This window comes from Paenarthrobacter sp. TE4293, from assembly GCF_050435325.1.
Lineage (GTDB): Bacteria > Actinomycetota > Actinomycetes > Actinomycetales > Micrococcaceae > Arthrobacter > Arthrobacter nitroguajacolicus_C.
In genome coordinates this window covers 111,813-167,819 of sequence record NZ_JBNJRY010000010.1, presented here as the reverse complement: position 1 = coordinate 167,819, position 56,007 = coordinate 111,813, and the positions used below count along the sequence as shown (strand labels likewise).

Below are 56,007 nucleotides of genomic sequence, written 5' to 3'. Positions count from 1 at the left end.
GGGTTGAAGACTTCTTCAAGCGCGACGGCGGCGTGTATGGGCGGTTCAATTGGGTCGCCATCGGGTCCTACATAGCAGGCGCCCTGATCCAGGTTCCCTTCTCTGCCACAGCTGTCTACACGGGCCCACTGGCCGCCGCATTGGGCGGCGTGGACATCTCCTGGGTCGTGGGTCTCGTCGTCGTCGCTCCCCTCTATTACGTCGCGGCACGGCTGTTCGGCAAAAAGACAGAAGCCGCCCCCTTTCCCGCAACTGCCCTCACCCCAGACCTGATCTGAAAGCGAATCATCATGACTACCACCCAGACCGAACAGTTCACCGTCCGCCGTTCCACCGCCGGTTCTCCAGACATCGCCGGAGCCGTGCCTCTGCAACTGCAGCAGCAACTGCAGCAGCAACTGCCTCCGGCGGGGCACTTCATCAACGGCTCGTTCGTCCCCGCCTCCTCAGGCGGGACCATCGACGTCGTGGATCCCACGACGGAGCAGGTCATCGCCTCCGTCCAGGCGGGAGCCGCTGGTGATGTGGACGCCGCCGTTGCTGCCGCCGTCGTGGCCCAAAAGGCTTGGGGTGCCACCACCCCGAAGGAACGCGCGGATGTCCTGAACCTCATCGCGAACATCATCGAGGAGAACCGCGCGGCATTCGAGGCCATCGAGTCCGCCAACACCGGCAAGCCGCAGGCCGTGTCAGAGGACGATGTCTCCAGCACCATCGATACCTTCCGGTTCATGGCCGGCGCCTCACGCACCCTGACCTCCATGGCGGGCGGTGACTACGCCACAGACCACACCTCCGTGATCCTCCGTGAGCCCGTGGGCGTGGTGGGTGTCATCACTCCGTGGAACTACCCGCTGTTGATGGCCGCATGGAAGATCGCGCCCATCCTCGCAGCAGGCAACAGCATCGTCATCAAGCCCTCCGAGCAGACCCCGCTGTCCACGCTGAAGCTGGCGGAAGTGCTGGCCGGACGCATACCGGACGGCATCCTCAACGTGGTCACCGGCCGGGGCCGGACCGTGGGGCAGAGGCTGTCCGAACACCCGGATATTGCTTTGGTGGCCCTCACCGGCAGCGTCGTCAGTGGCCAGGCCGTGGCGGAAACCGCCGCCAAATCAGTCAAGCGCGTCCATCTGGAACTTGGCGGCAAGGCTCCCGTAGTGGTCTTCCCCGACGCCGACCTCCGCGCCGCCGCCGCCGGTGTACGCAACGCCGGCTTCTGGAACGCCGGGCAGGACTGCGGCGCTGCCTGCAGGGTGCTGGTGCACGAATCCGTCGCCGAGGAATTCACCGAACACCTGGTCCGGGAGGTCAGCACCCTGGTGGTCGGCGCACATGACGCCGGTGACGACGTCGAAATCGGCCCCATGATCTCCCTCCCGCACTACGAGCGGGTCAAGGAATCGCTGGCTGGGGCACGCAAGGCAGGGCTTAACGTGGCTCTTGGCGGCTCGGCCCTGGAAGGCCCCGGCTACTTCATCGAGCCTACGGTTATCACCAACGTGCCGGCCGGTGCGCACATCGCCACGCACGAGATCTTCGGCCCCGTCGTCACGGTGGAAACCTTCAGCACCACCGAGGAAGCCGTGACCCGCGCCAACGAGAGTCCCTACGGATTGTCAGCCTCCGTCTGGACGCGCGATTCGAGCCTTTCCCTCCGGATTCCCAAGCAACTGGACTTTGGCACCGTCTGGGTCAATGCACACCTTGTCCTGGCCTGCGAGGTACCGTGGGGCGGATTCAAAGGTTCCGGCTACGGCCGCGACCTCTCGCTCTATGCACTGGATGATTACTCGCGCACCAAGCACGTCATGATCAACCACGGCGCGTAGGCCCTACAGACAAGCAACGGAGCTTTCACCATGACCACTCATGTTTCCCGTGGATCGGGCACCCCGGCTGCAGCCACTCCAACGGCCCCCTTCACCACCGACGCGACATGGACCAACTGGGGCGGGAACCAAAGCGCGACGCCCGCCTTCACCGTTCGACCCAGGAATGAACAAGAAGCGCTCGACGCCGTCCGTTTCGCCATCCGCGAGGGCTTGCCTGTGCGGGCGGTCGGCTCCGGGCACTCGTCCTCACCGCTGGTCCAGACCGGCGGCGTGCTGATGGACATGTCCGGCCTGTCTGCCATCACGGGCACTGATCGGGTGGCACGCCGGGCCCGGGCGCTGGCCGGTACCACCATCAACGCCTTCGGCGACGCCTTGTGGGACAAAGGGCTTGCACTGAGCAATCAGGGCGACATCGACAAGCAGCAGATCGCCGGTGCCCTGGCCACCAGCACCCACGGGTCCGGCAAGGACCTGGGCAGCTTCTCATCCAAACTGCGCTGGGTGAAGCTGATTAACGGGTCCGGCGATATCGTGGAGATCGGCGAGGGCCAGCTGCGGGAACTCCGCGCCGCACAGACAGCCCTGGGCACGCTGGGGATCTTCCTGGAGGTCGAGTTGGCCGTTGAGGACAGCTACTACCTGCAGGAACAGATCACCTACCCCACGTGGGCGGAAACCACGTCCACGTGGCAGGCCGACATTGATGACAACCGGCACTATTCATTCCTGTGGTGCCCGGAGGATGACTCCTGCGAACTCCTTGACCTGCCCGGTTCGCCGGACCACCGCATGGGCGGCCGCAGCTACACCAAGCGGTACAACGTGGCGGCCGTCCAGGACGAAAGCCAACTCTCCGCCGTCGAAGGTTCCCGGGTGGACCGCTCGTACCGGATCTACCCGGGCGGCTTCACCACGCAGTTCCATGAACTCGAGTACTTTGTCCGCAGCGAGGATGGGTTGGTCGCTGTCGAGGCCATCCAGGACCTGATCCGCAGCAAGTACCCCGAGCAGAAGTATCCCGTTGAGGTCCGCTGGGTGAAGTCCGACGACGCCTACATGTCCCAGTTCCAAGGCCGCGACAGCACCGTCATCACCCTCACCACCGAGCCCGGGACGGACTACTGGCAGTTTTTCCGGGACGCCGACGCCGTGTTGCAGGAATTCGAGCCGCGCGCGCACTGGGGAAAGATCCATTTCATGACCCGGAGTCGCCTGGAACGGCTCTACCCGGAGCTGGACACTTTCATCCAGGTCCGGCGCGAGTTCGATCCCCGTGGCATGTTCCTCAACGACCACACCCGGTCCCTCCTCGCCTGACGGGGACTCCCCTTGGAATGTGGGAGGCGGCCACCGGCCCTCTCCCACATCTCCAACCCTTCCCACCAGCCCTGCCTCACACCTGTTACACCAGCTCGAAACCTTGGAGTGGTAGTTTGTTCACTGCTGGAGGCAGACACTGCACCTATTCGGAGGACCATCCATGTTCAAGGGTTTCAAGGACTTCATACTTCGCGGCAACGTGATCGAGCTGGCCATTGCCGTCGTCATCGGCAGTGCGTTCACCGCACTCGTCAGTGCCTTCACCAACAACATCATCAACCCTGTGATCGCCGCCGCCGGTGGCATGAACGCCGACGGGCTCGGATTCAAGATCTGGGAAAACAACCCCGCGACGCTGGTCAACATCGGCGCCGTGCTGACCGCACTGGTGACCTTCTTGATCACCGCAGCCGTGGTCTATTTCATCTTCGTGGCGCCCATGAACAAGATCAATTCCCTGGTCAAGGACCGCCTTTCCACCGAAGAACCCGAGGAAGAGCCGCTGCCGGCAGATACCGCTCTCCTGGCTGAAATCCGCGACCTGCTGAAGGATGCCGCTGCCGCCCGCAACGCCGGCCAGGCTTCCGTGGTGGACACCGACTTCGATTCCGACCGCACGCGCTAGGCCCCTCTTCGCCAAGACCGCACGGTCGCCGCGAGCGTTCCTTCCCCTTCGCTTGGCCTGAGCCCGGTGTTCTCTCCTTGAGGACGCCGGGTTCTTGCGTTCATCAGCCCGTCCCCGGAACGTGACGCAGAGGCAACGGGCACGAAACAGCAGCAGGGCAGCATGAAACCATGAAGCCCAACCCAAGTGCTCCGGTTACTGCGGATCTTCTCTGCGATGCCTGCGGCCAGATGCCCGAGCCGCCCAAGGCCAGGCTCACCATGGCCAACATTGCCGTCATGCTTCCCATCGAACTGCTGGTTCACGCTGTCGTGGTGGAAACCCATCTCCCGTACCTGGCCAAAGTCCTGCTCCTGACCGTCACGGCCACGGTACTGGTCATCTGGGTGGCGGAACCCTCAGCCGCCAAAGTCCTGCGGCGTTGGTTGCACGCGCCCGCCCTCCGCCACCGTCGGACACTGAACCTGGCACCTGCCTTGTGGCGTGCACGAACCGTACTGACCGACCAGCCCGGATCCTTGCAGAAGGTGACCCAATCCCTGGCCAGGCTCAACAGCAATATCCTCAGCCTGCACGTCCATCCCATGACGGACACAGGATCCGCTGCCGCTGGCCTCGGCGAAACGGTGATGGATGAATTTGTCCTCTCCGCCCCGGGCGAGGTCACCGAGCTTGAGCTGCTGAAGGCACTGGACGACGGCGGCGGGCGGGATTCGCAGGTGTGGCCCACCACCGCTTTGGCGATGGCTGATGGCCAAACCAAGGCGTTGAGCCTCGCCACCCGCATCGCCGGAAACCTCCAGGAACTTCCGCATGCGGTGGCGGAACTCCTTTCCGCCAAAGTAGTCCCCTACGATCCCGAGCGGCCGGCACCCCACGCGGGTGCCGCCGTCGGGCCGTCCACTGACGTTCTCAAAATTCCGACGGCGTGGCACGGTCCCCTCGTCTTCACCCGGCCGGGCGAACCGTTCTCGCCCGCAGAGTCTGCACGCGCGCACAGGTTGGCTGAGCTCGCGGAGATCCTGGCATACCGCTCTGCGCCACCGCAGCTTTCCCTCCCGGTCAGCGCCCGGGATCGGAGCTAAGCCAGGACATGATGGCGGAGTAGATGAGCCAAGCCGGAGCTGTTCAGTCTTCGTCGATCTTTTTGAGAAGCTTGCCCAAAGCCTCACGAATGTCGTCATAGTCATATTGGCCCGCGCGGCTCTCCGCAGCGATCACACCGCAGCGGTGGATCTTCTTGAAGTCACCGATGGGGAACTTGTAGTGGCCCTTTTGGTCATCCGGGTGTTCGTCGTCCACACCGAGGAACCACTTGGAGTATTCAGCGTGCCCGTGCTTGTCCAGGAACGCGTTCTCATCCTTGGTGGAGGGGGCGTGCTCACTCCAATCGTCCCGGTTGTCCTTGACCACCGTGCCGTCGCGGACCAGGTGTTTTGCGTGGTCAAAGGCCTTTTTGTTGAGTTTCACGGTCATGGCGCACCTCGCTGTGGTTGTGGCGGCTTGGCTGGTTTCGGCAGCTCGTGCAGCCCAGCTTAGGACGACGGCGGACACCCGGGAAAGACTCCGGACCGGCGGGGCGGCAATCGCGCCGAGTCCGGAGCGCCCAGTGCGGACGCCCAGTCCGAAGCGCTCAGTCCACGAGCCGGACGCGGAGTCCTGTTCCCCGCTCCTTTTCCACCAGCCGACGCTCTATGGGCCCGCTTTGGGCAAGCCATAGCACCCTGCCGTCATAGGTCACCGACTCCACCCGGCCTTCATCCACTACCTCGTTGTACCGCCAGACCTGCACAGTCTGGCCTACCAAAGCGTTCCAATTGGTCACGATCCTGCCTTCGGCCCGGGTGAAGCGCGACCCCGGCAACGCATCTTTCCTGCTGTCCTGCACGTCCATGACTCCTCGCGGTGCTTTACGGGCTTTCTGTAAAGACGTGTGCCGCCACGGGCCAGTACATGACGCGATTCAGGAGACTTTCCCTAGAGTCCCTTCACCGCACCCAGGACTTTGGTCAGTGAATCTTTCGCGTCCCCAAACAGAAGCGTGGTCTGGGGTTCGTAGAGGAGGTCGTTTTCGATACCCGCGAAGCCCGGACGCATGGAACGTTTGAGGAACACCACCTGCCGGGCGTCGGCGACTTCCAGGATGGGCATTCCGTAAATAGGCGAGCCGGCGGTGGTCTTGGCAGCAGGGTTGACGACATCGTTGGCACCCACCACCAAAGCAACATCGGCGGTCTTGAACTCCGAGTTGATCTCGCCCATTTCCTTCAGCGACTCATAGGGGACGTTGGCCTCGGCCAGAAGCACGTTCATGTGTCCTGGCATCCGGCCGGCCACGGGATGGATGGCAAAATCCACTTCTATCCCACGCGCTTCCAGGGCCAGGGCCAGCTCCGCGGCGGTGTGCTGCCCTTGGGCGACCGCAAGGCCGTACCCCGGAACAATGATGACCCTCTGCGCATAGCCGAGCAGCACTGCGACGTCCTCCGCGCTGGAGGAACGCACCGGTCGTTCGCTCACAGCGGTGGATCCAGCCGTGGAGCCGCCCTTGAATGCCCCGAACATGATGCCTGCGACGCTCCGGCCCATCGCGGCAGCCATGGCCCGGGTGAGGATGGTGCCCGAGGCTCCCACCAACGTTCCTGCGACCACCAGGAGCACGTTCCCCAGCACCAGCCCCGACGCCGCTACCGCCAAGCCAGTGAACGCGTTCAACAGCGAAATGACGATCGGAACGTCGGCGCCGCCCACGGGAAGCACCAACAGGATCCCGGCAACAAGGCCCAGGACCAGCAGGACCAGGGCCAAGGCCAGCGAGCCGGTCAGGATCACCACAACACCGGCACCGACAGCTGCCAGCAGGACCGCTGCCATCAGGACAGGCAGGCCGGGGAAGGTCACGGGACGGGTGGTCATCAGCCCTTGGAGCTTGGCGAAAGTGACCCCGGAACCGGCGAAGGAGACCGCACCCACCAGCAACGTGAAGACGATGGCCAAGCGCACCCAGGGCTCTTCCGTGTGCGAAAGTTCCAGCAATGCCACGAGTGCCGCAGCACCACCGCCCACCCCGTTGAAGAGGGCTACCAGCTGGGGCATCTGCGTCATCTGGACCCGTCGGGCCACAGGCGCAGCCACCCCGGAACCTACCGCGATGGCCCCAAGAATCCAGGGGATGTTGTCCAATTTCACGGAGAAAAACACGGTGGCTACCGCCAACACGGCACCTACGGCGCCAATCAGGTTGCCACGGCGGGCCGTGCGTGGGGAATTCAGGCCCTTGAGCGCGAGGATGAAGCACGCCGCCGCCGCAAGATAGAGGAGTGCCGTCCAGGTGGGGTTGAGCAGCGTCACGGGCGGCGCTCCTTGGCGATGGGGGCCGCGGCTCCAGAGTCGGACGGGGCAGCAGCATTCGACGGCGGTCGTTGCCGTCCGCGGAACATCTCCAGCATTCGGTCGGTCACCACGAACCCGCCCACGAGGTTGGCCGTGGCCAGGACGACAGCCAGCAACGCGACCGCCAATACCCACGGATCGGCGGCTTGTCCGGCCACGATGATGGCCCCCACCAGGATGATGCCGTGAATGGCGTTGGCTCCGGACATGAGGGGCGTATGCAGGGTGCTGGAGACCTTGGAAACGACTTCGAAGCCCACAAAAACCGCCAGCACGGTGATCGTCAGCAGGCTCATCCCGTCCATCAGCGCGCTCCTTCGGTTCCGCGAGGGGTACCGCCCCATGGCGTTGTTTCTCCGGCGAGCGCCGTCAGTGCCTCCGCGGTGGGTGTGTGCCGGACTTCGCCGTCGTGGGTGAGGCAGGTGCCCGCCACCACTTCGTCGTCAAAGTCCGGGGAAACCACGCCGTCCCGCGTCATGAGCGCCAGCAGGTTGGCCACATTTTTGGCGTACAACCGCGAGGCATCCGCGGGCATCGCTGAGGCAGCGTCTTTGATTCCCACCAGAGTCACCACCCCTTGGCCATCGGTGGTGGGGACCGGGATGTCCTGCCCCGGGATGCTGCCTTCCACGTTCCCGCCGGATTCGGCGGCCAAATCCACCACTACTGAGCCCGGGCGCATGCCTTGCACCATCTCGCGGCTCACCAGCAGCGGCGCCCTCCTGCCGGGAACTGCTGCAGTAGTAATCAACACATCGGCTTGGGCGACGTGGGGTGTCAGGAGTGCACGTTGCAAGGCGCCGCGGTCGGCGCTGAGTTCGCGGGCATACCCGCCGGATGCTTCAGCGGTTTCCAGATCCAACTTGATGAATGTTCCGCCCATCGACGCCACCTCGTCCGCCGAAGCGGGGCGGATGTCATTGGCGGAAACCCGCGCGCCAAGCCGTTTCGCTGTGCCAATCGCTTGGAGACCGGCAACACCGGCACCCAGCACCAGCACCCGGGCTGGAGGGATGGTCCCTGCGGCGGTCATGTAGAGGGGGAAGAACCGTGGCAGCCGCATGGCCGCCTCCAGAACACACCGGTATCCCGCTACCAAGGCTTGGGACGTCAGCGCATCCATGGATTGAGCACGTGAGATACGGGGAACCAGTTCAAGGGCAAAGGATGTGATCCCGCCTGCCGCCAAAGCCCGCACGGTGGGCAACTCCGACGAAGGCGACCCCAAACCGACGGTAACCGCACCCCGGCGGAGAGCTGCCGCCGTCGACGGTTCCATGGGACGCACGTGGCAGTAGACGTCCAGTGCCCCGAGGTCCAGCGACTGCACTATGGAGGCACCTGCCTGGCGGTAATCGTCGTCGCTATGCCCGGAGGCCAATCCGGCTCCGGCCTCGATGTGCACGTCAAGGCCCAAACCCGCCAATTGCTTGACCGTCTCCGGCGTGGCGGCCACACGTCGCTCGCCGTCGAGCGCCTCGCGCGCTATTCCTGCCTTCACCCGCCACCCCTCTTCAGGACCCCTCCGGGAACCAGTTGGCATGAGTCTATGACCGCAAGGGTCCGGAAGGGAGTAGGGGGCTGCGCTATGTGCACAACTCCACTAGGGTCGGTGGAAGCTGGGGGCATCCAGCCACCACCGTCGACGAGCCGGTTCCGGCCGTGCCGTCGGAAAGGAATGCCACTATGGACACCTTCAAAATCGGTTACTTCGTGGGAAGCCTGGCAAGCAATTCCATCAACAGGGTCCTCTCCAAGGCGCTGATCAGCGTCGCACCCCCGGAGCTCGACTTCCATGAGATCGCCATCAAGGACCTCCCCCTCTACAGTTCGGACTACGACGCAGATTTCCCACCGGCAGGGCGGGAATTGAAGGACGCCATCGCAGCCTCGGACGGGATCCTGTTCGTCTCCCCCGAGTACAACCGTTCCATCCCGGGTGCGCTGAAGAACGCGATCGACTGGGGTTCGCGTCCGTGGGGCACCAACTCGTTCGCCCGGAAACCCACCGGAATCATTGGCGCATCGCCGGGCGGCATCGGCACGGCCGTGATGCAGTCGTCAATGCGCAGCGTGTTGAGCTTCCTTGATGCGCCGCAGCTGAACGCACCGGAGGCTTACATCCGCTTCGTCGCGGACGCTTACGACGACGACGGTTCAGTTAAGGACGAAGGCACCGCTGCTTTGCTGCGGCACTACATGGAGGAATACAGCGCGTTCGTGCAGCGCGTCCTCGCCGCCAACGCCCCGGGCCACATCGGCGACCCGGAACCGGACTCCGCCAAGCTCACCCGCTAGTGCCAGCGTGGGTGCCGCTCCCTGCCCACCTGCTCCTGCCCGCCGGGCGGCACGGCCCGGCAAGGCTCGGCAGGGTGGCAAGGCCCGGCAGGGTGGCAACCAGGTGGCGGCACCCACGAAAAATCCCCCGGTTATGGTTTAGTCAGTATCCTTACGAGTACGAGGATTCACGGACACGCCCCTAGCCCCTGGAGGTAAACGATGTTTCGCAGATTAGCCACAACCACCTTGGCTTTGGCCCTTTGCGCCGGGCCTATGGTCCTCACGGCGGTTCCAGCAAGCGCGGCAACCGTCGCGCAGGGCAGCGTAGCCGCCACCACGCCGACCCCCACTGCGGATTCCACCAATCCATCCGGCCCCTCAACGCAAACGCCCACCAACCCGGCGCCGTCATCAGGAGCACCCAGCACGCCGAATCCCGCAGGGAGTGGGCCCGCCAACCCGGGAACCGGGGAATCGGACCCCCAGGAGCAGACCCGCACCGACGTCACCCCCTGGGTGCTGGCCGGGGTCGCCGCAATCATCCTCATCGCCTTGATTATTTGGACCCTGCGCAACCGGCGCGGACGGGACAAGGGAATCAGCGACCCACAGCGTTAGCCGCCGGGCTCGGCCCGGAGCGCGCCCGGCGCCCGGGCCAAGCGCCCGGCATTAGCCGTCCAGGCTAAGCCCGCAGCGCCCCCGCTGCCAGCTTGCCGATGATGCTGGTTTCCAGGTGTTCCAGCAGGTGCCGCGGGTTGTCGTAGACCTCTGCGGCACCTGCGTCGCGCAACTCAGCCTCGCTGATTCCACCGCAGGTCAGTGCGACAACCGGAACACCGATTGCCGCGCCCGCCTTCACATCCCATACCGCGTCGCCCACAAATACGGCATCTTCGGGACTGATGCCAAGCTTTTCGAGGCAAGCTACCAGGATGTCCGGGGCAGGCTTGCTCTCTTCCGCATCATCGGAACTGGTCCAGGCGTCAATGGAGGACCCGGCGTCGAGGATGTGCCGGCTTACTTCAAGGTCGCGCTTTTGTGCTGACGATGCCAGGCCCACTGCCAGCCCGGATTCGGAACAGGCAGAAAGAAGGTCGCGGACCGAGTCGAACGCCCGCAGCGTGGGCCAGAACGTTGAAAAGACGGCACCGTGGGCAGATTTCAGGTCTTCCTGCATCTCCTCCGGGCAATCGGGGACGAGGTCCTGGATCAGGCGGTCGCCTCCCATGCCCACCCGCCGATGGATGGCGGACATCTCGACGTCCAGCCCTTCTCGCCGGAAAGCCTGCCACCACGCCATGGCATGGAAATAGCTGGAATCGACCAGCGTCCCATCCACGTCGAAGAGGACCCCGCGCTTCTTTGTTGACGTCGCATCAGCCGCCACAGTCCACCACCTTCTGTTGAGTCCGCGCACCCTGCGCCGCGAGCGCAGAATCGATGACAGGTTCTTCCAACATCAGTACCGCATATCGATCTGATGAACCAGGGCGCAACAGGCCCGTTCCGGCAACCTCCCTGAGCGCCGCGACCCCTTCCACGGCGTCGCCCACTGTGGGGTATTGCTTGGAAAGACCCAACAGGGAGTCTTCGCCGTCCACCATCAAAATCCGATATCCCCCCTCGGGTGTTTCAACCAGCTCCAAATGCCCGGCCACCCCTACCTCCTCGTCTTCGATGACAAAATCAGCATAGTAAGACTACTTAGTATAGATCTTTCGAGAAATAATCCGTAACGCGGGAAATAGGCGTCTGCAAGTTCTTGTTGGCTCGGACATGACAACAATCGGAATTATCGGTGCAGGACACATTGGCAGCCAGGTTGCACGCAAGGCCGTGGAATTGGGCTATGACGTCGTGATCAGCAATTCACGGGGTCCGGAAACGCTTGGCGAACTGGTCGCAGAACTCGGGCCGCGCGCCCGGGCCGCAACGGCAGCCGAAGCAGCAGCGGCAGGCGATTTCGCCGTCGTGACCGTTCCCCTCAAGAACTACCAGGACATTCCCGCAGAGCCGCTCGAAGGCAAGATTGTCATCGACACCAACAACTATTACTGGGAGCGGGACGGCCGCATTCCCGAGCTGGACAACGGCGAAGCCACCACGTCCGGGCTCCTCCAAAAGCACCTTCCCACGTCCAAGGTGGCCAAGGGCTTCAACCACATTTTCGCCAAGGACATCACCACAGACGGCAGCCCGGCAGGCACACCCAACCGTCGCGCACTGGCCACCTCCAGCGACTTCCCCGAAGCCGCCCAACTGGTCACCAAGCTCTACGACGAGTTCGGTTTCGACACGGTCAACGTCGGCCCCTTGGAAGACAGCTGGCGCGTGGAGCGGGACCGCCCCGCGTACGTCATCCGCCAGAACGCGGACGAACTCCGCGAGAACCTCGCCAAGGCGACCCGCACGGTCTAACCCTTTAACGCACGACGGCGGGCAAGCGGCTTTCGCTTGCCCGCCGTTTTGTTGTGGGTGCTTCCGGACGTGCCACCGGGAAATTTGGGGTGAAACGGTGTCACGAAACCGGTGGACGGCGCACTTTATGGGTGGCTGCTTCCTCACGTGCTTGGCGCATCGGGCATCTGGGGAAGCAGCTTCGCCCCCAGAGCCCCCACCCGAGGAGTCCCATGTCCACCAAGATCTCGAACTGGCCCGCCGCGACCCCCATGTGGGTGGACTTGGGCGTCGGGGACCCCGCCGCAGCGAAGGCGTTCTACATGGACCTTTTCGGCTGGGAGTTCGTGTCCGGCGGGCAGGAATCCGGGGACTATCAGCTGGCCCAGCTGAGGGGTCGGGCCGTGGCAGGAATTGGCCCACAACAGGACCCGGGCATGCCCACAGCCTGGACCACGTTCCTGGCCTCGGACGATGTTGGTGTCACGGCCAGGAAGATCAGCGCTGCCGGGGGACAACTCCTTGCCCCTCCCTTCGATGTCATGGAGTCCGGCCGGATGGCCCTGGCTGCCGACAACGGAGGTGCGATCTTCGGCGTCTGGCAAGCCGGAACCCACATTGGCGCAGAACGCGTCAACGAGCACGGCGCCCTGTGCTGGAATGAACTCCACACCCGGGATTACGCGGCCGCCCGGTCCTTCTACTCGCAGGTCTTCGACGTCAGCTATCAGGACCTCACCGAAGAAAGCCTCGTCTACTCCACAGTCCGCAGGCCGCTGGACGGCAGGGAAGTGGCCGGAGTGCACCACGACACCGGACTTTCCGATCACGCACCCAACCACTGGATGACCTGGTTCGCGAGCGACTACGTCGAAGGTACTGCTACCCGGGCAGTGGAGCTGGGAGCCATCCTTCTGGGCCCCGTGGAGGAAAGCACGTTGGGGCGGATGGTGGTGGTGCGGGCACCACAGGGCGAAGTATTTGGTGTCATCGACGCACCCCGCACCAACGACTAGTACTGCCCGCGGCCCATCAGGCTCCTGGCGGCCATCAGGCCACTGCTGGATCCAGTGCCTCGGCGATGACTTCGTGCGCGTGGGCCGCAGCAAGGGGCGCCGCCAGTCGGTGGACTGCCTGGAAGGTCCTGCGGACCGCCGGTCCGTGCCATTCCGGCGGCAGGTAATCAGTGGGCAGGTTGGGGTCCCGGTACGGGAACTTGCGCCACATGGTGAGCATCGGAATGTAGTAGCGGAAGGCGTCGCGCCGCAGCTCTTCAGTGGACTCGGCCAGCGCCTTTTCAGGATCGTCCCCGACCCGTGACGTCCATTGCTGCTCCGCATCGTTGTACAGCTCAAGGAACTCGGTGAACTGCTCATCGAGTTCCTTGAGGTCCCACCATTCCGAGATTTTGGGCCGCATGGGACCGTCGAAAACGTAGTCGCTTCGGAAGAGGTCAACGAACTCGATCAGCCCGCCGGCGGTGAGGCGTTCCCGGGCCTGCTCCAGCTTGTGGGCCGGCGCGATCCACACGCCGTTGGCCACGGAACCAAACCCCAACCCCAACAACGCCGAACGCAGCTGGTGCCGGCGGTTGCGCATCGATTCCGGCACCGAGAAGACAGCCAGTACCCAGGTGTCCACCGGGGCCGGCGGTTCAGGCGAAAAGATCCGCCGGTCACCTTCGCGGAACACATCGCTGATGGACTCGGCAATCTTGTACTTGGCGATTCCACCCTCACGGACACTCTTCAGCACGCCTTTGGCCTTCAGTCTGGAGACCGACGACCTCACACCCGGAGCGTCGTAACCGAGCGAACCCAGCATGGAGATCAGTGCAGAGACCGGCAAAGCGTCGCCCGCGTTCCGGCCATAGAGGCCGAAGATCGTAACGAGCAACTGCTGGTGACGCACCGGGGGTGCCGGGACGGCGAACATCGAAAGAGCCTCATTTCCGCGCCAGCCATCAGGCGCCAGTCCAGTTCATCATAGGTGCGGCCCTCTGGGTCCCGGGCGTAGGCTGAGCGGCATCCGACCACTCCCTGGAGGTTTCACGCCATGACCGATGCGGTTTCCTACCCCTGGGGTGAGCCCTGCTGGGTCGACTCCCTTCAGCCTGACCCGGAGGCGGCTGTGGCATTCTACGGTTCGCTGTTCGGCTGGGAATTCGACGACCCTACCGCCCATGGATACAGGGTCGCCCGGCTCGGAGGACGACGGGTCGCAGGAGTGGGGCAGGCACCGCCCATGCTGGATCGCGGGGCATGGGCCACGTACTTCCTCGTGGATGACCTCGACAGAACGGTGGGCCTCGTGGATGAAGCCGGGGGCACCCTGCTGGTGGGACCGGCTGAGGGAAGCGACGGTGAGCGTACGGCGTTGTTCGACGACCCCAGTGGCGCCCCGTTCGGAGTGCGCGGCGGCAGCACACCTTTGTCGGCAGAGATCCTTGACGCCCCGGGCGCGTGGCAGATGAGTGCCCTGCACACCCCGGACCTGGCCGCGGCAGGGAAGTTCTACGCAGCAGTCTTTGGCTGGCGGCTGGAGATGGCACCCGGTTCCGGCGTGGGTTTGTGGCGCCTCGCCGGAAGTACGCGGCGGGCAGCCCATCCAACAATGCCGGATGACGTCATTGCGGTGGCGACGGGAGCGGAGCCGGGGTCCGGTGTGCCGCCCCACTGGGCCGTCAACGTGCAGGTTGCGGACACCGATGCTGTGGCCCGCCGTGTTGTTGAGCTGGGCGGTTCACTGCTGATGCCGCCAACAGACGCTCCAGGCTTCCGCAACGCCGTGCTGGCCGACCCCAGCGGAGGCGTCCTGGCCATCAGTCAGTTCGTCGAGGCGTAAGTGTCATCCCGGCGGGGCTGCCCGGCGGTCTACGCACCCTTGACCGCGCGGACCACGTGCTCCGGCCAAGGCTGCGCGGACGTGGCGCCCTGGGGAACGTGCACGGTGGTGACCGTCCCGTAGGCGGCGACGTCACCGCCGTCGGACGTTACTTCGAACGCCAGAGTCAGCGAGGTCCGGCCGAGCGCATGGATCCTCACGGTGGAGGTAATGCGCTGGCCGAACCACAGCTTGGCTTTGTAGTTGATCACTTGCTGGACGCGGGGAGCGCTGGGGAAGTAATCCGGCAGTTCCAGCGAGCGGAAGAGTTCAGCTTCCGCAGCCTCAACCCAGCGCAGGATGGCTGAGTTGTGCTGGTGTCCGGAGGCGTCGGTGTCCACCCATTCCACCGTTCGCTCAACGCTCGCCTCCGGAAACCTGTCCACGGCTGCTCCTAGCGGGCGCTGACGGTGGCGTCGTCGGGATCGACGTCGACGGCGGTTACGGGCACCTCGGGCTGCGGCTTCGGAATCATCGCCACCGCCCCGGCTGCGAGGACCGCAATGCCGGCGAAGATCGCGAAGTTCGCCTCGAAAGGCAGCCTCGATCCTGCGATCCAGCCACCGATCAAGGGTCCGGAAATGGCACCCAGCCGTGCGAAGCTCAACGCCCAGCCCGTGGCTGTACCGCGGACCTTTGCCGGGTAGTAGTCGGCGATGTAGCCCGTGAGGACCAATGACGTGGAGATGGAACCGACACCTGCGAACGCCACGAACAGCAGGTTGACCACCATGGTGTTCGGGAAGACCAGGAGCATGATGCCCAGGCCGCCCAGGATGTAGAACACCACCAGGATGAGCTTCTTGCCGTACTTGTCGGCGGCACGGCCCAGGAGGAGGCCACCGATGGCCGATGCCAGGCTGAAGACCAGAAGGAACGTCAGCGATGAACCAAGGTCGTAGCCGGCCTTCTTCATGATGCTGGGAAGCCACGTGTTCAGGCCGTACACCAGGACCAGGCCGCAGAAGAGCGAGATCCAGAAGAACACCGTGGAGCGCAGGTACTTGCGCGAGAACATGGTGGTGATGGTCCGCCACCACGGGTCGGCTTGCACGCCGGCTGCCGGAGCAACCGGAACCACGGACTGGTAGTCCGGGATGCGCAGTCTCGCAGCCAACTCCTTGGCCTCGGCCTTCCTGCCCTTTGACTCCAGGTATTCCAGCGACTCAGGAAGGAACTTCCAGATGATGGGAATCAGCACCACGGGAGCAGCACCGATCGCGATGACCGCACGCCACCCACCCAGCGGCAGGACGAACAAGGCAGCCAACGCCGCGGCAACAATGCCCAGCGAGTAGCCGGAGTACATGAGGCCGTAGTTGAAGGAGCGCTTGTTCGGTGCTGAATACTCGATGGTCAGGGCCGCTGCCACCGGAATGACACCGCCCATGCCCAGACCGCCGATCAGGCGGAAGATTCCGAAGAGCTCCGGGGTCGGCGCCCAGGCTGCCCCCGCTTGGGTGATCGTGAAGATCACCATGGAGGCAAGCAACATCCTCTTGCGTCCCACAAGGTCGCTGAGCGTTCCAATAAACAGGGCACCAATAAGCATGCCGATCAAGGCATATGAGCCGAGACCGCCCAAGGCCAGCGGGCTGAGGTTCCATTCCTTGTACTCGGCGAGGGCCGGAAGAACAGCCCCGAGGACGCCAACGTCGTAGCCCTCGGCGAGGATCGCGAGCCAGCAGCAGAACAACACCAGGCCCGTGGTCTTGGTGGGCACTTTCCAGTCGTTGAGGGATGCGGTGGCCATGGCTACTTCACCAAAACCGATGCTGCGGCGGACTCGGGAGTCCAGCGGAGGTGGGTGTTGACCTGTTCGATATCCGCTTCCTTCAGCAAGGACAGGCGCGGACGGACAGCGTCGGTGCGTGAGCTCGGCGGTTTGCGGCGGCCGGCGCGGAACTGCGGAATCCACTGGGCGCCGGGGCCTTGGTACTCCTGCTCAGCGGCAGCGTGCAGGGTCCACTGGGGATCGTAAAGGTGCGTCCGCCCCAGGGCGATGAGGTCGGCACGGCCCGCCAGCAGGATCGAGTTCACGTCGTCGTAGCTGGAAATGGCGCCGACGGCGATCACAGCCACGCCTGCCGGAGCGGCAACCTCCTGACGGATGCGGTCGGCAAACGGCGTCTGGTAGCTGCGTCCGAACGCAGGCTTTTCTTCCTTGGCAACCTGACCGGTGGAGACGTCCAGGCCGGCAGCACCGTGGGCAACGAAGGCGCGGGCGATGTCCACGGAATCGTCGGAGGTATTGCCGCCTTCGATCCAGTCGGTAGCGGAGATGCGCACCGTCACAGGCTTGTGGGCAGGCCATGCCGCGCGGACGGCGTCGAACACTTCAAGCGGGAACCGCAGCCGGTTCTCCAAGCTGCCACCGTATTCATCGGTGCGCTTGTTGGACACCGGTGAAAGGAAGGAGGACAGCAGGTAACCGTGGGCGGCGTGGATCTCGAGGAGGTCGAAGCCGGCCTGCCCGGCGCGGACGGCCGAGGCAACGAACTCTGCCGTAATGGCGTCCATGCCCGCGCGGTCCAGCTCCACTGGCGTCTGGTTCTCCGGGCTGTACGGCAGCGCAGAGGGGCCGACTGCGGTCCAGTTGCCGGACTCAAGGGGCTGGTCGATGCCTTCCCACATGAGCTTGGTGGAGCCCTTGCGGCCGGAGTGGCCCAGCTGCGCACCGATCTTGGCGGTGGAACGGCCATGGACGAAGTCCACGATTTCCTTCCAGCTATCGCGCTGCTCATCGTTGTACAGGCCGCTGCAGCCGGGAGTGATGCGGCCGGCTTCGGAGACACAGACCATCTCAGTCATGACCAGGCCCGCACCACCGAGGGCTTTGGAACCGAGGTGGACCTTGTGGAAGTCGCCGGGGATGCCGTCCACAGCGGAGTACATATCCATGGGGGACACTACGATGCGGTTCTTCAGCTCCAGTTCGCCGATGCGGAACGGCTGGAACATGGCCGGCGCTACCTCCGTGAGACCCTGCGACGAAGCGAAGTCCCGGTCCACGGCGTCGGCGAATTCAGGATCGCGGAGGCGGAGGTTCTCCTGGGTGATGCGGCGGCTGCGGGTGAGGAGGTTGAACGCGAACTGGGTGGGATCCTGGTCCTTGTACTGGCCGATGCGTTCGAACCATTCGAGCGACGCCTGGGCGGCACGCTGCGTGGAAGCGACCACCGGCCGCCGCTCAGCCTCGTATGCCGCCAGGGCGGACTCGACATCAGCGTGCTCATGCAGGCAAGCAGCCAGCGCCAGGGAGTCCTCCATGGCCAGCTTGGTGCCCGAGCCGATGGAGAAGTGGGCCGTGTGGGCGGCATCGCCGAGCAGCACCACGTTGTTGTGGCGCCAGCTCTCATTGCGGACCGTGGTGAAGTTGATCCACTTGGAGTTGTTGGTGAGGACCTCGTAGCCATTCAGTTCCTCCGCGAAGATTTCGCGGATCTTGGCGATGGCCTTCTCATCGGAAACGCCGGGTGGGAAGACCTCGTGGGCGGTCTCGTCGAAGCCTGCCGCATGCCATACGTCCTGGTGCATTTCGACGATGAACGTGGAGCCCTCATCCGAGTACGGGTAACCGTGGATCTGCATGACGCCCCACTCGGTTTCCTTCACGAAGAACTTGAAGGCTTCGAACACCTGGTCCGTGCCCAGCCACATGAACTTGTTGGTGCGGGGATCCAGGTCCGGCTTGAAGGAATCGGCATACTTGGCGCGGATCTGCGAGTTGACGCCATCTGCGGCGAGGACGAGATCGTAGTTGGCTTCGAGTTCCTCAACGGCCGGCGCCAGGGTGCTGAAGCGGACGTCCACGTTCAGCTCGATGCAGCGGCGCTGCAGCAATTCCAGCAGTTCCTTGCGGCTCATGGCTGCGAAACCCTGGCCGCCGACGGTGATCATCTGGTCCTTGAAGTGGATGTCGATGTCAGACCAGCGGGCGAAACGGCGGCTCATGTACTCGGCCACGACGGGATCGGCGTTGCCGATGCCGCCCAGCGTCTCATCAGAGAATACGACGCCGAAGCCAAAGGTGTCGCTGGCAGCGTTGCGTTCCCAGAGGGTGATGTCATGCGACGGGTCCAGCTGCTTCATCAGTGCTGCGAAGTACAGGCCGCCGGGGCCGCCTCCAACGATTGCGATTTTCATGGTGATGCTCCTTCTCAGGCCTGGCTCTGGCCGGCGGGGGTAAGTTGTTCGTTGCTCGCGTTCGCCGTGACCAGGCCCTCGCGCAGCTTGAAATGCTGGAGTTTGCCGCTGGGGTTGCGCGGCAGTTCGGTGACGAAGCGGACGTCCCGGGGGTACTTGTACGGGGCGATGGTTTGCTTCACGAAATCCTGGATTTCCTTGCGCTTGCCGGCGTCGCCAGTGACGCCCTCACGCAGGACGACGAACGCGCACACGATGCTGCCGCGTTCCTCATCCGGGACTCCGATGACCGCGTTTTCCACCACATCCGGATGCTGGTCGATGGCTGTTTCAACCTCGGGCGCACCGATGTTGTAACCGGAGGAGACGATCATGTTGTCCGAGCGGGCCTGGTACGTGAAGTATCCGTCGGCGTCCATGGAGAAGGTGTCTCCCGTGACGTTCCACCCACTGACCACGTAGTTGGCTTGCCGGGCATCGTCCAGGTAGCGGCACCCGGTTGGCCCGATCACGGCAAGCCGGCCGATGGTGCCCGGACCGACTTCGTTGCCGGCGTCGTCCAGGATGGTGGCCCGGAAACCCGGCACAGCCCGTCCCGTCGTGCCCGGGCGGATGTCGTCCCCGGCGGCGGAAATGAAGACGTGCAGCATCTCCGTGGCGCCGATTCCGTTGACCAGGCGCAAACCGGTAGCCGCGTGCACGGCCTCCCAGGTTTCCTTGGACAGGTGCTCCCCCGCCGAGACTGCGATGCGCAGCCCGCGGAGAAGGTCACCGCGCTTTTCCTTCAGGATCGACCGGTAGGCGGTGGGCGCGGTGAACAGGATGGTGGCCCCGGCCTTTGAGGCATGCTCGGCCAACTCCACCGGGCCCGCCTTTTCGGTCAGGAGCGACGACGCGCCAAACCGCAGCGGGAAGACCACCAATCCGCCCAGCCCGAACGTGAAAGCGAGGGGCGGCGAACCGGCAAAGACGTCCTCGGCGGTGGGTTGCAGGATGTACCGGGCGAAGGTGTCGGCGTTGGCCAGGATGTCCCGGTGGAAGTGCATGGTCACCTTGGGCACGCCCGTCGTGCCCGACGTCGGACCCAGCAAGGCCACATCGTCGGCAGCGGTGTCCACCGGCGTGAACCTGCCGCTCTTGTGCTCGCAGCGCGAGGTGAGGTCGCCGTCGTCGTCGAATCCGTTGCCGGCCCCGTACGTCAGGACGGTGACGTCTTCCCCTGCCGCAACCAAGAGCTCATCCACGAACCGGTGATCAGAAACAGCCACCACCGGCTTGGTGAGGCCGATCAGCGTGGAAACCTCGGTGGAACGCAGCATCGGCATGGTGGTGACCACCACCGCGCCGGCTTTCAGGACGCCCAGCCAGGCAGCAACAATCCACGGGTTGTTGGGGCCGCGCAGCAGCACGCGGTTGCCGGGAACAACACCGAGATCTTCAGTGAGGACCTGGGCCACCTGGTTGGAACGCTTCTGGAGCTGACCATAGGTCCAGACCGTGCCGTCGGGTGTCCACAGGGCAGGGCGGTCTGCGCCGTACTGTTCGACAGCGTCGTCGATCAGCACCGCGGCAGCATTGAGCCGCTCAGGGTAGTGGAGTTCGGGGAGGGTGAATTCAAGCGCAGGCCAGGTATCGGCGGGCGGCAGGTGGTCGCGGGTGAACGTGTCCACGTGGGCCGATGGCATCATGCTCATGGCCGTTCCTTTCAGTGGTGCGTCGTTGAAGCTGGTGAATGGGGGATCTCAAGCTGTTCAGGCGCCGGCCCGGATCATGCCCTCCTGGGCGACCGTGGCGAGGAGCCTTCCTTGCCGGTCAAAGAAGCGGCCCATGGCGAGGCCCCTGTTGCTTTGACCGGAGATTGCTTCCTGGGCGTACAGGATCCAGTCGTCAACACGCCCGTCGCGGTGGAACCACATGGAGTGGTCCAGGCTGGCGGTGGCGAGTCCGGGGCTGGACCAGTTGAGCCCGTTGACCCGGAGGAGCGGCTCAAGGATGGTGTAATCGCAAACGTAGGCAAGGGCTGTGCGGTGAAGGTCGGCGTCGTCGGGCAAGGTGTCGAAAGCCTTGACCCATATGGCTTGCTGGGGCACCGCACCACCTTCAAGCTCGACGTATACCGGACCGGGAATATGCCGCATGTCGAAGCTTCGTCCCGTGGACCAATAGTCTGCGGCCGGTCCGTCCGTCCCGTCCAGCACTTCGGCTGCTGTCCGCAGTGATTCAGGCTCGACGGCGGCAGGGGCCTCGGGCTGGAAGTCCGGTCCGGCTTCGGGGACCTGGAAGGAACCCATCGCGGCATAGACGGGCTTGCCGTTCTGGAAGGCCCGGACGGTCCGGGTAGAGTAGCCACGGCCATCGCGCAGGCGCTCCACTTCGTACCGCACACTGGAACCGATATCCACGGGACGCATGAAGTAGCTGTGCATGGAGTGGAGTGTCCTGTCAGCATCAACGGACCGCATCATGGCGGCCGCGGCCTGTGCCACCATGTCTCCACCGTAGGCTTTTGGCCACGGCACGTACTGGGTGGTTGCTTCATACGCTTCGTCGAAGACCTCGGCCGTTGCAGGCGTAAGCTCGACGGCCTTCAGGAAGGTTTCCGAGGTCAGGGTTCCGGTGATCATGGCTTAGGCCCGGCGGTAGTCTGCGAGGGTTTCGTCGGCGACGTCTTCGAGGTTGACCACGAGGTTCTCCGGCGTACGGGCTGTCAGCCAGACGAGTTCTTCCGTGATGGACATGTTGGCTTCGACGTGCGGCATGAACGGCGGCACGAACACCCAGTCGCCGGCCTTCATGTCGATGAACTCCGAGTAGTCCTCACCGAAGTAGATGCGGCCGTGGCCCCGGAGCACGTAACCGCCGGTTTCAGCCTCGCCGTGGTGGTGCGGCAGGGAGCGGTAGCCGGGGGTGTTGGATACCTGGCCGAACCAGATCTTGGTTGCAGGGGTGTGCTGGATGCTCACGCCGGAGACGCGGATGCAGTCGCCGGACTGGGCCGTGTTGGTGTCTTCGGCACCGGCGCGGGTGACGACCGGAACAACCTTGCCATCAGGCTGGGCGTAGATGGAGTTGTCGCCTTCGAGGACGTATTCAGTGGTGGTCTGGCTCATTGGTCTCTCCTTGTGGGTGGTGGGGTTTCGTCTTAGGCGGGGATGGACACGGGTGCGTGGATCCGGAACCGATTTTCCAGCCGGCCGATCCCGTCGATTTCGGTGGTGAGGACATCGCCGTCGTCGAGGAAGCGTGGCGGCGTCATTCCCATGCCTACTCCCCCGGGCGTTCCGGTGAGGACAAGGTCGCCGGGGCGCAGAATGGTGAACTGCGAGATGTAGGACAGAAGCTGGGCGGGGCCGAACACCAGGGTGCTGGTGTTTCCCTGCTGCACCAGCTCTCCGTTGACGTAGCCGCGGACGTCGAAGCTTTCGCCGGTCTCGTCAGCTGTCAGCATGACCGGACCCACGGGAGTGGTGGCATCGAAGGCCTTGCCTTGAAACCACTGCAAGGTCCGGCTTTGCCAGTCGCGCATGGAGATGTCGTTGGCCACGGTGTACCCGGCAATTGCCTCGCGGGCCTGGTCCTGGTCGGCACGGAAAAGTTCAGAACCGACGACGACGGCCAGCTCGGCCTCCCAGTCGACGCGGCCGCTGCCGTGGACTTCAACAGTGTCGTTTGCTCCAACCAGGGTGTCCGCGTACTTGGCGAACAGCGTGGGGTACTCAGGAAGTTCGCGGCCCATTTCCTGGATGTGGTCCCCATAGTTCAGGCCGCAGCAGATGACCTTGCCCGCCCGCGGAAGGAGCGGTGCGAACTCTGCGGATGCTGCGTCCAGCACGGTCTGATCCGGGGCAGCCGCCGCGGTTTCCACGATCGCGCGCCATTCCGGCTGCGCCAGGAGGGCCCCGACATCAGTGGCGGGCAACGCAAGGTAAGAGTCGGCGCCCGTGGCGAGTGCCGCCGTCGTACCTCCGTTGGCCGTACGCAAGGTGGCGAGTTTCATGTGCGGATTCCCTTCGAGTTTTGTGATGTGTCGACTTTTTTACGATCGTCACATATGCTCAACGTAGCACGGCGGAAATGATCTGCACAGAGGCTTTCCAAAAGTTTTTGCAGTTGCCACAACGAGGAGGAACAGCATGAGCCACAAGACAATCAACCCGGAATCGCTGCCCAAGCCATCGGGGTTCGCGCACGGCATTCTCGCGGGGAACACGGTTTTCCTGGGTGGACAGACCGCCTTGGACAAGAACATGAACATCGTCCCCGGCGGCATCGTGGAGCAGTTCACGCAGGCCTTCACCAACGTTCTGACGACGCTGCGTGAAGCCGGCGGACAGCCCGAAGACCTCGTCAACGTGACCATCTACCTCACGGACGTGGACGACTACATGGCGAACGGCCGCGAGATCGGGCGCATCTGGCGGGACATGGCGGGCTCGCAGTACCCCGCGATGGCGGGCATCGGCGTCACGCGGCTGTGGCAGAAAGAGGCCCTGATCGAAATCCAGGGCATCGCGGTGATTCCGGAGCGCTGAACCTCTGGCCGTTTCAGGTGCCCGTGGTGAACCATGTCCCTATGGGAACTGTCATCGAATATCTGGAGAGCGTCTCTGCGGGCAACCGCGCCATTCTTGAACGGATTGTGGGGATCGCCCGCGAGCTCGCGCCGGACGCCGAAGAAAGCGTCAGCTACGGCATGCCCGCACTGCTGGTTGATGGCAAGGGCTTCTTGAGTGTGCTCGAAACCAAGAAGCACCTCGCCTTGTACCCGTTCAGCGGGCAAATCCTTCCCGAAATGTCGGAGGAGCTGGGCGGTTATTCGTGGTCGCCCGGGACGCTGAGGTTCTCGGCGGACAACCCCGTGCCGGATTCCTTGGTGCGGCGGATCCTGGAGACGCGGTTGGCGGCGATCCGCAAGTAATCAGTGCTTGGCGGACACGTCCTGGGAGATCGCCTTGGCAGCGGCCACGACTTCCTGGCGCACCGACTCAAGGTACTTCTCCGGGTCCGGCTGGGAGGCGACAGCCTGGGCCTGCAGTGACACATTGATCGCAGCAACGTTGTCGCCGTTGTTGCGGTTCCACACCGGAGCGGCGATGGACATCAGTCCGATTTCCAGCTCTTGGTCCAGCAGGCACCACCCTTGTGCACGGACATGCTCGACGGCGGCCCTCAAGTCGGGCACGCTGGCGACGGTTCGCGGTGTGAGCGGGGTGAGTTCCGCCGTCGAAAGGTACGCCTCAAGCTTGGCCTGCGGCAGTCCAGCGAGCAGGACCCGGCCCATGGAGGTGGCGTACGCCGGGAAGCGGGTCCCCACGGTGATGCCGACGTTCATGATCCGGCGCGTGGCGACGCGGGCCACGTAGAAGATGTCCTGCCCGTCCAAAACGGCAGCGGACGTGGACTCTCCCAGTTTCACACTGAGCTGCTCCAGGTGCGGCTGGGCCAGCTGGGGCAGCGACAACGCCGAAAGGTAGGAGTAGCCAAGCTGGAGGACCTTTGCTGTGAGCGCGAACGTCTTTCCGTCGGTGCGGACGTAGCCGAGCTCAACCAGCGTGTGCAGGAACCGCCGGGCCGTGGCGCGGGTCAGGTCCGTGCGTGCCGCGACTTCGCTGAGCGTCATCACCGGGTTGTTCGCGTCGAACGCCCGGATCACGGCGAGCCCCCGCGCCAGCGACTGGACGTACTGGTCACTGGCTTGGGGGGCAACTGCGGAATCGGTCATGGTTACCAATCCTAGGGGGTGCGTTGTGGGGCCCGCTTTGCACGCTCAGCGGGGCAGATAACGCGCAGAGCGGGCCTCACAACGGGAGGGGCGCAACTTGCGGGGCCTACTCTGCAGGCTACGTTCACGAAATAACGCGCAGAGCGGGCCTCACAACGGGAGGGGCGCAACTTGCGGGGCCTACTCTGCCTTTTTCAGGGGCAGCGGCACGAGCTCCTGGATCTCCTCGAAGGTGCACCCAAAGGTTTCACGGACGGTGACGCCGTCGGGTCCTGTGAGGAACACAGCCTTGTCCGTGTACACCCGCGTCACACATCCGACGCCGGTCAGCGGGTACGTGCACTGCTCCACCAGCTTGGACACGCCCTCGCGCGTCAGCAGCGTCATCATCACGAAAACGTCCTTGGCCCCGGTGGCCAGGTCCATCGCACCACCAACGGCCGGGATGGCGTCCGGGGCGCCGGTGTGCCAGTTCGCGAGGTCTCCTGTTGCGGAGACCTGGAACGCGCCGAGAACGCAGATGTCCAGGTGCCCGCCACGCATGATCGCGAACGAGTCGGCATGGTGGAAGTACGACGCACCGGGCAGCTCGGTGACGGGGATCTTGCCGGCATTGATCAAGTCACCATCGATCTCGTCACCAACAGCGGCCGGCCCCATCCCGAGCATCCCGTTCTCCGTGTGGAGCGTGATGTTCTGTTCCTCGGTGAGGTAATTGGACACGAGGGTCGGCTGGCCGATGCCGAGGTTCACGAAGGAGCCGGGGGCGATGTCGCGGGCCACCAACTGGGCGAGTTCCTCGCGGCCCAACGGCTTCTCGGAGGTCTGGATGCTGGTCTGGGTGCTCATGCTTAAGCCACCTTCTCTGCGCCGGAGCCGCCAACGCGGACCACGCTGTTGACGTAAATACCGGGGGTCACCACGGTCTCCGGATCCAACGAACCGGTCGGCACGATCTCCGAGACCTGCACGATGGTGTGCTTTGCCGCCGCAGCCATGATGGGACCGAAGTTCCGTGCGGTCTTGCGGTAGACCAGGTTGCCCTTGCCATCGGCCTTGAGTGCCTTGATCAGGGCGACGTCGGCGTGGATCGGGGTTTCGAACACCTGCCACTTCCCGTCCAGCAACCGGGTTTCCTTGCCCTCGGCCAACGTGGTGCCGTAGCCCGTGGGTGTGAAGAACCCGCCGATACCGGCACCGGCTGCACGGATGCGCTCGGCCAGGTTGCCCTGCGGAACCAGTTCCAGCTCGATCTCCCCAGCATGGAACTTGGCGTCGAAGTGCCAGGAATCGGATTGCCGCGGGAAGGAACAGATCATCTTGCGGACCCGGCCTTCCTTGATGAGCAACGCCAGGCCCTGGTCGCCCTGGCCGGCGTTGTTGTTCACCACGGTCAGGTCCTTCGCGCCACAATCCATCAGCGCGTCGATCAGTTCGAACGGCTGCCCGGCGTTACCGAACCCGCCGATCATTACTGTGGAACCGTCCTTGATCCCGGCGACAGCCTCGCCAACGGTGTCAATGAAATTCAACATGACTAACCCTTCACTCCGGCAGAAACGTTTTCGAGCACCACGGCCAGACCTTGGCCCACGCCGATGCAGATCGCCGCAACGCCCCAGCGCTGGCCGGAAGCCTGCAGGGAACGGGCGAGCGTGCCCAGGATGCGGGTTCCGGAGGCACCGAGCGGGTGGCCCATGGCGATCGCGCCGCCGTGGCGGTTCACGATTGCGGGGTCGATCCCCCACGCATCCACGCACGCCAACGATTGCGCGGCGAACGCTTCGTTAAGTTCGACGGCGCCCACCTGGTCCCAGCCGATGCCCGCCTTCGCGAGGGCCTTGTTCGCGGCCTCCACCGGGGCGAATCCGAAGAACTGGGGATCATTGCCATGCGCACCACGGCCGGCGATGCGAGCCAGCGGCTCCAGGCCCAGGATGGAAGACGCGGCTTCGGAACCAATCCACGCAGCCGAAGCGCCATCAGACAAAGGAGACGCGTTCCCGGCGGTGACAGTACCGCCGTCGGGCCCGTCCGACTCAGCACGGAACACCGTCTTCAACCCGGCCAGCTTCTCCGCAGACGAACCGGCGCGGATTCCCTCATCCCGGACGAGGTCGGTCCCCGGAACCGCGGTCACCAGGTTGTCGTAGAAGCCTTCGTTCCACGCAGCATCGGCCAGGTTGTGCGAATCAGCGGCAAAAGCATCCTGCCGCTCCCGGGTGATCCCGTACTTCTCGCGCAGGCGTTCGGTGGCCTCTCCCAGGGAGATGGTCCAGTCCTTGTTCATGGCCGGGTTCACCAGGCGCCAACCGAGCGTGGTGGAAGCCAAGGTCATGTCACCGGCCGGGTAGGGCTTGGACGTCTTGGGCAGCACCCACGGCGCGCGGGACATGGACTCGGCCCCGCCCACGAGCATGAGCTCGGCATCTCCGGCGTTGATCTGGCGCGAAGCGATGATCGCCGCGTCCAAGGAGGAGCCGCAGAGACGGTTCACCGTGGTGCCCGGAATGGAGACCGGCAGGCCTGCCAGGAGGGTGGCCATGCGGGCGACGTTGCGGTTTTCCTCGCCGGCGCCGTTGGCGTTGCCGAACACCACCTCGTCGATTCGCTCAACATCAAGCCCCGGAGCACGCTTAACGGACTCGCGGACCACATGCGCGGCAAGGTCATCGGGGCGGACAGCAGCAAGACCGGAGCCGAACTTGCCAAAGGGCGTGCGCACGGCGTCGTACACAAAAGCCTGGTTCATGGGTTTCTCTTTCGTTCTTCCCACCTGGGTGGGGGACTTAATTGGGTTCGTTGGCGTCCAGGTCAGCGAATACTTTCTGGGCCGTCTTGAAGGCCGAGTTGGCCGACGGAACACTGCAATAAATGGCGGTCTGGAGCAGGATTTCCTTGATCTCATCCCTGCTCAGGCCGTTGTTGAGGGCCGCCCGGACGTGCATGGCCAGCTCCTCCCAGTGACCGTGCGCCACCAGCGCGGTGAGGGTGACAGCGGAGCGCATTTGCCGGCTCAGGCCGGGCCGCGTCCAGATGCCACCCCAGGCGATCCTGGTGATCATGTCCTGGTAGTCCTCGGTAAAGGAATCCTTGGAGGCGTTCGCCCGGTCCACGTGTGCGTTGCCAAGTACTTCGCGGCGGACCACCATGCCGGCGTCGTAGATGTCCTGGGCGGTGGCGTCGGGCTGCACGGCACCATTGCGGGCCGGGTCGTTCTGTTCAGAAACAGGGCTCATCGTTCGTTCTCCTTCATGAAGGTCCGCATCAGCTCAGCCACCGCGGCCGGTGCCTCGGCGGGTGCCAGGTGACCGACGCCGTCAAGCGCTACAGCCTCGGCGGTACCGCCGCCTGCGGTGATCCCTGCGGCAACAGCTTCAGCGAACGACGGCGGAGCGACAGTGTCCTCGTTGCCGGCAATCGCCAGCGTGGGAACCGTGATGCTGCCGAGCTGGTCCCGGACATCGAATGCCGCGAGGGCTTCGCAGCAGAACGAGTAGCCAAAGCGGTCGGCATCGCGGAGGGAGTGCAGGAGGCGGCTGCTGATCTCCGGCTGGCGGTCCATGAAACCCGGCGCGAACCAGCGCTCCGCGGAGCCTTGGATCATCACAGGAGTGCCCAGTTTGCGCACAGTGTCCGCCCGCTCAAGCCATCCCTCGGGCGTGCCGAGCTTGGCGCCGCTGCACTGGACGGACAGGCTGTGGAGGCGGTCGCCGTGCTTGATGCCGAGCTGCAAGCCCGTGGCCCCGCCCATCGAAACGCCCGCGTAATGGAACCTGGCGCCGGGACTCACCGAATCAACAAGATCGACGACGGCGTCCGCCAGTTCCGCGATATCGAAACCTTCGGTGGCGGTCGGCGAGATGCCGTGGCCGGGGAGGTCCCAGCCGATGACGTCGTAGTCGTCGCCGAGGAGTGCGGCGGTTTCGGTCCAAAGAATGGTGGACGTGCCCAGCGAGGGGCCGACCACCAGGAGCGGTTTGGCTCCCAATTCGCGCTGCGGGGACAGCAGCACCGCCTTGACAGTTGGCTTAGCCACGGATGGCTCCCTTCGATGAATTTCCAGTGGTATCGGCTGGCACGGCGAAGTCCGGATAGGCGGCCAGAATTCGGCGGCTGATCTCCGTCGCTTCGCCCAGATAGCCGGCGGGATCCAGCAACGACTCGAGCTCCGCATCAGGGAGCTTGTCCGCGGGGACGGCTTCGCGCAGAAGCTTGGCGTAGATGCGCGTCTGTTCAGCCGCGGGCACCTTCAGCGTTTCGTCGACGACGGCCTGCAGCTTCTGCTTTCCGTCCTCGCCGAGGAGGGGCGCGACGGCGGCCACCACGCCTTCGCTGAGGAGCAGCGGTCCCGAGATGTCGAGGTTCCGGCGCATCGCATCGGGGAAGACGCGGAGACCTTCCGTGAGTTCACGGAGGTGTCCTGCCGCGCCCAAGGCCAAGGCCAGCAACTGCCGCAGGGCCGGCCATTCGCTGTGCCAGGCGCCATCGGGCCGCTCATCGTTGAAGGTTGCGGCAGCAAGGTGCAGCTGGGCCGCGAGGCCGGGAGCCTGCAACGCCGCACTGCGGATCAGCACCGACAAGACAGGGTTCTGCTTCTGCGGCATGGCCGAGGAAACACCGCGCCCGGCGGCCAAGGGTTCGCCGAGTTCGGCAACCTCCGGGCGGCTCAGGAACAGCAGGTCCGCGGCGATCTTCCCGAAGGAGTCGATCAGGGCTGCGAGTCCGTCGCCGAGAGCCGTGACGGCCAGGCGGTTGGTGTGCCAGGGAGCGGCAGCGGGTGCGAGGCCTAGTTGGGCGGCCAACGCATCAGCCAAAGCGAACGGCGTAGATGCAGAACCAGCGGTGAGCTTGGTTGCCGACGCCAGCGTTCCTCCGGCCCCGCCGAACTGCACCGGCAACTGAAGCGACTCCAATCGCGCAGCCGCAGCGGCCACACCCTGGAACCACTGGGCCGCCTTGAGCCCGAACGTATAGGGAAGCGCATGCTGCGTCAGGCTCCTGCCCACGCACAGCGTGTCCGCATGCTGTTCCGCCAAGGTGGCGAGCGCCGTCGTCGTGCCTTTGACGTCAACCAGCAACGCAGACACGGTGCGGCTGGCCAGCAGCATCAGTGCGGAGTCGAGGACGTCCTGGCTGGTCAGGGAGGTGTGGACGGCCTTGCCGGCGCCAATCCCCGCCGAGTCCAAGGATTTCACGCGGGAACGCAGGTCCCCGAGCAGGGGAATCACCGGGTTCGCGCCACCCTGCGCACGCTCCGCCAAGGATGCGGCATCGTAGGAGCCGGGGTCGGCGGCTTCGGCCACCACGGCGGCGGATCCGGCGGCAACGAGCCCCGCCTCCTCAAGGACGGCAGCCCAGGAGGCCTCGACGTCGAGGATTGCCGCCATCACGGCACGGTCGCCCGTCAGCGCCGCCACAGCGGGCGACGCCGAGACGGGGCTGAGGAGGCCGAAGTCGCCGTCGGTCATGCGGGGTTTTCCGTGTTAATGTCCAGCGAACCGTCCTGCTGGAAATCCAGGAACACGGTCTCTTCGCCGCCCTGCAAGCGGATGTCCCAGGTGAGGCCACCGTCAGGGTCGCGGCGGGCGATGAGTGTCTTGCGGCGCTCGGGGTCCAGGGAGCTCAGCAAAGGATCGTTGGCCAGGGCTTCCTCGTTCTCCGGCAGGTAGACGCGGGTGAAGAGGCGGTTCATGAGGCCTCGGGCAAACACGGCCACGGAGATGAACGGCGCTGCGCCCGGCTTAAGCGGGCCGGGGTTGACGGTGGTGAAGGTGTACACGCCGGAGTTGCCAACGGAGCCGCGGCCCCAGCCGGTGAACGTGTAGCCGTCGCGGACCAAGGAGCCGGTGCGCTGGACGATGTTGCCTTCGGAGTCCGGCTGCCAGATCTCCAGGATGGCGTCCGGGATGGCGTTGCCGGCGCCGTCGTACACCGTGCCCTGGAGGCGGATGCTGCCGGGGCTGCCGGGGGCCAGGAGTTCGTTGTCCTTGGTGAAGGGAAGTGCGTAGCCGTAGAAAGGGCCGACGGTTTGGCCCGGTGTGGGTGCCAGCTTGCTCATGCGCTTACTCCTCGTCCCCGGCGTCGCCGTACGCTTCGTTTTCGGTCCAGGTCCGCTTGGAACCGGTCAGGATGATGTCCCACTTGTAGCCGAGGGCCCACTCGGGGCTGGTGAGTTCATGGTCGTACTGGGCCACCAGGCGGTCACGGGCATCCTGGTCCACGATCGACTGGTAGATGGGGTCCAGCGGGAAGAGCTGGTCACCGGGGAAGTACATCTGGGTGACGATCCGCTGCGTGAACTCCGAGCCGAACATGGAGAAGTGAATGTGCGCGGGACGCCAGGCGTTCAGGTGATTCTTCCACGGGTAGGCGCCGGGCTTGATGGTGGTAAAGCTGTACGAGCCGTCGTCACCGGTGATGCAACGGCCGACGCCGGTGAAGTTCGGGTCAAGCGGTGCGGGGTGCTGGTCGCGTTTGTGGATGTAGCGGCCTGATGCGTTGGCCTGCCAGATCTCCACGAGCTGGCCGGCCACCGGGCGGCCGTCGCCATCGAGGACACGGCCGGCGACGATGATGCGCTCACCCTGCGGTTCACCGTTGTGCTGGATGGTCAGGTCGGATTCCAGGGCGTGCACATCCTGGTGGCCGAACGCCGGCGAGTAGAGCTCAATGGTCTCCGGGTCCGCGTGGTGCAGGCTCTTGGTGGGGTGGCGCAGGATGCTGCTGCGGTACGGCGCGTAGTCCAGGCGCGGCATGGTCTCCGGCCCCTTGCCGTTCTTCAGTGCCTCGGCGTAACGGTCCCCAATGCCCTTGATCTCAGCACTGAGATCGGCTTGGGTTTCCACCTTCTTGGCATGGTGGGCGGCGTGTGGCTCAGCGGGCGGCACGAGTTCCTCGGATTCGAGCGCCTGTGCTGTTTGTTCTTGCGGCACGGCCGGCTCCTTTCGGTTGATGTGTTCTCTCGATGGCTCAGGGCAGTGGGCTTACACCCGGTGGAGCGAGTCGTATTGGACGGCGTGCCGTACCGGGGCGTTGGGCGCCCCGTAGCCGTCGTAGTCGCCGCGGCGTTCCACCATTTCGAAGAACACACTGCCCACGGTGGCGGTGTAGAAGTGGAGGAATTCGCCGTTGGCGTCCCGGTCATACAGGAGGTTGAGCTCCTTGAGGGTGGCCAGGAAGCCGGGTTCGAGATCGAACCGTGCATCCAGGTCCTCGTAATAGTTGGCCGGAATCTGCAGGAACTCCAAGCCACGATCGTGGGCGGACCGGGCCGTGGCCACGAGGTCGTCCACGGCGAAGGCAATGTGTTCCTGGTACGTTTTGCGTGCCGTTTCCTGGGCTTGCTGGGCCGGCGCCAGGTTGAGGACCAGCCTGACCGCACCGTTGCTGGTCTTCATGACCTGCGAGCGGACCAGGCCGCTGGGGCTCGGGACTTCGGCGAACGGCTGGGGTTCCAAGGCCAGTGCACTGGTGTAGAAGAGGACTGCCTCGTCGAAGTGTTGCCACGGCTGGGCGAGGTTGACGTGGTCGATGACCGCGTTCCGTTGCGCGGCTGAGTGCTCCAGCCCCTCCCCAAACTCGTGCGTCCAGGCGGCGGTGCCGTCCGGGCTGCCCTGGCACAGGAAAATCTCGGTGGAGTCCGGCGCCGAGATGCCTTGGAAGACTTCCTCGTCGGCCTGGACCTTGCGGGCCACCACGGGAGCCTTGAGTTGCTGGGCGCGAGCGGAGGCAATGACTGGAGAGTCGACGTCGAACCCCAACGCGGCGATCGCCGGTTCCGTGTGCGATGCCGCTTGCTCGTTGATGATCACGCGGGCCTGGCCCATGGTCCAGAGCTGGACGTCCTTGGTGCGGTGGCGGCCTTCGAACTCGAAGCCGAGCTGGCCCAGGAGCTTCTCCAGCTGCGCGGTGTCGTCGGCCTTGACCTCGGCGAAGTTGAAGCCGGCGGGCTCGTTCACCTTGGGCAGCGTGGCCAACTCCATGGGATAACGACGGCGGGACGCACTGCCGTTGCCCGCGGCGGTCTCAGTTTCCAAAGCGGTGCCGGCGAGCCATTTGGCGCTCTGCTCCTCCAGCCAGATCAGGGATCGCATGGCATCCACGGCGGTGCGCTCGGTATCGGACTGGCGGAAGACGTCGTTGAAGACTTCCAGCGAGACCGGTCCTGTGTAGCCAGCGCGGACAACGTGGCCCATGAACTTGGCGAGCTCGAACTGCCCTTCACCGGGGAAGACGCGGTAGTGGCGGCTCCAGGAGAGTACGTCCATGGAGAGCTTGGGTGCGTCGGCAACCTGGACGAAGAAGATCTTCTCCGCGTTGATGTCCTCGATCGGCGCTGTGTCCCAATCGCGGGACAGGATGTGGAACGAGTCCAGGCAGGTGCCGAGGTTGGGGTGGTCCACCATCTCCACCAGGCGGTACGCGTGTTCGTAGTCGTTGACGTACTTGCCCCAGGCCAGCGCTTCGTAGGCAACTTTGACCCCGTGGTCCCCCGCGAGTCCGGCCAGTTCGGCCAGCTGCTCGGCCCTGAGGTCATCATCATCAATGGTGGCCGTGGCGACGTTGGAGCACACCAGGATGGTGTCCATGCCAAGGCGTTCCATGAGGTTGAACTTGGCCTCGGCGCGCTTGAGGTTGGCCTCCAGCAGGTCCTGGGTGACGCCGTCGAAGTCGCGGAACGGCTGGTAAAGATCCAGGCCCAAGCCGAGGTCCGCGGCCATTTTCCGCACGTCCTCCGGGCTGTGGGGGGACGTGACCAGGTCCTGTTCGAAGATCTCGATGCCGTCGAAGCCCGCGATGGCACAGGCCTGCATTTTCTCCTTCAGCGTGCCGGACAGGCAGACCGTGGCGATACCGGTGCGCATCAGTTGTCCGCCTTCGCCAGCTCGGGTCCGCGCGCCGCCGCCGCATCTTCCACGGCGATGAGCTCGAGGAAGTGTGCCCGCATCCGTTCACGATCAGCTTCGCGTCCGGTGATGAGCTGGAAGGCGTCTGCCGCCTGGCCCACCGCCATCCGGCCGCCGTCGAGGACGTCACAACCCTTGGCGCGGGCCTCCCGGACCAGCTGCGTCTCGATGGGACGGTAGACGATGTCCGCAACCCAGTGGCGAGGTTCCAGCAGTTCGATGTCCAGGGGAAGTCCGGGGTGAGCCGCCATTCCGATGGGAGTGCAGTGGACCAGGCCGTCGGCCAGGGGCATGATGCCGCCCAGATCCGTGGTGCTTCGCGGGGTAACGGTGGCTGCCGGGAAGAGTCCGCCGAGTTCTGCGGCACGTTCGGCAGCGCGGTCAGGGTCCATGTCCACGAGGTCCAGCGTGGTGACACCGGCCGTGAGGAGCGCATAGGCGACGGCGGAACCGGCACCGCCCGCACCCAGCTGGACCACGCGGTCAAGTTTGGCGTTCGGCAGACCGGTGGCGAGCGCAGCGCCGAAACCGGAGAAGTCTGTGTTGTGGCCGATCAACCGGCCGTCCTTAATCAGGACTGTATTGACGGCACCCAGGCGCGCGGCGTCGTCGGAAATTTCGTCGAGGTGTCCCAGCACCAGCTGCTTGCAGGGGTGCGTGATGTTGAGGCCGTTGAAGCCCATGCGCTGGGCTGCGGTCAGGAGATCCCCGACGGCGGTGGCCGGCAACGCGAGTTCCAGCAGGTCGATGGGGCGGTACAGCAAGCGAAGGCCCTGCACATCGGCTTCGCGTTCATGCATGGGCGGCGTGAGCGAGGGCATGACGCCTTCGCCTATGAGGCCCACCAGAACGGACTCGGCTCGGTTGCTCATCCTAAAGCTCCTTTGACTTCAGCACCGCGGGCTTTTGGCGCTTTTTCGGAGCGCCGCTTGACCGGGTGTTATCGAGGTTACTACAAGTGTTCATATTCCGCACGCTTGTTCTTATCGCGAACGTTTGTAAGGGATTGGCCAGCTAGCGCCGGGGCAGGCGGGCCGCGAGTTCCGCCGCGGCTTCCTGCAGGGTGGGCACATGGGCGATGAGCTCCTCCATGGCGAGGCGGAAGACCGGCACCGCCACGGCGATGGATGCGAAAGCGTGGCCCTGCGAATTGAGGACCGGCACGGCGACTGCGCGCATACCGATCTCGTTCTCCTCGTCCATGACCGCGTAGCCCTGCCGGCGCACCTGCTCGATTTCCTCACGGAAGGCGTCGCGGTCGGTGATGGAGCGCTCCGTGAGGGGATCCAGGGGCAGCTCCTCCAGGAGGCGTTTCCGCTCGATCTCCTCCTCGAAAGCCACAATGGCCTTGCCCACCGACGTGGTGTGCAGCGCCCCGAGGTGGCCGGGGTCGCTGGTGACGCGGAAGGTCTTGGGGCCGTCCACTTTGTTGACCGTCAGGTGGTGGTTGCCGTCGCGCACGGACAAGATGGTGGCCTCATGCGTGCGCTCGGTGACGCGCTGCAGCACCGGCAGCGCAGTGGCCGCGAAGCCGTGGTGGTTCGATACCCGCTGGCCGAGCTGGAAGACGCGCAGACCAAGGTGATAACGGCGACCGTCCGGCTCGTAATCCACAAAGCCGTCACGCGTCAGGGAGCCCAGCAGGCGGTAGGTGGTACTGAAGGGCAGGCCGGCGCTCCTTGCCAGATCGGCCGCGCTGGCACCACGCGGCTCGTCTCCCAGAAGTACCAACAAGCCCAGGGCTTTGCCGACCATGTCGGTCTTTGTGTCCTCTTTCACACTCATAGCTCGATGCTCTCACATCGTGAGAGCTATTTCTAGATGGTGGTGACATCTCTTGACAAGTGACCCCACTCACAGCCACTATTGCTGTATTGCACAAGTAGCTCTCACCATGTGGTTACTTTCGGGATGATCCGGCCGCACCCTCGCTCTGGTCTTCCCACAGAAGCTAGATCCGCGACATCGTCGTCACAGAAGGAACCTCCCATGAGCCAAACAATGCCGTCAGCGACGCCAGGCACTGAAAACACCACCGGAACACCCAAAAAAGCCGCGCTTGCCAGCTTCCTGGGCAGCGCCGTTGAGTACTACGACTTCTTCATCTTCGGCTCGGCCGCAGCCTTGATCTTCCCGCACGTTTTCTTCCCGTCCGCCGACGCCAACGCGGCCATCATGTCCTTCGCGACCTTCGGCTTTGCGTACGTTGCCCGCCCCGTGGGCGCCGTGATCCTGGGGCACTTCGGCGACAGGATCGGCCGGCAGAAGGTCCTGATGTTCACCTTGGTCCTGATGGGTGCGGCCACCTTCGTCATCGGTTGCCTCCCGGACTTCAAGACCATCGGCTGGTGGGCACCCGTCCTCCTGGTCCTTGCCCGTCTTTGCCAGGGCCTCTCGGCCGCCGGCGAGCAAGCCGGTGCCTCCTCCATGACGTTGGAGCACGCTCCTGACAACCGGCGTTCCTTCTTTACCTCGTGGACCCTCACCGGAACGCAAGGTGGCCAGATCCTGGCAGCACTCGTCTTCATTCCCGTCGTGGCACTGCCCGATGAGATCAAGTACGGCATCGGTTGGCGCATTCCGTTCTGGCTCAGCGCAGTCGTGGTGATGGTGGCCTACTTCATCCGCCGCACCCTGCACGAGCCGCCCGCATTCGCTGAAGCCAAGAAGAACAACGAGATCTCCAAGCTCCCTGTTGCCGATCTGCTCAGGCTCCACTGGCGGGACGTCCTCCGCGTGGTTTGCTGTGCATTTATCGCCGCAGTCAGCACCGTCTTCGGCACCTTGGCCATCAAGTACGCCCAGGATGTTGCCGGCGTCAACAGCACCATCACTCTCTGGTTGGTAGTTGTAGCCAACGTGGTGGCACTCGGAACCCAGCCACTGTTCGGAATGCTCTCTGACCGGATTGGCCGGAAGCCCGTCTTCATCTACGGGGCCATCGCGAGCGCCATCATGACTCCGGTCTTCCTGCTGACCCTCGAGTCCGGCGCAGTGCCCCTGATGTTCCTGGTCTCGGTGGTGTACTTCTCGTTCGGTTATGCCGCCGCCAACGCAGTATGGCCGTCCTTCTACGGGGAAATGTTCAGCACCAAGGTCCGCTTCTCCGGCCTGGCCATCGGAACCCAGCTGGGCTTCCTGATGGCAGGGTTCGCCCCGGCCATTGTGACCGCCCTGGGCGGAACGAAGCCTGGCGGATGGGTCCAGATCTCGATCTTCACCGCCGTGATCTGCGTGATCGCAGCCGTCTCCGCAATGACGGCCCGCGAATCAGCCAAGACGCCCACTGCGGAGCTCGGCCTGCCCAAGCAAGCACAGCACGCCTGACACTGACGCTCCAGCCCGTTGACCGGGCCCGGAGAAGCAAAAGGCCCGGAATGTCACCTGACATTCCGGGCCTTTTGGCGCGGCGAACAATTACCGCGGGTCCAGCGCCACAGGTTTGAAGGCGCCACGGCCCGTCCCGGAGTACATCAGCAACGTACCGTCGCCGGCTACACCCACAAGGGACGGATCGCCGGTGCCCGTGAAGCCGTTGCCGAGGGCGGCGAACGTGGTGAACATGTTCCAGCCCGAGCCCAGGTACTGCCGGGCGAGGAAACCGCCGCTGCCGTTGCCCGGGTAGAGCCACAGCCCGCCATCGGTCCCGCGGCCAAGGACGTCCTCCCTGCCGTCGCCGTTGAAATCGCTTCCCTGCATGACGGCGTTGAACATGTTCCAGCCGGTGCCGATCTGCCGCCATGGCTGGAAGCCCCCGGCACCGTTGCCCGGGTAGAGCCACAAGGATCCGTCCGCGGCGCGCGCCAGGATGTCGGCCTTTCCGTCACCGGAGAAGTCGCCGGGAGCCAGCACCTGGGTGAACCCCTGCCATCCAGTGCCGATCTGCTTGCGGGCCAGGAACTGCCCCTTCCCGTCCGTCGGGTAGAGCCACAGCGTTCCATCGGCGGCCCTGGCCACGAGATCCGGATGCTTGTCGCCGTCGAAATCGCCGACGCTCAGGACGCCCGTGAAGACGTTCCAGCCCGTCCCGACCTGGACGCGCGGCAGGAAGCCCCCCGAACCGTTGCCCGGGTAAAGCCACAGGATGCCGTTGGAACCGCGGGCCAGGATGTCGGCGACCGCATCGCCGTCGAAATCCCCGGCCTCCCACACCTGGCTGAACTGGTTCCATCCGGTACCGATCGCGAGGCGGTCCGCGAAGCCAGAGCCGTCACCCGGGTAAAGGGTCATGCCGGAGCCGACGCCGAGGACGTCAGCCTTTCCGTCGCCGGTCAGGTCCTGCGCGCCGATGATGTCGCCGGCCAGGTTCCAACCGCTTCCGACGGCGGTACGCGGCAGGAGCCCTCCCGCACCATCGCCGGGGTAGACGTAGAGGGTGCCGTCCGACGAGCGCGCCAGGAGTCCTGCCGTGCCGCCACCGAAGGTACCCGCCGCGGAAAGACTGGTGAACACATCCCAGCCCTGGCCGACCTGCCGCGGGTCCAGGAAACCGCCGGAGCCATTCCCCGGATAGAGCCAGAGCTTCCCATCGGCGCCGGTGGCCACCAGGTCTGCCCGGCCATCGGCGTTGAAATCACCGGGAGCCACCAGCTGCGTGAAGCCCTGCCAGCCAAACCCCACTTGGCTCCGGGGCAGGAAGCCGCCCTTGCCGTTTCCCGGGTAGAGCCAGAGGGCGCCGTCGCTGCTGCGCGCCACGATGTCGGAGAAGCCGTCACCGTTAAAATCGGACGTGCCCAAGACCGCGTTGAAAATATCCCAGCCGGAGCCGATGCGCACAGGGTCCTCGAGGCGGTTCCCGGGAAGTCCTGCGTAGAGGAGGAGCGAACCGTCGGCTTCGCGGGACATCACGTCGGCGAGCTTGTCGCCGTCGAAATCGCCGGCGGAGAAGGTCATCCGCGTCTTCAGTTTGGTGTCAGCGTTGATGGTCACCGTGGCCGAGGTGGCGCTGACCGAATTGATGGTCACCCGGGTGCCCGTGTAGGTAGTGAAAGTGCTGCCTGCCTGCCAGGCGTGGTTCTGGCTGTACCAACCGTCGAAGGGCGTGGTGTCCGGCATGAGGATCAGCGAGGAGGCGATGGTGGCGCCGCCGCGCTGGACGATCTTGACGCCTCGGTTGTTGCCCGAGAGGTAGCTGTCGTAGCCAACCGGCTGCCGAAGCTCCAGGTAGTAGACCTCCCGGCTGACGGGGTCGGTGAACTTGATGGCGCGCTGGGCCTCGGTGCCGCCCCAGGGCTTCAGGGTGTAGCTCTTGACCCCCGTGGCCACCCCGGTGTCGCGGATTTCGTCGCCTCGTCCGAGCCCCCCGTAATCCCAGAACGTGGAGCTGATCACGGGCGAATTCCACTGCGCAGCACCCATGATGTCGGTAGTGTCGCCGTATTCGCGGATGTAGCAGGACGGGTCCGTGAACTGGCCGTTGCTGTTGACCCCGACGTCGGAGGCACCGCTGCCGCACTGCAGCGCATCAGCGTGCATCATGCCGATGACGTGCCCAAACTCGTGGCTCATCACGTTGTTGGAAAAGTTGCTGATCTGCGGCATGAGGACACGCCCGCTGTAGCTGCCGCTGCTGTAGCCGGCGCCGAGTGCGTTCCCGGACAGGGTGGTGGTGGGAATGAAGATCACCAACGCCGTATAGGGGCTGGCCGACCATTTCAGTTCGCTGGTGATGGTGGAAATGATGGTGCTGTAGCTGTCAGTCGACTTTGCCTTGGACTGATGCCCGGCGACCTTGCTGTTCACTGTCATGGAGAGCTTGTTGGCCGTCATCGCCTGCCAGTATTTACTGGTTGCCGCCACCGTCTTCTCGGCGTCGGCCATGGAAACGGGGTTGGCGTTGTCCGCGAGCTTGGCCGTCACCAGCCGGACACGGATGTCCCCTCCAGGACCGATGGCTGCCGCGCCGTCGCGAAGGAGGGCGTCGACGTCGGCCTGTCCCTTGGGCGCGTTATCGGGCAGTGGCGTCTCGAACGTATGCTCCGAGCGCGGGGTGCCCTCGATGAACTGGACGTTCGGATTGTCCGGTCCTGGCGTTGGAACGGCCGTTGCGGGGGCCTGAACGAAAAACAGGCCGGTGGCGAATACCACCAAGCCTGTGGAGAGCGCGATCGATCGCCGTAAAACACCCATTGAATCTCCCGGGGACGGAGCCTGTGGTTCCTGTGAGTCTCAAGAACCGAGATCAGGGTACAGCCGTGGCCGCGGTGTGCCCGGCAGGCAGGGCTGGGCCACCGGAAATGCAACCATCCCGGAATGCTAACCGGACCCTAACCGCCCCGAAATACCGTGGCAACATTGCCGCGCCACACTGGAATAGCCGGCAAGTGCAGGCACCAGCTCCAGCCCGGGAGGCCACCATGTTGAAGGAAGTCACAACACACACAACACGTATACGCGCGATCAGCCAGCTCCACCGCGGAGACGAGATCGAAGCCCGCCTGTCCGTGGGACCCGCCTACGATGACGTGGTCATCCGCCGCGGAAGGGTCCAGGAGACAGCGCCGGGGATCGGCGTCGTCTGGATCATGGATCACGTCTCAGGTACGAGGAAAGCCATCAATACCGACGAATGCAGTGTTTGGCGCGTCGCCTGAACCGGCTTGACCCCAAACCCCGCTCAGCCGCCGGCCACGGACTGGACAATCAGCACCTCCTGGCCGGCCGCAACCTCCGTATCAAGACCCTTCAGCCGTCGGACCTCATCACCGTTCACGTAAATATTCACGAAGCGGCGGAGGGACCCGGTTTCATCCCGCAAACGCCTGGCCAGCACCGGATAATCTCCGGTCACGGCATCCAGCAACTGTCCAACGGTCACAGCCCCGTCGGCGGACGCAGTCAGATAGGACTGTCCGCCGACGAGTGGCTGCAGGGCGCCAGGCAAGAGGACCGTAAAGTCAGCCACAACGGGCCCTAACCGGGTACCGGAGCGCCGGATTGATCATCCGGAGCGGCGTCGATCTCCTGGGCCGCTGCCTCCACTATTACTGCGGCTTCGGCAATCACTGTGGCTTCCGCCGCAGCCAGTGGGGCTTCCTCGCCTGCCGCTTTGTCCACCACGACGGCGGCCCGTACGCACAGCACGTCCGGCAAGTGCGAGGCCACTTCAGTAAAGGTCCCGCCCTCGTCGGCGCTGGCGTATACGGCACCTCCGCGCGTGCCGAAATACACGCCGACGGGCTCGGCGGTGTCCACGGATGCTGCGTCCCGCAGCACGGCGTTGTATTCGTGGTCCGGCAAGCCTGTGTGCAGCTCGGTCCAGGTGTTGCCGGCGTCGTTGGTGCGATGCACGCTGAGCTTGCTGTCCGGCGGGATGCGTTCGCCGTCGGCCTTCAAGGGAATCACCCACGCCGTGCCTTCCCTGCGCGGATGAGTCAGCATGACGAAGCCGAAATCCGCAGGCAGCCCTTCCGCGATGGAATCCCAGTTCTCCCCATTGTCGTCCGTGCGGTACACGCCGTGATGGTTCTGCGCGTACAAACGGCCCTCGACGGCGGCATCCGCGGCGATCTTGTGGACGCACTGGCCGAACTCCGGATGAGGATCCGGCATGAAGTAGGCCGAAATTCCCTTGTTGCGGGGCTCCCAGGAGGCACCGCCGTCGAGCGATCTGTAAACGCCGCCCGTGCTCATGGCGATGTGGACCTTCTCGCCGGACGGATCAACCACAATCGAGTGTGCCGCCGCGCCACCATAACCGGCACCCCACTCACTGCGGTGGGGGTGGTCCCAGAGTCCGCGGTTCAACTCGAAGTGCTCGCCGCCGTCGGTGGATTTCCAGACTGAAATCGGCTCGCAGCCGGCCCATACGACGCCCGGGCGGGAGTCGGCGTCGGGGTAGATCTGCCAGATGCGCTCCAGCGCGGCGTCGGTGCCTTCGGGGAACGTGATGGCACCGTGCTCGGGCTCGGTCCACGTGGCGCCCAGGTCATCGGAGTGGGCAACCGTGGGACCCCAATGCTCGGAGCGTACGCCCACCATGATCCGGGTTTTGCCGTCCCGCGTGTCTATCCCGATGCTGGGTATCTCGCTCATCAGGAAGTGCGGGCCGGAGAGGGACCATTCCTTGCGGTCCGGGCTGGTTGCAAGCCACAGGCCTTTCTTGGTCCCGATCGCTAAGACATAACTCTCTGCGGTAGCCATGAGACCCATGCAACCATCCGCTGGATGGGGAGGGCAATGGTTTTCCGGCACCACGCCCCGACACCAAGGCACCCCTGTTCACGTGAGGCAAAACATGCTTGACTGAGGACTTTGCGGCCAGATTCGGTTGCAGCTGAATTCTTGGGGGATTAGATGAATGTCGGAATTGAGAAACCATGAGTACAACCAGTGAAAGATCAGTGGTTTTCGGCCGGTAGCAGCGTCGCGCCATGATTGCACACTCATTGCAAGAGGGAGCGATTGTTCTGGACCCCTTCTCCGTAAGGTTGGTCCTCGGCTTGGTCACGCTGACCCTGATAGTCATCTCCTGCGTCTCTTCCCAACGACGACGATCGCCCTATGCCGAATGGTGGCGGGTAGCCCTGTGCCTCTTTTTCGTTGGCAACGCGGCGTTCCTGTTGAACGACACAGCGTCACAGCTGTGGGCCAACCCCGTGGGCAAAGCGCTGGTGGTGGCCGGAACATTCTGCCTCTGGGCGGGAGCACGCACCCTGCGCAACCGCCGGGCAAGCCCTTGGCTGCTGGTGCCCGCGCCGGTGCTCAGCGGACTCGCCTCGGCGCTGGACGACCCCGGGACCAGCGTATGGTCCGGAGGCTTGGTCTACCTCGGCCTGACGACGCTGGGCATCGCGCTGGCTGCCACGGAACTGTGGTTTGCAAAACCCGTACGTTCCCGGATTACACGGTTCCTCGCCCTCATCGCCTGGCTCACGGCGTTGTACTACCTTTTCCGGGCCATCATCTTTGTAGTGGACGGGCCCAACAGCGATGTCTTCCGGACCTTCTTCGGGTATGCACCCGCGGCCCTGATGCATTTGGTGCTGCTGGTGGCCGTGTCCTCCACCATGAATACGCTCAGCAACAAGCAGTTGATCAAACGCCTCCGGGAACGCGCCGAACGCGACCACCTGACAGGCCTGCTTAACAGGGGTGCGTTCCTGGACCTTGCCGCCCGGTCTTTGGACCGGGCGTCGTCCGATCGAGGTGCGGCTCTGATCCTTGCGGACTTGGACAACTTCAAGGCGGTCAACGATGAACACGGACACTCGGCCGGGGACTCCGCGCTCCGGGCCTTCGCCGAGGCCTGCAACTCCTCGGTCAGGTCCACCGACCTCGTTGGCAGGTACGGCGGAGAGGAATTCATCCTGTTACTGCCGGGAGCGACGCAACAGCGGGCCGAAGCCATCGCCTCGGAAATCAGCAGTCGCTTGTCGGCCATGAGCAGTCCCGATGGCCTGCCGTTCCCCACAGTTAGCTATGGCGTCACATCCACCGGTCCTGACGTTCCGGACCTGGCCTTCATGATCAACGTGGCAGATGCGGCCCTCTACAGCGCAAAGGCACAGGGACGGAACAGGGTTGTCGGCGCCGAGCCGGCGGAAAGGGAGGCAGCAACTGAGCACAGGATGCCATGAACGTCGCGGTCAACGATGGGGCGCTGACTGCCCACGGGGCCTTGGTACCGCGTTGTGTGACGTTATGCCTAGGCTGTGGGTGGCAAGTGAGCCTGGTTCCACCCGTGGATGACGGACAACGATGACGGAGAACAACGATGACTGAAGCAAACACCACCGCACGTGCAGAACAGCTGAAGGCCCTGCATGAAGCACCGGAAATCCTGAGTGTCGTGAACGTGTGGGACGCCGTGAGCGCCCGGACAGTCGCAGCACTTCCTGAGACGAAAGCCATTGCCACCGCGGGGCATTCCATTGCCGCAGCCTTCGGCTATGCCGACGGAACCATGCCCCTGGACGTCGCGCTGGACGGGGTCAAGCGAATAGTCGACGCCGTGGATCACCCGGTCACGGCAGACCTGGACGACGGTTACGAGGACCCTGCCGAGACTGTCCGCCGGGCGATGGGGATTGGCGTGGTGGGGGCAAATGTCGAAGACCGGTTGCGGCCCTTCGACGAGGCCGTTGCCCGCGTGCAAGCGATCATCGCGGCCGCCGCGGACGAAGGTATCCCTTTCCAGTTGAATGCGCGCACCGACGCGATCGCCCGGGGCGGGGACCGGCCGATCAAGGACAGCATTGAGGACGCCATCGCCAGGGGCCGGGCATTCCTCGACGCCGGCGCTTCGCTGGTATTCGTGCCCGGCGCCATGACCCGTGAGGTCATCGAGCCGCTGGTTGAAGGCCTCGGACACGGGAAGCTCTCCGTGATCGGCGCACCGGGAGCCCTGCCCGCAGCAGAACTCCAGGAACTCGGGGTGGCCCGCGTGTCCTACGGCCCGTTTACCCAACGGGTGGCTCTGCGTGCTCTTCGCGATCTTGCCGCCGACCTCTATGGCTCGGGCGTGATTCCTGCTGACACGCCGGCCCTCAACTAACCGCCTTTCCACCCCGTGGGTTACCTGACCGGTCCCTCTGTGGAGCCGGGCCGGTCAGGAACCCGAACGGGTGTCGAAGGCAGCCGCCGATTCCCGGAGCAAGCGGGCAACCGTGTCCACCGGCAGGCTCGCTGCCTTTCTGCGGTCGAATCGGCGCAGGGCGATGTGCCGTGTCCCCAAGCCGGGAACGTCCAGGATGTCCACTTGATCGTGGACCACGCCTGTCAGAGCCAATGTAGGCACAATGGCAACGCCTTCACCGGCAGCGACGAGCGCAAGCGCCGTGAGCGTGTCGTGGTACTGGTGAACGGTCTCCATCCGGGCTCCTGTGGAGTGGCGGAGGCGTCCAAGCACTGCGGTGTTGGCTGCTGATGGTTCAACGCCCAGCCATGGCAACGGCAGGCGGCTGAGGTCGATGTTGTCAGTGCCGAGCAGGCTTCCTGCAGGCACCACGAGCTTCCATGGCTCATCGAGCAGGGGTTCCTGGATCATCCCGGCCGCCATCGGATGCTGCTCGGCCGCCGTCGAATCCTGTTCAATCACCACCGCATCCAGCTGGCGCTGGCGGAGCAACCGCATCAGCGCAGGGAAGCCGTCTTCGACGATCTGAATCTGCAACTGGGGGTAGTGGCTGCGCCACTCGGGAAGCCGCGGGATCACCACTGTGCGCATGAAGCTGGTGAATCCGCCCACCCGCACTACGCCTGCAATATTGACTTCGCTTTGCATCCTGGCGCGGGCAACGTTGAGTGCCCTTTCTATCTCTTCCCCTGCCTCCGCCATCGCCAGCCCGGCCGGTGTGAGCACGGAACCTTTCGGCGTGCGCAGGAGCAAAGCCTGCCCTGCCTCGTTCTCGAGTTTGCTGAGCTGCTGCGAGACGGCAGAAGGCGTGATCCGCAGTTCGTCAGCTGCCGCCAGAACACCTCCCGTACGGGCGACAGCAAGAAGCACCAGCAGGCGGCGCGGGTCCATATCCATGTTAAGAGCTCCTAAACACGGGCTTCAGAATAATGCAATTGAACTAAAGGTCATACTCACTCAATATTGACTCAAAAGCACGATTCCGTCGCACCTCTCCGACGACAGGATCCAGCCCTTCCTTCCGGACTACATGCCGCCTGTCGGCCTCGTCCGGGTGCCCACATCTGAAAGGACTCCCATGGAACTGCTGTTCGAAATTGCCGGTTGGGTCGGCGCAGTGGCGATGCTCGGCGGCTACATGGCAGTGTCCATGGGGTGGTTGCAGGCGGGCAGCACCTTCCAGACCGTAAATCTCTTTGGCTCGAGCGCCTTCATCATCAATGGCACCCTGCACGGCGCCTGGCCCTCCGTCGCTACGAACGTTGCCTGGTTCCTGATCTCGGCGGTAGCGCTTCTCCGCATGCGGGCCAAGCAACGGCCCGAACCGCTCACGGCAGTGGCTCCAGCGAGCCCGACCTCCGGCGGAACGGACACTGCCGCCCAGATGGTCGTCACGGCCGCCCACCCCGTCGCCGCCTGAGCCCAGTCCTCGCAATCGGACCTTCCATCACAAAAGGTAACGTCCCGCCGTCGTCCGCGTGACCGGAGCCTATTCTGGGCAGTAGCCGACGCCCGACCGTGAAGGAAGCCCATGCCCACCCCCGAACTCCCCCTCCGCAAGCTTGGTTTCCTCACCATTGGACTGTTCGATCCCGCCGACCCTGCCGCCGGGCACCAGTCAACGTTGGAGATCATCGAACTCGGCGAGCGGCTGGGCTTCGACAGTGCGTGGCTGCGGCACCGCCATCTGCAGTTCGGGATCTCTTCCCCGGTTGCTGTCATGGCCGCGGCAAGCCAGCGCACGTTCAGGATTGAGCTTGGCACCGCGGTGACGCCGTTGGGCTGGGAAAATCCCCTGCGCCTCGCGGAGGACTTGGCCACGGTGGACTTGCTCTCCGGGGGACGCATCAATCCCGGTCTGAGCGTGGGGGAGCCCATGAACTACGACACAGTAAAGCATGAGCTCTACCCGGACACCGGTGACGTGGAGGACTTCAGTTACACCCGCGTGGAGAGGTTTGCCCGGCTCATCGCTGGGGACAAGGTGCGGGACTTCTCCGGCAAGCACGGTGTCGTGGAGGAATTCTCCAATCGCGTCGAGCCGCACTCCCCCGGTCTGCGGTCACGGCTTTGGTACGGGGCGGCAAGCATGAAGTCAGCTGTCTGGGCCGGTGAAAACGGCTTCAACCTGCTGTCCAGCAGCGTGATCTTTCCGGACAAGGACCAGGAACCGGACTTCGCCGCGGTTCAGCAATCACAGATCCGGGCCTACCGGGAAGCCTCTGCCCTGGCAGGGCACACTGCCCGGGCCTCGCAGGGCCTGGTCGTGATCCCCACCGACTCGGCGTCGCCGGCCCAGCGGCAGAAATACCAGCACTACGTCGATGAACGCACACCCCGTACCCGCCAGCCGCAAGGCCCGAAGGGCATGATGTTCGCCCAGGACCTCATCGGCACCAGCGATGACATCGCTGGGCAGCTCTACGCCCACCGAGGGTTTCAGGAAGTGGACGAGGTCGCGTTCGCACTGCCCTTCAGCTTTGACCACGAGGACTACGTCCAGATCCTCACCGACATCGCGGACAAACTGGGTCCGGCGCTGGGTTGGAAGCCGGCCGCCTGAACCACCCCGTCAGTCCACGAACTCCGACTGCGTCTCGATGAAGTCCCAATCCGCTTCGGTCAGCACGCCGCTGACCTTGTCCGGATGGGGCCCGCCGGCCTCGGCAATATGCTGCAACACGGGCAGCGGGAGCTCGTCGGCGCGCAGGTTCTCACGCAGCCATTCCTTGCTGTCCAAGTGCAGATCGAGCCACCACATGAAAATTTCCATCGCGGACCGCCTTCCTTCGGATGAACCCGGGCCCGGATTAACCGTAGGCCCGGTGGGAAACGTCTACAAGGGTTGGGCTCTTGTGGCGCGCCCGGCTTAGGGCCAATCTATTCCTAGGGGCGCTCCCGGCTCACTGGTGAGCAGACCGCCCTCTGCACAAGGGATCCGCGATGGACTGTGACATCGAGCTGGAAATTGATACCGGCTCCGCACGCGGTGAATATACGGTGCACGTGGTCCGTGCCCCGGCGGGAGGCCACGCTTCGGGCCGCTTCAGCCTGGACGTGGATGGCATCCTGGACCGGCTCCCCCAGCTTGAAGCTACCGTGCTTGCTTCAGCTGTTGCCGCCCGCCGGACGATGCCCGTGGCCGAAATGGCTGTGCGCGAGGTTGGCCAGGAGCTCTTCCAAGCGCTGTTCACCCGCGAGGTCTACGGCACGTACCGGGCCAGCCTGGGTGCTGCCCAACACTCCGGCCAACAACTGAGGGTCGTCCTGAGGCTGGCGGCTCCGGAGCTGGCCACCATGCCCTGGGAGACGCTGTTTGATCCGGAAACAGAAACGTACCTCTGCCAGACCGAACCCCTGCTTCGGCACGTCCCCGCCCCGGACTACAACCTGAACCCTTTGGATGTGGCGCCTCCCCTGCGCATCCTGGGGATCGTGGCCTCGCCCAGGGACCTGCCCACCTTGGACGTGGACGCGGAGAAGGACCACCTGGGCCGGGCTCTCGCTGGTCCCGTCTCCGAGGGCCGGGTGGAGCTGATCTGGGCGAAAAGCGGAACCTGGGATGATGTGCAATCCATGCTGCTCGCCGGGCCTTGGCACGTGGTCCATTTTGTGGGACACGGCGATTACGATTCCCGCACCGACGAAGGCCGCATCGCGTTGGTCGGGCCGGATGGCAGGGCGGCGATGGTCCGCGCAGTCCGGCTCATGGCCCTGCTCAGCGTGGCCGCGCCCAGACCCCGGCTGGTGGTGCTGAATTCGTGTTCCTCCGGCGAGATGGGCCAGTCGGACCTCTTTTCCGGCACCGCGTCGGCGTTGGTCAGGAGCGGAATCGGAGCCGTGGCCGCGATGCAGTTCGCCATCAGCGACTACGCCGCCATCGCCTTCGCCCACGGCTTCTACGCCGCTATCGCGAACGGCCGCACCGTGGACGAAGCTGCGCGGGTCGGCAGGATTTCCGTCATGGCCAGCCCCGACGGCACGCTCGAATGGGTCACCCCGGCCCTCTACGTCCGCGGCGGCACCACCCAACTGTTCACGCTGAAGGGAGCACCCCGCGCCCCGGGTGCCGTTGCAGGCACAGCTTCACCTGGAAGCACGACGGCGGCGGCACCCGCGGGCGGGCGGGCTGCGGGTTCGACGCCGGTCACCCCGGTGGGCGGTCAGGCGGCAGTCCCGGCGGGAGTCCCAGCGGGAGTCCCAGCGGGAGTCCCAGCGGGAGTTGCCCCCACCGACGCGATCACCGCCCAGGCCCTGAAGCGCGCACAATTGCGTGCACTCTATGTTCAAGCATCCGCGGAGCTGCGGGCCCGACGATTCGAGCAGGCCGTGGAGCTGTTCGAAGACCTCCTGACGCTGGAGCCCGGATACCGGGACGCCATTGCGTTGAAGGACAGGGCCCGGCACCGGCTGGAGCTGGCCACAACGTATCGCGCAGCCCTCGAGGCCGAGGAAACAGGAGATTGGTTGGCTGCGGCAGATGGCTTTGCCGTGGTCCAGGACGACCCCGAATACCCGGAAGCCGCCACCCGAAGGCAGGACTGCGAACACCGCCAGCGGATCTCGGATCTGGAGGGTGAGCTGCGCTATCACTCGTCGTTGGGGTCATGGCAAGCAGTCCTGGACGTATCGGCGGAATTGGCAACGCTGGACCCCCGCGCCGCTGACCCCGATGGACTCGCTGCTGCCGCACGTGCAGAGATCGAGAAGGCCAGGCCTAAAGAGCCACCGCCTGTTGAGGCGCCTGAGGAGGACACGCCCCATGGCTCGTACACAGCGACGGATCCACCGATCCGTCCGGCCCTCAACCCAACCCCGGACGAAACCAAAGCCGAGGCACCCGCCGGCGTCCCGGCGTCGAACGCTGGCGTTCCGGCGTCGAAGACCGGCGTCCCGGCGTCGAACGCTGGCGTTCCGGCGTCGAAGACCAGTGTCCCGGAGTCGAACGCTGGCCTTTCAGCACCCGCACCCATAGGCGGGCCGGTGCCGCCGCGGTGGACGCCTCTGATGTGGGGCGGCGCCGCACTGATCGTGGCCGGCGGGCTGGGAGCGTGCTTCGCGGTGTACTTCCTGTGGCTGGACGACAACTATTGGTACGAGAGCGGCGGGGACGCCTCCCTCCGTGTCGTCTACGGCCTGGCGGCACCGCTTGGATACCTTTTGCTGGCGGTCGCTGGCCTACCGGACCGTACTGCCATGGGACGGGCAGCCATGGCGGGCGTGATTGTTTCAGGGGCAGTCTTTGGGCTCTCGGGCCTCAACTACACGGTGGAACTGACTGCGGTGGTTGCCAGCTTCGTGCACGCGGGCTTCGGCTTGTGGGCCGGGATCCTGGCCCTCCGATCCCGGAAATCCGAACCGTTCGGTTGGCTGCTGCTGTGGCCGACTGTGACTGTTCCGTTGGTCTGGGTTCAGGACAAAGGAGTGTTCCTTGAGTCCTGGTACCGGACGCACGCCTACTTCGCCTTGATACAGCTTGTGGTTGTGTGCGCTGCCGGGATCGGTTTCGTGGTGGCGGCCCGACGCGCGCGCGGGCCGGCGGAGAAGGGACAGGAACGTGAGCAGGCTGGTTGAATTCACTACCGACGACGGCAGCACGGTAGTTGTTGAGGTCGCGAGCGCGGCGGGGAGCCTGGTGACCAGGGGTGGCGATCACGTGGGGGACCATTCGGGGGTTTTCGCGCGGGCCCAGCAGACGTTCGAACGGGCGCTGGCACATGTGCGTCCAGCGGTTCAGGGGGTGATCGATGAACTCCTGAGCCTGGAGAACCGTCCGGATGAGGTGAGCGTGGAATTCGGCATCGATCTCCATGCGGAAGCCGGCGCGTTCATTGCCTCGGCGAGCACGGCGTCCAACTTCAAGGTCCGGCTCACATGGAACAAACCCGCTGAGCCCAAGTAGCTCGAATCAGTGTGGTCCTTCCCAAAGATTGGGAGCACCACTCATGCCACTCGGTTGGGCTCCAAACAGCCTGTTCTTTGGTTCCCCCCGGCGCAACAATAAGGGTATGGCTGCGGAAAATTTCAGCGGACCGATTCCCTTGGTGGTGGGGGTTCTTCCTGACCAGCATGTGGAGGTACTCCAAACTGCCCGGACCCTGGCTGAGCGACTCGGCGTGCCGTTGGTGTGCGCCTATGTGGACGAGGCCAGTTACCTCGTGGAATGGGACCCCTCCCGGGAGACGCACCGGATGTCCCTCCATCCGGAGAAGGACGATGCCGACGTCGAGGCAGTGCGGGGTGGCCTCGGCAGGACGATTGCGGAGGCGATGGACGGCGGCTCGGCAGAGTGGACCCTGCGTCTGCTGGCCGGCGACCCGGCGCGGGCACTCGGCAGGCTCGCCGCGGACATCAATGCCTCCATGATCATCGTGGGGACCCCGGAGCCCGGATTGGGGCACCGGATATCAGAGGCCCTGAACGGCTCTGTCGCCGCGTGGTTGAGCCATCATCAACGCCGTCCAGTGCTGATTGTGCCCCAGGAAAAGCGGCCGGAAGCTGCCCATAAAAACTAAAGCGAAAGTACTTATTCGAGGTGGTGGCAAAGGGCTCCGACGCAACGTAGAGTAATTACTGCAGGTTGGCGAAAGCCCCTGCTCAAAGGCTGCTCCGGAGTGCGTATCCCCCAATAACGCACTCCGGAGCTCTTTGTTTTAACCAGCCTTTCGGGCGCGTGCCGCCATCGCCTTCTTTCACGCAGAAACGGCCCCGACACACCTTCTACAAGGCGTGTCGGGGCCGTTTCGACGTCAAAGTGGGTGGTGGCGGTCCGGGCTCAAACAGATAAGCACGACGCCGGCACCCGGGTTGGGTGCCTTCGGCTCACCGGACGAAGGTGTACAGCAGTGCCGCCATTCCGAAGCCCACAACGGAGAGCACCGTTTCCAGCACGGTCCAGGTCTTCAGGGTGTCCTTGACTGACATGTTGAAGTACTTGGAGATGATCCAAAAGCCGCCGTCGTTGACGTGGCTGGCGATGATGGAACCCGAGGAAATGGCCACCACAATCAGTGCGAGCTGCGGCTGCGAGTACCCTGAGGCCAGGCTCGGGGCGAGGATGCCACCGGTGGTCACAATGGCGACCGTTGCGGAGCCTTGGGCGATGCGCATGCCTGCACTGATCACGAATGCGGACAGGATAATCGGCAGGCCCGCCTGGGCCAGTGAATCCGCCACGGCCTTGCCAACGCCTGTGGCGGACAGGACTGCTCCGAAGAACGCGCCGGCGCCAACCACCAGCAGGATCATGCCCACCGGGCGCAGCGAGGATCCGGTGATTTCGCTGAGTTCGGCGGAGGTCATTCCGCGGCGGATGCCCAGGAGCCACATCGCCAACAGCACAGCAACGGTTAGCGCGATGGCCGGGTTGCCGAAGAACTGGAGCACGTCCCGGAAAGCCCCGGGCGGGGCGAAGATGTTGCCGAACGTACCACCGAGGATGAGGATCATGGGCAGGCCGATAGCCAGCAGCACCAGTCCGATGGACGGCTCGTTGCCCTTGGCCTGGTCCGATTCGGCGACGATCCGGTCCTCCGGAACGGAAACCATGACGCGCTTGCCAATCCAGGTGCCCCACAAGATACCTGAGGCGAACCAGGCGGGGATGCCGCACACCAAGCCCATGAGGATGATCCAGCCAAGATCGACGTGGAACAAACCGGCCGCGGCAACGGGCCCCGGGTGGGGAGGCAGGAAGGCGTGCGTCACCGAGAGGCCGGCCAGCAACGGCAGCGCATAGAGTGCCAGGGACTTGCCGCCACGGATCGCGGCAACGTACACCAGCGGTGCCAGGACAAAGATGCCGATGTCGAAGAACACCGGGATACCCAGCACGAAGCCGGTGATGCCCATGGCCAGCGGGGTGCCCTTCTCACCGAAGATCTTCACCAGCCTGCCGAGCAGCACTTCAGCACCGCCGGACCGCTCGAGGATGGCACCCAAAACCGTGCCGAGGCCGATGATCACGGTGATGTGGCCCAGGATGCCGGCGAAGCCCTTTTCAATGAGGGCGTCGCTGCTCTTGGTGGCTGAACCGACCAGGGCTTCCACCGAGATCCCGCCGACCAAAGCCACGATCACACCGGTTCCCACCAGGGCGATGAACGGTTCTAGCTTGACCTTGATGATCAGGAACAACAGCAGCGCGATGCCCGCGCCTGCCAGGAGGAGCAGGCCGGCGGTATCGTGCCGCAGCCATTCAAGGAATTCATTCATGACGAGAGTCTTTCTGGGTAAGTCCTACTTGAGGGTGCCGGTGAAGGCGGCGGCACGGGCCGCGATGTCTGCCCAGTTCCCTGCAGCGACTGCTGCGGGCGGGACGACGCTGGTGCCGCAACAGACTGCGGCAGCACCGGCGTCGAGGTAGCTCTTGGCGTTGGAGGCGTCGATGCCTCCCGAAGGCAGCAGGCGGACTCCCGGATACGGGCCCTGCAGGTCCTTCAGATACACCGGGCCGAGCTGCCGGGCGGGGAAAATCTTGACGGCCGCGGACCCCAGGTCCAGGGCCTGCGCCACCTCGGTTGGCGTCATGGCACCGAGGCTGAACGGGATGCCTGCGGCGACTGCGACGGCGGCGACTTCGGGCCTGAGGCCCGGCGTCACCAGAAATTGCGCACCGGCGTCGATCGCTGCACGCGCCTGGTCAGCGGTCATGACCGTACCGATTCCGACGGCGGCACCGTGCTCCGCCGCCGTCTCCGCAGCACGCTGTACATGCTTGAGCACATCCGGGGTGGTGAACGTCAGTTCGACGCTCCGGATGCCACCGTCGGCCAGTGCCCGGCACAGATCCGCGGCGTCGGTGATGGACGGGGCGCGGACGACGGCAAGCGTGCGGTCGGCTTCGAGCTGTTCGAGGAATTGTTCAGGTGTCATTGTTGTCCTTCTCGGGTGAGGCCGTCGCTGCTGCGACGCAGGGCACGGCCGGCGCGCGCCCCGGTGGCTTGGCCGGCGTCGATCGCTGCCGTGCCGTTGACGAAGACATACTGGATACCGCTGGCGGCTTGGCGGGGGTTCTCGAAAGTGGCTTCGTCCCGGATGGTTTCCGGATCAAAAAGCACGACGTCGGCCGCGTAGCCTTCGCGGACCAGTCCCCTGTTGTGGAGCTTGAGTCGTGCGGCAGGCCGGCCACTGAGGTGATGGACCATGTCCTCGAGGCTCAGCAGTCCGAGATCGCGGGAGTAGTGGCCGAGGTAGCGCGGGAACGTACCCCAGGCGCGGGGGTGTGGCTTGGCGCCAACCAGGAGTCCGTCGCTGCCGCCGGTGTGGGTGCGGTGCTTCATGATGGCCTGCACGTTTTCCTCGTGGCCCACATGCTGGAGGATTCCGGTGCCCAGGCGGTCTTCCGTGAGGATCTGTGCGAAGACGTCAAAGGGCTCCTGCTCCGTTGCCGAGGCGATGTCCCTGATGGTCTCGCCCACGTAGCCGGCGAGCGCCGGGTTCTGCACCCCGCTGATTTCCAGGGTGTCCCACTCGGCAACTACACCGTGGCAGCCGTCGGAGCCGTAGATCTCCACGGCTTCCCGGATTCTGGCCCGTGTTTCGGGGTCGGCCAGCCGGGCCAGGGTGGCGTCCGTCCCGCCGGAGGAGGCCCAACTCGGCAGGATCGCGGAGAGCGTGGTGGCCCCGGGGAGGTAGGGGTAGGTGTCCAGGGTGATGTCCACTCCCTGGTCCAGGGCTTCATCGATCAGGTCCAGGAGCTCCCCTGCACGGCCTTTGTTCTCCGCGAAGTTCATGGTGGCGTGGGAAAGATGCAACGCGCAGCCGGTGTCGCGGCTCAAGCTGATCATCTCGGCGTAGGCGTCCAATGCACCCTTGCCGTAGGAGCGGTGGTGCGGCGCGTAGAAGCCACCCAGTTCCCCGACCGTTCGGCAGAGTCCTGCGAGTTCCTCGGTCTGCGCGTACATGCCCGGCGTGTAGGTCAGGCCCGAGGACATACCCACGGCACCTTCCTCCATCGCTGTCCGGATGACGTCCTGCATCTGCAGCTGTTGCTCCGGCGTGGGGTCGCCCTCGGCGAAGCCCATGACCATGGCCCGGACTGTTCCCTGCGGGACGAGGTAGGCGGCGTTGGTGGCGATCCGGCCACCGTCTTCTTCGGTGTCGAGCCGATCCAGGTACTCCCCCACGGTCCGCCAGTTCCAGTCGAAACCGGCCGGGTTGTCGTTCCAACCGGCGATTTTCTCCCGGACACCGGCCAGGGTGGCATCGTCCACTGGTGCGTAGGACAGTCCGTCCTGGCCCAGGAGTTCGGTGGTGACGCCCTGGCTGAGCTTGGCGTAGTGGTCCCTGTCCACCAGCAACTGAAGGTCCGAGTGCGCGTGCATGTCGATGAAACCGGGGCTCAGGACCAGTCCGGTCGCGTCAATGTCACGCTGGGCGCCGGTTTCGGCTGCGGTGAGCGTACCGGCGTCGACGACGGCGGCAATCACCGTTCCGTCCAGCAGGACGTCCGCCTGGCGGCGGTCCGCCCCGGTTCCGTCCACCAAGGTGGCGTTGCTGATGAGGGTCTTCATGGCGGGTCCTAGAAGAAGGTATGGATGAGGTCGACGACGGTCTGGTCGCCATTGGTCTGGGCCGGGCCTGTGTCAGCCAGAACGGGGATGACGGTCCACTTGTCGAACGCGGTGCACGGGTGGGACAGGCCCAGGCGGACGACGTCGCCGGGGCGGACGGTGGTGGTGTTGGCGTCGAAGGTCATGAAGGAATGCTGGTCATTCACCGAGGTGATTTCTGCGCCAACCAGGGGTTCCATGGCGCCACCAAGCACGCATCCTATGAGCTGCGGCTCGGGCAGCCCTTCGTCAAACGGGAGGTCGCGCTTGCCGGCGTCGAGGATGGCCAAGCCCGGCTCTGTCTGCGAAACGACCCGCGCCCAGCCGTACATTCCGGCCGTGAACGGCTGGTCGCCTTCGCGGGAAAACGGCGAGATTCCGCGGTAGAAACCGTCGTCATGGATGATGTAGGCGCCGCTGCGGATCATGAGGTCCACGCTGATGGAATCAGACGCAGTTCGCCCAGCCTTGGGCGCTTTCCTGATGCAGGGGGACAGGACAGTCACAACGTCGTCGAAGTAGGCGCTGCCACCGGCCGTGATGATCACGGAGCCGGAACCGTACAGGCCCTCGGCGAGCAACTGCTCGTGGAGCAGCCGCATCTGGGCGAGGTAGCCGCGAACGGCGGCCAGGCCGGCGTCGTCCGCTGTGTGCGCGAGCGAGCCCTCATAGCCGCTGACGCCCACCAAGCGCAGGTTGGGCGAGGCGGAGATCGCGCGGGCAACATCCATGGCAGCGTCAACACCACGGGCGCCGGTCCGGCCGCCGTGCGCTCCGAGCTCCACCAGGACATCCAGCACGGCGTCGCTGCCGGCGAGGGTTCGGTTGATGACATCCACAGTTCCCAGGGAGTCGATCCACGACACGATGGTGGTGTCCGCGGGCTGATCGGCTACCCACTGGATCGCGTGTGGATCCGTCAGGCTGTTGGCGAGCTGCAGGTTGCGTACGCCAAACCCGCGGGCCACGCGAAGCTGTGCGAAGTTGGCCAGCGTGATGCCCCAAGCGCCCCGGTTGAGCTGCTCGGTCCACAGCTGGGGCGACATGGTGGTCTTGCCGTGGGGCGCGAGCAGGACACCGCGTTCCTTGCACCACTCGGCGAGGCGGTCAGCGTTGGCCCGCAGCGCAGTGGCATCGAGGGTGAGGAGCGGCGTCTGGAGGTCGGCCAGCGTGTGCTTGGCGGCGAGGAAGTCCGCGTGGGTGGTTCCGGTCCCGGACCCGGGCACGGCTTTATGCCGCCAGTCGAGACGTCGGTCAGCCAGGCCTGCCACGGCGGATGCCGAGATGGCTTCGGAAGTGTTCACGCGTTTGGTTCCCTTCGCGGTGCTGCGTTCTTGAAGCTGCGTTGTGGGGTTGTTGGGCAAT

57 protein-coding genes (1 of these 57 cut by a window edge) are annotated in these 56,007 nt (G+C 64.7%); 21 read left to right on the top strand and 36 right to left on the bottom strand.

Going from position 1 to position 56,007, the window contains the following annotated elements; all coding sequences use genetic code 11:
- From QF015_RS19185 to QF015_RS19165, 5 genes are all read left to right on the top strand, one after another.
- A protein-coding gene (locus QF015_RS19185) for a purine-cytosine permease family protein (protein WP_429390453.1) crosses the window boundary here: on the top strand, positions 1-278 show its 3' portion. Its footprint begins 1,162 nt before the window's first position; only the last 278 of its 1,440 coding nucleotides appear in the window; its start codon lies off the left edge, out of view; its stop codon occupies positions 276-278.
- Between the two features lie 12 nt (positions 279-290).
- On the top strand, positions 291-1,832 hold the full coding sequence (locus QF015_RS19180; protein ID WP_429390452.1) for an aldehyde dehydrogenase family protein: 1,542 nt from the start codon (positions 291-293) through the stop codon (positions 1,830-1,832).
- Between the two features lie 30 nt (positions 1,833-1,862).
- Positions 1,863-3,155 (top strand): D-arabinono-1,4-lactone oxidase, encoded by a 1,293-nt coding sequence (locus QF015_RS19175; protein WP_429390451.1) that lies wholly within the window; start codon positions 1,863-1,865, stop codon positions 3,153-3,155.
- Positions 3,156-3,318: 163 nt separating this feature from the next.
- Entirely contained in the window at positions 3,319-3,783 is a 465-nt protein-coding gene (mscL, locus tag QF015_RS19170; RefSeq protein WP_310207740.1) for a large conductance mechanosensitive channel protein MscL, read from the top strand.
- 170 nt (positions 3,784-3,953) lie between these two features.
- Positions 3,954-4,868 (top strand): amino acid-binding protein, encoded by a 915-nt coding sequence (locus QF015_RS19165; protein WP_310207742.1) that lies wholly within the window; start codon positions 3,954-3,956, stop codon positions 4,866-4,868.
- A 43-nt stretch (positions 4,869-4,911) separates the two neighbouring features.
- Here the strand turns inward: QF015_RS19165 and QF015_RS19160 are convergent, their stop codons facing one another.
- From QF015_RS19160 to QF015_RS19140, 5 genes are all read right to left on the bottom strand, one after another.
- A complete protein-coding gene (locus QF015_RS19160) occupies positions 4,912-5,259 on the bottom strand; it encodes a hypothetical protein (protein WP_310207745.1) in 348 nt (115 codons plus the stop codon).
- A gap of 157 nt (positions 5,260-5,416) precedes the next feature.
- Positions 5,417-5,677 carry a hypothetical protein gene (locus tag QF015_RS19155; protein ID WP_310207748.1) on the bottom strand — a complete coding sequence of 87 codons (261 nt, stop codon included), beginning with the start codon at positions 5,675-5,677 and terminating at the stop codon, positions 5,417-5,419.
- An 83-nt stretch (positions 5,678-5,760) separates the two neighbouring features.
- Entirely contained in the window at positions 5,761-7,134 is a 1,374-nt protein-coding gene (locus QF015_RS19150; RefSeq protein WP_429390450.1) for an NAD(P)(+) transhydrogenase (Re/Si-specific) subunit beta, read from the bottom strand.
- Positions 7,131-7,481: an NAD(P) transhydrogenase subunit alpha gene (locus tag QF015_RS19145; RefSeq protein WP_310207753.1), complete on the bottom strand. Its 351-nt coding sequence runs from the start codon at positions 7,479-7,481 to the stop codon at positions 7,131-7,133. Before QF015_RS19145 ends, QF015_RS19150 begins: the two co-directional genes overlap by 4 nt.
- Complete coding sequence (locus QF015_RS19140; RefSeq protein WP_429390449.1) at positions 7,481-8,677, bottom strand: Re/Si-specific NAD(P)(+) transhydrogenase subunit alpha; 1,197 nt, start codon at positions 8,675-8,677, stop codon at positions 7,481-7,483. Before QF015_RS19140 ends, QF015_RS19145 begins: the two co-directional genes overlap by 1 nt.
- Before the next feature lie 185 nt (positions 8,678-8,862).
- Between QF015_RS19140 and QF015_RS19135 the strand changes: the two genes are divergently transcribed.
- Positions 8,863-9,474 (top strand): NADPH-dependent FMN reductase, encoded by a 612-nt coding sequence (locus QF015_RS19135; RefSeq protein WP_429390448.1) that lies wholly within the window; start codon positions 8,863-8,865, stop codon positions 9,472-9,474.
- Positions 9,475-9,675: 201 nt separating this feature from the next.
- Positions 9,676-10,074 carry a hypothetical protein gene (locus tag QF015_RS19130; RefSeq protein WP_310207763.1) on the top strand — a complete coding sequence of 133 codons (399 nt, stop codon included), beginning with the start codon at positions 9,676-9,678 and terminating at the stop codon, positions 10,072-10,074.
- 64 nt (positions 10,075-10,138) lie between these two features.
- Here the strand turns inward: QF015_RS19130 and QF015_RS19125 are convergent, their stop codons facing one another.
- Together QF015_RS19125 and QF015_RS19120 are read right to left on the bottom strand one after the other, a co-directional pair.
- Positions 10,139-10,843, bottom strand: coding sequence for an HAD family hydrolase (locus QF015_RS19125; RefSeq protein ID WP_310207765.1), 705 nt, complete (start codon positions 10,841-10,843; stop codon positions 10,139-10,141).
- The gene (locus tag QF015_RS19120) at positions 10,833-11,114 is read right to left on the bottom strand and encodes a hypothetical protein (RefSeq protein ID WP_429390447.1); all 282 of its coding nucleotides are present in this window, start codon (positions 11,112-11,114) and stop codon (positions 10,833-10,835) included. Before QF015_RS19120 ends, QF015_RS19125 begins: the two co-directional genes overlap by 11 nt.
- Before the next feature lie 118 nt (positions 11,115-11,232).
- Between QF015_RS19120 and QF015_RS19115 the strand changes: the two genes are divergently transcribed.
- On the top strand, positions 11,233-11,874 hold the full coding sequence (locus QF015_RS19115; protein WP_310207770.1) for an NADPH-dependent F420 reductase: 642 nt from the start codon (positions 11,233-11,235) through the stop codon (positions 11,872-11,874).
- A 212-nt stretch (positions 11,875-12,086) separates the two neighbouring features.
- Entirely contained in the window at positions 12,087-12,869 is a 783-nt protein-coding gene (locus QF015_RS19110; protein ID WP_429390446.1) for a VOC family protein, read from the top strand.
- A gap of 34 nt (positions 12,870-12,903) precedes the next feature.
- Here QF015_RS19110 and QF015_RS19105 read toward each other — a convergent pair whose 3' ends face one another.
- Complete coding sequence (locus tag QF015_RS19105) at positions 12,904-13,788, bottom strand: PaaX family transcriptional regulator (protein WP_310207775.1); 885 nt, start codon at positions 13,786-13,788, stop codon at positions 12,904-12,906.
- Positions 13,789-13,908: 120 nt separating this feature from the next.
- Here QF015_RS19105 and QF015_RS19100 point away from each other — a divergent pair, with 120 nt between their 5' ends.
- A complete protein-coding gene (locus QF015_RS19100; protein WP_429390445.1) occupies positions 13,909-14,697 on the top strand; it encodes a VOC family protein in 789 nt (262 codons plus the stop codon).
- Positions 14,698-14,726: 29 nt separating this feature from the next.
- Here the strand turns inward: QF015_RS19100 and QF015_RS19095 are convergent, their stop codons facing one another.
- Genes QF015_RS19095 through QF015_RS19065 form a run of 7 tightly spaced genes read right to left on the bottom strand, consistent with a single transcriptional unit; the run spans position 14,727 to position 22,879 of the window.
- The gene (locus QF015_RS19095; protein WP_429390444.1) at positions 14,727-15,122 is read right to left on the bottom strand and encodes an acyl-CoA thioesterase; all 396 of its coding nucleotides are present in this window, start codon (positions 15,120-15,122) and stop codon (positions 14,727-14,729) included.
- A gap of 8 nt (positions 15,123-15,130) precedes the next feature.
- Positions 15,131-16,489 carry an MFS transporter gene (locus QF015_RS19090; protein WP_429390443.1) on the bottom strand — a complete coding sequence of 453 codons (1,359 nt, stop codon included), beginning with the start codon at positions 16,487-16,489 and terminating at the stop codon, positions 15,131-15,133.
- Between the two features lie 2 nt (positions 16,490-16,491).
- On the bottom strand, positions 16,492-18,882 hold the full coding sequence (locus tag QF015_RS19085) for a bifunctional salicylyl-CoA 5-hydroxylase/oxidoreductase (RefSeq protein WP_429390442.1): 2,391 nt from the start codon (positions 18,880-18,882) through the stop codon (positions 16,492-16,494).
- Between the two features lie 14 nt (positions 18,883-18,896).
- Entirely contained in the window at positions 18,897-20,576 is a 1,680-nt protein-coding gene (locus tag QF015_RS19080; protein ID WP_429390441.1) for an AMP-binding protein, read from the bottom strand.
- A 57-nt stretch (positions 20,577-20,633) separates the two neighbouring features.
- Entirely contained in the window at positions 20,634-21,506 is an 873-nt protein-coding gene (locus tag QF015_RS19075) for an acyl-CoA thioesterase (RefSeq protein WP_429390440.1), read from the bottom strand.
- Positions 21,507-21,509: 3 nt separating this feature from the next.
- Entirely contained in the window at positions 21,510-21,992 is a 483-nt protein-coding gene (locus tag QF015_RS19070; RefSeq protein ID WP_310207795.1) for a cupin domain-containing protein, read from the bottom strand.
- 32 nt (positions 21,993-22,024) lie between these two features.
- Complete coding sequence (locus QF015_RS19065) at positions 22,025-22,879, bottom strand: fumarylacetoacetate hydrolase family protein (protein WP_429390439.1); 855 nt, start codon at positions 22,877-22,879, stop codon at positions 22,025-22,027.
- A gap of 136 nt (positions 22,880-23,015) precedes the next feature.
- On the opposite strand from QF015_RS19065, the gene QF015_RS19060 reads away from it, so the two are divergent.
- Together QF015_RS19060 and QF015_RS19055 are read left to right on the top strand one after the other, a co-directional pair.
- Positions 23,016-23,414 carry a RidA family protein gene (locus QF015_RS19060; RefSeq protein ID WP_310207800.1) on the top strand — a complete coding sequence of 133 codons (399 nt, stop codon included), beginning with the start codon at positions 23,016-23,018 and terminating at the stop codon, positions 23,412-23,414.
- 41 nt (positions 23,415-23,455) lie between these two features.
- On the top strand, positions 23,456-23,800 hold the full coding sequence (locus QF015_RS19055) for an iron chaperone (protein WP_310207803.1): 345 nt from the start codon (positions 23,456-23,458) through the stop codon (positions 23,798-23,800).
- On the opposite strand, the gene QF015_RS19050 is transcribed toward QF015_RS19055, so the two are convergent.
- From QF015_RS19050 to QF015_RS18995, 12 genes are all read right to left on the bottom strand, one after another.
- Complete coding sequence (locus tag QF015_RS19050; RefSeq protein ID WP_310207807.1) at positions 23,801-24,604, bottom strand: IclR family transcriptional regulator domain-containing protein; 804 nt, start codon at positions 24,602-24,604, stop codon at positions 23,801-23,803.
- Between the two features lie 180 nt (positions 24,605-24,784).
- Entirely contained in the window at positions 24,785-25,453 is a 669-nt protein-coding gene (locus QF015_RS19045) for a 3-oxoacid CoA-transferase subunit B (protein ID WP_429390438.1), read from the bottom strand.
- Between the two features lie 2 nt (positions 25,454-25,455).
- Complete coding sequence (locus tag QF015_RS19040) at positions 25,456-26,139, bottom strand: 3-oxoacid CoA-transferase subunit A (RefSeq protein ID WP_310207812.1); 684 nt, start codon at positions 26,137-26,139, stop codon at positions 25,456-25,458.
- 2 nt (positions 26,140-26,141) lie between these two features.
- Entirely contained in the window at positions 26,142-27,356 is a 1,215-nt protein-coding gene (locus QF015_RS19035; RefSeq protein WP_429390437.1) for a thiolase family protein, read from the bottom strand.
- Between the two features lie 37 nt (positions 27,357-27,393).
- Complete coding sequence (gene pcaC / locus QF015_RS19030) at positions 27,394-27,843, bottom strand: 4-carboxymuconolactone decarboxylase (RefSeq protein ID WP_310207817.1); 450 nt, start codon at positions 27,841-27,843, stop codon at positions 27,394-27,396.
- Positions 27,840-28,643 (bottom strand): alpha/beta fold hydrolase, encoded by an 804-nt coding sequence (locus tag QF015_RS19025; protein ID WP_429390436.1) that lies wholly within the window; start codon positions 28,641-28,643, stop codon positions 27,840-27,842. Before QF015_RS19025 ends, pcaC begins: the two co-directional genes overlap by 4 nt.
- The gene (locus tag QF015_RS19020; RefSeq protein ID WP_429390435.1) at positions 28,636-30,075 is read right to left on the bottom strand and encodes a lyase family protein; all 1,440 of its coding nucleotides are present in this window, start codon (positions 30,073-30,075) and stop codon (positions 28,636-28,638) included. Before QF015_RS19020 ends, QF015_RS19025 begins: the two co-directional genes overlap by 8 nt.
- A complete protein-coding gene (pcaG, locus tag QF015_RS19015; protein ID WP_310207826.1) occupies positions 30,072-30,665 on the bottom strand; it encodes a protocatechuate 3,4-dioxygenase subunit alpha in 594 nt (197 codons plus the stop codon). Before pcaG ends, QF015_RS19020 begins: the two co-directional genes overlap by 4 nt.
- 4 nt (positions 30,666-30,669) lie before the next feature.
- Positions 30,670-31,539, bottom strand: coding sequence for a protocatechuate 3,4-dioxygenase subunit beta (pcaH, locus tag QF015_RS19010; RefSeq protein WP_310207828.1), 870 nt, complete (start codon positions 31,537-31,539; stop codon positions 30,670-30,672).
- A 51-nt stretch (positions 31,540-31,590) separates the two neighbouring features.
- Entirely contained in the window at positions 31,591-33,471 is a 1,881-nt protein-coding gene (locus tag QF015_RS19005) for a bifunctional sugar phosphate isomerase/epimerase/4-hydroxyphenylpyruvate dioxygenase family protein (protein ID WP_429390434.1), read from the bottom strand.
- Positions 33,471-34,385 carry a shikimate dehydrogenase gene (locus QF015_RS19000; protein ID WP_429390433.1) on the bottom strand — a complete coding sequence of 305 codons (915 nt, stop codon included), beginning with the start codon at positions 34,383-34,385 and terminating at the stop codon, positions 33,471-33,473. The genes QF015_RS19005 and QF015_RS19000 overlap by 1 nt, the downstream gene beginning before the upstream one ends.
- Before the next feature lie 142 nt (positions 34,386-34,527).
- On the bottom strand, positions 34,528-35,298 hold the full coding sequence (locus tag QF015_RS18995) for an IclR family transcriptional regulator (protein WP_429390432.1): 771 nt from the start codon (positions 35,296-35,298) through the stop codon (positions 34,528-34,530).
- A gap of 204 nt (positions 35,299-35,502) precedes the next feature.
- Here QF015_RS18995 and QF015_RS18990 point away from each other — a divergent pair, with 204 nt between their 5' ends.
- Positions 35,503-36,840, top strand: coding sequence for an MFS transporter (locus QF015_RS18990; protein ID WP_310207842.1), 1,338 nt, complete (start codon positions 35,503-35,505; stop codon positions 36,838-36,840).
- A 90-nt stretch (positions 36,841-36,930) separates the two neighbouring features.
- On the opposite strand, the gene QF015_RS18985 is transcribed toward QF015_RS18990, so the two are convergent.
- Entirely contained in the window at positions 36,931-39,642 is a 2,712-nt protein-coding gene (locus QF015_RS18985) for an FG-GAP-like repeat-containing protein (RefSeq protein WP_429390431.1), read from the bottom strand.
- Between the two features lie 227 nt (positions 39,643-39,869).
- On the opposite strand from QF015_RS18985, the gene QF015_RS18980 reads away from it, so the two are divergent.
- Entirely contained in the window at positions 39,870-40,106 is a 237-nt protein-coding gene (locus QF015_RS18980) for a hypothetical protein (RefSeq protein ID WP_310207848.1), read from the top strand.
- A 23-nt stretch (positions 40,107-40,129) separates the two neighbouring features.
- Here QF015_RS18980 and QF015_RS18975 read toward each other — a convergent pair whose 3' ends face one another.
- Both QF015_RS18975 and QF015_RS18970 read right to left on the bottom strand, forming a co-directional pair.
- Complete coding sequence (locus QF015_RS18975) at positions 40,130-40,417, bottom strand: MoaD/ThiS family protein (RefSeq protein ID WP_429390430.1); 288 nt, start codon at positions 40,415-40,417, stop codon at positions 40,130-40,132.
- Positions 40,418-40,425: 8 nt separating this feature from the next.
- A complete protein-coding gene (locus QF015_RS18970; RefSeq protein ID WP_429390429.1) occupies positions 40,426-41,664 on the bottom strand; it encodes a WD40/YVTN/BNR-like repeat-containing protein in 1,239 nt (412 codons plus the stop codon).
- A gap of 221 nt (positions 41,665-41,885) precedes the next feature.
- Between QF015_RS18970 and QF015_RS18965 the strand changes: the two genes are divergently transcribed.
- On the top strand, positions 41,886-43,091 hold the full coding sequence (locus QF015_RS18965; RefSeq protein ID WP_429390428.1) for a GGDEF domain-containing protein: 1,206 nt from the start codon (positions 41,886-41,888) through the stop codon (positions 43,089-43,091).
- Positions 43,092-43,228: 137 nt separating this feature from the next.
- Positions 43,229-44,008, top strand: a complete 780-nt coding sequence (locus QF015_RS18960) for an isocitrate lyase/PEP mutase family protein (protein WP_429390427.1) — start codon at positions 43,229-43,231, stop codon at positions 44,006-44,008.
- A 54-nt stretch (positions 44,009-44,062) separates the two neighbouring features.
- On the opposite strand, the gene QF015_RS18955 is transcribed toward QF015_RS18960, so the two are convergent.
- The gene (locus tag QF015_RS18955) at positions 44,063-44,986 is read right to left on the bottom strand and encodes a LysR family transcriptional regulator (RefSeq protein WP_310207862.1); all 924 of its coding nucleotides are present in this window, start codon (positions 44,984-44,986) and stop codon (positions 44,063-44,065) included.
- Between the two features lie 181 nt (positions 44,987-45,167).
- On the opposite strand from QF015_RS18955, the gene QF015_RS18950 reads away from it, so the two are divergent.
- Positions 45,168-45,509 (top strand): CBU_0592 family membrane protein, encoded by a 342-nt coding sequence (locus QF015_RS18950; RefSeq protein WP_310207865.1) that lies wholly within the window; start codon positions 45,168-45,170, stop codon positions 45,507-45,509.
- 111 nt (positions 45,510-45,620) lie between these two features.
- On the top strand, positions 45,621-46,652 hold the full coding sequence (locus QF015_RS18945; RefSeq protein WP_429390426.1) for an LLM class flavin-dependent oxidoreductase: 1,032 nt from the start codon (positions 45,621-45,623) through the stop codon (positions 46,650-46,652).
- Between the two features lie 9 nt (positions 46,653-46,661).
- On the opposite strand, the gene QF015_RS18940 is transcribed toward QF015_RS18945, so the two are convergent.
- Positions 46,662-46,862 carry a hypothetical protein gene (locus tag QF015_RS18940; RefSeq protein ID WP_089596938.1) on the bottom strand — a complete coding sequence of 67 codons (201 nt, stop codon included), beginning with the start codon at positions 46,860-46,862 and terminating at the stop codon, positions 46,662-46,664.
- A gap of 170 nt (positions 46,863-47,032) precedes the next feature.
- Between QF015_RS18940 and QF015_RS18935 the strand changes: the two genes are divergently transcribed.
- From QF015_RS18935 to QF015_RS18925, 3 genes are all read left to right on the top strand, one after another.
- Positions 47,033-49,663 carry a CHAT domain-containing protein gene (locus QF015_RS18935; RefSeq protein WP_429390425.1) on the top strand — a complete coding sequence of 877 codons (2,631 nt, stop codon included), beginning with the start codon at positions 47,033-47,035 and terminating at the stop codon, positions 49,661-49,663.
- Positions 49,647-49,991, top strand: coding sequence for a CU044_2847 family protein (locus tag QF015_RS18930; RefSeq protein ID WP_429390424.1), 345 nt, complete (start codon positions 49,647-49,649; stop codon positions 49,989-49,991). Before QF015_RS18935 ends, QF015_RS18930 begins: the two co-directional genes overlap by 17 nt.
- A gap of 106 nt (positions 49,992-50,097) precedes the next feature.
- Positions 50,098-50,604 carry a universal stress protein gene (locus tag QF015_RS18925; RefSeq protein ID WP_429390423.1) on the top strand — a complete coding sequence of 169 codons (507 nt, stop codon included), beginning with the start codon at positions 50,098-50,100 and terminating at the stop codon, positions 50,602-50,604.
- 307 nt (positions 50,605-50,911) lie between these two features.
- Here QF015_RS18925 and QF015_RS18920 read toward each other — a convergent pair whose 3' ends face one another.
- From QF015_RS18920 to QF015_RS18905, 4 genes are read right to left on the bottom strand one after another with little or no spacing between them, the layout of a single operon-like run.
- A complete protein-coding gene (locus QF015_RS18920) occupies positions 50,912-52,303 on the bottom strand; it encodes a GntP family permease (protein ID WP_310207875.1) in 1,392 nt (463 codons plus the stop codon).
- Positions 52,304-52,327: 24 nt separating this feature from the next.
- On the bottom strand, positions 52,328-52,963 hold the full coding sequence (locus QF015_RS18915; RefSeq protein ID WP_310207877.1) for a bifunctional 4-hydroxy-2-oxoglutarate aldolase/2-dehydro-3-deoxy-phosphogluconate aldolase: 636 nt from the start codon (positions 52,961-52,963) through the stop codon (positions 52,328-52,330).
- A complete protein-coding gene (locus tag QF015_RS18910) occupies positions 52,960-54,603 on the bottom strand; it encodes an N-acyl-D-amino-acid deacylase family protein (RefSeq protein WP_429390422.1) in 1,644 nt (547 codons plus the stop codon). The genes QF015_RS18915 and QF015_RS18910 overlap by 4 nt, the downstream gene beginning before the upstream one ends.
- A gap of 8 nt (positions 54,604-54,611) precedes the next feature.
- A complete protein-coding gene (locus QF015_RS18905) occupies positions 54,612-55,946 on the bottom strand; it encodes an alanine racemase (RefSeq protein ID WP_429390421.1) in 1,335 nt (444 codons plus the stop codon).
- Positions 55,947-56,007 lie beyond the last annotated feature (61 nt).

Coding starts and splice junctions, on each gene's coding strand:
- QF015_RS19050 (WP_310207807.1), bottom strand. CDS start 24,604: ATGACCGATTCCGCAGTTGCCCCCCAAGCCAGTGACCAGTACGTCCAG.
- QF015_RS19105 (WP_310207775.1), bottom strand. CDS start 13,788: ATGTTCGCCGTCCCGGCACCCCCGGTGCGTCACCAGCAGTTGCTCGTT.
- QF015_RS19045 (WP_429390438.1), bottom strand. CDS start 25,453: ATGAGCACCCAGACCAGCATCCAGACCTCCGAGAAGCCGTTGGGCCGC.
- QF015_RS19180 (WP_429390452.1), top strand. CDS start 291: ATGACTACCACCCAGACCGAACAGTTCACCGTCCGCCGTTCCACCGCC.
- QF015_RS18910 (WP_429390422.1), bottom strand. CDS start 54,603: ATGAAGACCCTCATCAGCAACGCCACCTTGGTGGACGGAACCGGGGCG.
- QF015_RS19165 (WP_310207742.1), top strand. CDS start 3,954: ATGAAGCCCAACCCAAGTGCTCCGGTTACTGCGGATCTTCTCTGCGAT.
- QF015_RS19005 (WP_429390434.1), bottom strand. CDS start 33,471: ATGCGCACCGGTATCGCCACGGTCTGCCTGTCCGGCACGCTGAAGGAG.
- QF015_RS19135 (WP_429390448.1), top strand. CDS start 8,863: ATGGACACCTTCAAAATCGGTTACTTCGTGGGAAGCCTGGCAAGCAAT.
- QF015_RS19080 (WP_429390441.1), bottom strand. CDS start 20,576: ATGAGCATGATGCCATCGGCCCACGTGGACACGTTCACCCGCGACCAC.
- QF015_RS19155 (WP_310207748.1), bottom strand. CDS start 5,677: ATGGACGTGCAGGACAGCAGGAAAGATGCGTTGCCGGGGTCGCGCTTC.
- mscL (WP_310207740.1), top strand. CDS start 3,319: ATGTTCAAGGGTTTCAAGGACTTCATACTTCGCGGCAACGTGATCGAG.
- QF015_RS19090 (WP_429390443.1), bottom strand. CDS start 16,489: ATGGCCACCGCATCCCTCAACGACTGGAAAGTGCCCACCAAGACCACG.
- QF015_RS18935 (WP_429390425.1), top strand. CDS start 47,033: ATGGACTGTGACATCGAGCTGGAAATTGATACCGGCTCCGCACGCGGT.
- QF015_RS18980 (WP_310207848.1), top strand. CDS start 39,870: ATGTTGAAGGAAGTCACAACACACACAACACGTATACGCGCGATCAGC.
- QF015_RS19020 (WP_429390435.1), bottom strand. CDS start 30,075: ATGACCGACGGCGACTTCGGCCTCCTCAGCCCCGTCTCGGCGTCGCCC.
- pcaC (WP_310207817.1), bottom strand. CDS start 27,843: ATGAGCCCTGTTTCTGAACAGAACGACCCGGCCCGCAATGGTGCCGTG.
- QF015_RS19145 (WP_310207753.1), bottom strand. CDS start 7,481: ATGGACGGGATGAGCCTGCTGACGATCACCGTGCTGGCGGTTTTTGTG.
- QF015_RS18920 (WP_310207875.1), bottom strand. CDS start 52,303: ATGAATGAATTCCTTGAATGGCTGCGGCACGATACCGCCGGCCTGCTC.
- QF015_RS19055 (WP_310207803.1), top strand. CDS start 23,456: ATGGGAACTGTCATCGAATATCTGGAGAGCGTCTCTGCGGGCAACCGC.
- QF015_RS18945 (WP_429390426.1), top strand. CDS start 45,621: ATGCCCACCCCCGAACTCCCCCTCCGCAAGCTTGGTTTCCTCACCATT.
- QF015_RS18915 (WP_310207877.1), bottom strand. CDS start 52,963: ATGACACCTGAACAATTCCTCGAACAGCTCGAAGCCGACCGCACGCTT.
- QF015_RS19100 (WP_429390445.1), top strand. CDS start 13,909: ATGACCGATGCGGTTTCCTACCCCTGGGGTGAGCCCTGCTGGGTCGAC.
- QF015_RS18955 (WP_310207862.1), bottom strand. CDS start 44,986: ATGGATATGGACCCGCGCCGCCTGCTGGTGCTTCTTGCTGTCGCCCGT.
- QF015_RS18995 (WP_429390432.1), bottom strand. CDS start 35,298: ATGAGTGTGAAAGAGGACACAAAGACCGACATGGTCGGCAAAGCCCTG.
- QF015_RS18925 (WP_429390423.1), top strand. CDS start 50,098: ATGGCTGCGGAAAATTTCAGCGGACCGATTCCCTTGGTGGTGGGGGTT.
- QF015_RS19000 (WP_429390433.1), bottom strand. CDS start 34,385: ATGAGCAACCGAGCCGAGTCCGTTCTGGTGGGCCTCATAGGCGAAGGC.
- QF015_RS18965 (WP_429390428.1), top strand. CDS start 41,886: ATGATTGCACACTCATTGCAAGAGGGAGCGATTGTTCTGGACCCCTTC.
- QF015_RS18985 (WP_429390431.1), bottom strand. CDS start 39,642: ATGGGTGTTTTACGGCGATCGATCGCGCTCTCCACAGGCTTGGTGGTA.
- QF015_RS19110 (WP_429390446.1), top strand. CDS start 12,087: ATGTCCACCAAGATCTCGAACTGGCCCGCCGCGACCCCCATGTGGGTG.
- QF015_RS19115 (WP_310207770.1), top strand. CDS start 11,233: ATGACAACAATCGGAATTATCGGTGCAGGACACATTGGCAGCCAGGTT.
- QF015_RS19040 (WP_310207812.1), bottom strand. CDS start 26,139: ATGTTGAATTTCATTGACACCGTTGGCGAGGCTGTCGCCGGGATCAAG.
- QF015_RS19130 (WP_310207763.1), top strand. CDS start 9,676: ATGTTTCGCAGATTAGCCACAACCACCTTGGCTTTGGCCCTTTGCGCC.
- QF015_RS19060 (WP_310207800.1), top strand. CDS start 23,016: ATGAGCCACAAGACAATCAACCCGGAATCGCTGCCCAAGCCATCGGGG.
- QF015_RS19070 (WP_310207795.1), bottom strand. CDS start 21,992: ATGAGCCAGACCACCACTGAATACGTCCTCGAAGGCGACAACTCCATC.
- QF015_RS19175 (WP_429390451.1), top strand. CDS start 1,863: ATGACCACTCATGTTTCCCGTGGATCGGGCACCCCGGCTGCAGCCACT.
- QF015_RS18940 (WP_089596938.1), bottom strand. CDS start 46,862: ATGGAAATTTTCATGTGGTGGCTCGATCTGCACTTGGACAGCAAGGAA.
- QF015_RS19085 (WP_429390442.1), bottom strand. CDS start 18,882: ATGAAAATCGCAATCGTTGGAGGCGGCCCCGGCGGCCTGTACTTCGCA.
- QF015_RS19160 (WP_310207745.1), bottom strand. CDS start 5,259: ATGACCGTGAAACTCAACAAAAAGGCCTTTGACCACGCAAAACACCTG.
- QF015_RS19065 (WP_429390439.1), bottom strand. CDS start 22,879: ATGAAACTCGCCACCTTGCGTACGGCCAACGGAGGTACGACGGCGGCA.
- QF015_RS18960 (WP_429390427.1), top strand. CDS start 43,229: ATGACTGAAGCAAACACCACCGCACGTGCAGAACAGCTGAAGGCCCTG.
- QF015_RS19075 (WP_429390440.1), bottom strand. CDS start 21,506: ATGATCACCGGAACCCTGACCTCGGAAACCTTCCTGAAGGCCGTCGAG.
- QF015_RS18990 (WP_310207842.1), top strand. CDS start 35,503: ATGAGCCAAACAATGCCGTCAGCGACGCCAGGCACTGAAAACACCACC.
- pcaG (WP_310207826.1), bottom strand. CDS start 30,665: ATGAGCAAGCTGGCACCCACACCGGGCCAAACCGTCGGCCCTTTCTAC.
- QF015_RS18950 (WP_310207865.1), top strand. CDS start 45,168: ATGGAACTGCTGTTCGAAATTGCCGGTTGGGTCGGCGCAGTGGCGATG.
- QF015_RS19035 (WP_429390437.1), bottom strand. CDS start 27,356: ATGAACCAGGCTTTTGTGTACGACGCCGTGCGCACGCCCTTTGGCAAG.
- QF015_RS18970 (WP_429390429.1), bottom strand. CDS start 41,664: ATGGGTCTCATGGCTACCGCAGAGAGTTATGTCTTAGCGATCGGGACC.